Source organism: Streptococcus sp. HMSC078D09 (assembly GCF_001813675.1).
In the GTDB taxonomy this organism is placed as follows: Bacteria; Bacillota; Bacilli; order Lactobacillales; family Streptococcaceae; genus Streptococcus.
In genome coordinates this window covers 159,652-206,211 of the sequence record NZ_KV813662.1, presented here as the reverse complement: position 1 = coordinate 206,211, position 46,560 = coordinate 159,652, and the positions used below count along the sequence as shown (strand labels likewise).

The window sequence follows — 46,560 nt, the reverse complement described above, 5'->3', positions numbered from 1 at the left end:
GGCTTCGCCGACATGACCTTCTTCTTGTGTTCCTTTGGCTTCCACCACACCTGTATAGGCTGGGTTCTCTGGTTGAACAGGAGCTTCACCGACATGACCTTCTTCTTGTGTCCCCTTAGCCGTTACAACTGGAGAAGGACTGGGTTGAGGGGTTGGTTGGGCATCTTCTTTTGTCCCGACAGCAAGAATTTGTGAAACTGGTTCTTTAGTGACCTTGCTTTCAACGACTCTGCGAACTTCTTGTCCATCTACCACACTCACTTCTGTCAATAGGGTCCGCTCCCCATTTTGACCAGCAGTCAGCACCTTGGTTTGCCCTTTAGCTAATGTGGGATCAGCTTGTTTGACAGTTTCAAATGGCACAGGCTTAGTAGAGACTTCCAGGCTTGGTTTTTCAACTTGAGGAAAGGCTGGTGCGACTTCTGGGGTCACACGCGCTTGTGCTTCCACTTGTGGAATCCCTGTACTTGTTTTGATCGTTCCTTCTACAGAAGGTTTCGTTTCCTGCATAGCCTTTGGCTCTTGTAAGCTCGTCTTTTGGACTGACGGGTAGCGCAGATAACCAATATAGTCATAGCCGTCAATTTGAATCACGCCATTTGCAAGATCTTTGCTCGATGCGATCGCAAGATCCTGATTATAGGTGCGCAAGACTTGATTTTGTAGCGCTACGACTTCAACTGGAAGTAGAAGACTTTGTCCCATGGCTCCAATCAAAAGGACGCCCATGACCTTCTTCCGGTGCTTTTTAGAGAGTAAGAGGACCGCAAAGGAAGCAGTGGCTAGACTTAGGCCAAAGAGGGCAACTTCCTGACTTCCTGTTTGAGGAAGAACCGACTGACTTGCTTCCTTCTTCTTATAGACAAGATAGAAAGTATCTTCATTTTGATATGCTTCAGGGATTGCATGAATCACCTGTGCTTTTTCTTCAGCGGTTAGCTCTTCTTCTGTCACATATCCTAAGTGCACATGAGCAGGTAGGGTCACCTGATCTGCATGTACAGGACGAGCCCCTAACAGGCTTCCTCCTAATAAAAAGGCTCCAATGGCTACCGGACCAACACCGACAGATAATTTTCGAATCGAATATTTGGTCATTTTTTCAAACGTTTGTTTCGCTTTTTTCATCCTAAAATTCCTATATAGTAATATTTAACCCTCGAGCAGGGACCTGATTATTTTTAGAGAGGATGGGATCCTTTCCAGAAATAAGAACCTTCCCGGGATTTTTTACCTTTACCTATCTTATCTTTTTTCTTCTATTTTAGCAAGCTCTAAAACTCAAAAAAATAAACCGTTTTCTTTATAGGAAGAAAGCAACACAAAAAACGCCTCGAAAGGCGTTTGTATTATAGATCTATTTATAAGGATTGGTACAAATCATTGTATCGTTGACTAGCCGTATCCCATGAGAAGTCACGCGTCATAGCTTGCTCTTGCAGACCATACCAAGCCTGTTTGTCATTGTAGTAGACAGCCAAGGCTTCATCAACTGCCCAGTTAAACCAATAGCCAGACAAATTATTAAAGCTAAAGCCTGTTCCACTTCCATCAACAGCATTAAACGGTTGAACCGTATCACGAAGTCCGCCGACTTCATGTACTAAAGGAAGGGTTCCATAGCGCATGGCCATCATTTGAGAAAGGCCACATGGTTCAAAGCGGCTTGGCATCAAGAAGACATCTGACGCTGCATAGATTTCTTGGGCCAATTGAACATCAAAGGTGATGTTGGCTGAAAGTTTGTCTGGGTAGGCTTGACCAAACCAAGCAAAGGCATTTTCAAATCCAGGATCTCCTGTACCGAGCAAGACAATCTGAATATCCTTTTGCAAGAGTTGATGCAACTCTTCTACTACAACATCAAAACCTTTTTGACGTGTCAAACGAGAGACGATTCCAAACAAAGGTACATCATCGCGAACAGGCAGACCGACACGTTCTTGAAGAGCACGTTTGCTAGCTGCTTTACCTGAAAGATCTGAGAGACTGAAGTGATAGGTCAAGAGTGGATCCGTTTCAGGATTATACAGATCCGCATCAATCCCGTTTACAATTCCGGTCACCTTGCCAGACTCCATCCGAAGGATCTGATCCAAGCCACAACCATATTCAGCAGTCATAATCTCATGCGCATAGCTAGGAGAAACGGTTGTTACACGGTCAGCATATAGAATACCGGCTTTCATCCAGTTCAGACAATCATTCCAACGAAGCGTTCCATCTGCATAGCGTTCAAATCCAACTCCGAATAGATCCCACAACATTCCTGGGTCAAACTGACCTTGAAATTCCAAATTATGGATAGTCAATACTGTTTTAATTCCATGATAAGCTTGAATCCAACGGTATTTTTCCTTCAGCAAGAAAGGAATCATCGCCGTATGGTAATCATGGGCATGAAGAACATCTGGAATGAAGTCAACCCGTTCCATCGTTTCTAAGGCCGCGAGCTGGAAGAAGGCAAAGCGTTCCCCATCATCGAAGTCACCATAGACATGACCTCTAAAGAAATAGTGTTGGTTATCAATAAAGTAAAAGGTGACTCCATCGCGCACAATGCGTTTCACACCAACATATTGACTTCTCCAGCCAACCTTGGTCTCAAAATGCAAGACATCTTCGATTTGATCTCCAAACTTGGCCTCTACCATATCATAGTAAGGGAGGATCACGCGCACGTCATGACCACTTTTAGCTAAGGATTTAGGAAGAGCGCCAATAACGTCTCCCAATCCACCTGTTTTAGAAAATGGTGCACCTTCAGCTGCAACAAATAATAGTTTCATTAGACAATATCCTCTGTAACAATCGTTCCTTTTTTAACCACGACAGGTGCTTCTTCTGTCCCACGAATCGTCACACCAGCAGCCACTTCGACACCCTTATCCAGGATAGCATGTTCAACGATTGCATTTTCACGAACCACCACACCAGGGAAGAGAAGACTACTGCGGACCTCTGAACCTTGATGAAGGTGTACTCGACGTGAAACAACGGAGCGTTCAACGGTTCCTTCTACAATACTACCCGAAGCAAATTGAGACGATTTAATATGTGAAGTCTTGGAATAATACGTTGGTTCTTCATTCTTCACTTTCGTATACACTTTTTGATTTGGTGAAAAGAGCTTCATGAATTTTTGGTTTTCCAACATATCCAAGTTTGCCTGGTAGTAGGATTCCACTGAATGAATATTGGCAAGGTAGCCTGTATATTCAAAGGCAAAAGCATTGTATTCCACTGCCAAATCACGCAAGATATAGCGCAATTTTTGTGGGTATTCTTTCTTGGCTTCTTCTTCAATTTTTTCAATCAACCAAGGAGTGTCCACAATAAAGACATCTGTTGACATGTTGTAGACTTCGTCAGGATCCTTGCCATCAAAAAGTCTTTGCTCTGTAACATGGTCTGTTTCATCAATTTTCAAGACAGCATTGACTTCAGAGATATTTTGAAGATGCAACTTCTTATAAACCACTGTAATCGGACGATCAATGGTATTATGAAGGTGGAAAATTTGGTTGAGGTCAATATTCATTAATACATCACAGTTCAAAGCAACTGTTTGGTTGGAACCAGACCGTTTCAAATAGGTCAATAATTGTTGGTAGTATTCTGGCCCTACCGTTGTATTTTCAACTGGAGTATTATAGATTCCGAGGTAATAGTGGCTCAATAAAGTAGACAAGCCCCACTCACGACCTGAACGAATATGGTCAAAGACCGAACTAATATTTTCTTGTTGGAAAATCCCAAAAACACTACGAATACCAGCATTCGCAAGGCTAGACAATGGGAAGTCAATCAAGCGGTATTTCCCATCAAACGGTAGGGAGGCTACCGGACGATGGCTGGTCAAAGTGGACATATCATGATACCCAACTGTATTTCCTAAAATGGCTGAATATTTATCAATCTTCATCTGTTGCTACCCCCACTTTTTCATTGTAACCGACAACTTGTACTTCCTCTGTTCCATCAATCACGACACCTTCTGCAATGACTGCGCCTTCTCCAATAATCGCGCGTTTCACAACAGCTCCTTTACCGATAATGGCATTGCTCATCACGACAGCATCTTCGACAACTGCTCCTTCACGAACTTGAGCTTCTGTTGATAAGATGGAGTGTTTGACTGTACCGTCTACCGAACAACCATCGACGACAAGAGAATCTTCGATGTGGCCATTTTCCCCAAAGAAGTTCGGTGGAGAAATGAGGTTGCGTGAATAGATTTTCCAGTGACGATCGCGACTATCCAAGGCATTATTTGGATCGATATATTCCATATTGGCTTCCCAAAGAGACTCAATCGTACCAACGTCTTTCCAATAACCATTGAATTCATAAGCATAAACACTTTCGCCTGATTCTAGATACGTTGGAATGACATTTTTACCGAAGTCTGACATATCGATATCACTCTTTTCAGCAGCAACCAACATATTGCGCAGACGAGCCCAGTCAAAGATGTAAATTCCCATGGAAGCCTTGGTAGATTTTGGTTCAGCTGGTTTTTCTTCAAATTCGACAATCCGATTATTAGCATCTGTATTCATGATTCCAAAACGGCTTGCTTCCTTCAAAGGGACATCTAGGACGGCAACAGTCAAGCTTGCGTTATTATCCTTGTGCGCTTGAAGCATGTCATCGTAATCCATCTTGTAGATGTGGTCCCCAGATAGAATCAAGACATATTCCGGATTGATGCTATCGATATAGTCGATGTTTTGAAGAATCGCATGACTAGTTCCTTCGAACCACCGATTTCCTTCACTAGCTGAATAAGGTTGGAGAATAGACACACCTGTATTGATTCCATCCAAGCCCCAGCTGGAACCATTTCCAATATGGCTGTTAAGTGCAAGGGGTTGGTACTGTGTAATCACACCAACATTGTGAATTCCTGAGTTGGCACAGTTTGAGAGAGCAAAATCGATAATCCGATAGCGCCCACCAAATTGAACCGCAGGTTTCGCGATGTTTTTGGTTAATTTTCCAAGACGTGTTCCTTGCCCACCGGCAAGAATTAAAGCGAGCATTTCATTCTTCATTGACTACTTCCTCTTTTTAAAGCTTGGACTCCCTTAGAGTCAACCGATCATCATTTTTTATCTGATGTTTTAGATTTCGTTTTGCGAACCTTCCGTTTCACCTTCCAAATGCTAGCCCCTAAAGCCGGCAAAGTAAAGGTCAAAGTTTGTTCATAATCCTTCCACAGTCCATCTTGAGACTGAACTGTCGGATTGTGCTCTTTCCAGACACCTCCCCATTCTTCTAATTCTGTATTCCAAATTTCTTCATAGACCGCTGATACAGGCACACCAATCGTAAAGTCCTTGCGTTCCACTGGTGCCATATTGAAGACGCACACCAAAAGATCGCCTTTACGATTTTTCCGGATCATAGACAAGACGCTCTGATCCCGGTTATCTGCATCAATAATCTCTAAGCCATCAAAGCTATCATCAATCTCCCACAATTCCTTGTGTTCTTTGTAGAAATGATTGAGCTGAGAAGTGAAACGACGCATCTTCGCATTCATTTCATCCTCTAGATTGCCCCATTCCAGTTGCTCTTCTGACTTCCATTCTAAAAATTGACCAAATTCTGAACCCATAAAGAGTAATTTCTTACCTGGATGGCAAATCTGATAGGTCAAGAGGTTACGGAGTCCAGCAAATTGATTGTAACGATCTCCCCACATCTTATGCATCAAACTCTTCTTACCATGCACCACTTCATCGTGTGAGAATGGTAGTAAGAAGTTTTCAGAAAATGCATACATGAAACTAAAGGTTACCAGGTTAAAGTCAAATTTCCGGTAGATGGGATCTTCTTCGTAGAATCGAAGGATATCATTCATCCACCCCATATTCCATTTATAGTCAAAGCCAAGTCCACCTTCTTCTTCAGGACCCGTGATCTTTTGACCAGCAGAACTTTCTTCTGCAATCATCATGACATCTGGGTGTTCGTTCTTGATAATCGCATTCAACCGTCTAAGGAAATGAACGCCTTCGTAGTTGAGGTTTCCACCATCAATATTTGGTGTCCATGGACCGCTATCGTAGTCAAGATAGAGCATATTGCTCACAGCATCGACCCGAATCCCATCTAAATGATAGGTATCAATCCAAAACTTCAAACTAGAAATCAAGAATGACTGGACTTGATTCTTCCCTAAATCGAAGTTCAAGGCTCCCCATCCGTAGTTATGAGCACGATGTTCATCCTGGTATTCAAAGGTTGGTGTTCCATCATAATAAGCCAAGGCATCATCATTGATAATGAAATGTCCTGGTACCCAATCCACGATCACTCCGATATTGTTGAGGTGGCATTCTTCCACGAAGTCTTGAAACTCTTCTGGGCTACCATAAGTCTGCTCGAGTGCAAAATATCCCATGAGCTGATAGCCCCAACTCAAGCCCAATGGATGGGCCATCACTGGCATAAATTCCACGTGGGTGTAGTTCATCTCCACCAAATATGGAATCAATTCTTCTTTTAGTTGTTTGAAGGTATAGGAACTGTGATCCTCATTACGTTTCCACGATCCTGCGTGAACCTCATAAATATTAACAGGTCGTTCCTTAAAACCAAGTTTTTTGCGGCGTGCTCTCCAGAGACCATCTTTCCAGTTTTTCTCTGGAATGGTCTTAATAATAGATCCTGTATTGGGTCTCTTTTCCATCCATAATGCTAGAGGATCGATTTTTTGCACCTGATGACCATTTTGTCGAGTCACCAAATACTTGTATATATCTCCCTCTTTTGCATCGGAACAGAAGACTTCCCAGACGCCTCCTTCATTACGAACCATTGGAATTTTACGAGCTTCCCAATCAGTGAAATCACCAATCAGATCCACCGCCTGAGCATTGGGAGCCCAAACACGGAAGGTAAAGCCTTCTTGTTCTCCCCTTGTTTCCTTGTGAGCTCCTAAGTACTCTTGAAGATGGAAATTATCCCCTCTTCCAAATGTCCATAAGTCTGTGCTTCTATCCATATACTCACCTCTTTGCTTTTTGAAAGCGTTTTCTATTTGGTATTATTCTACTATAAAATCACTTAATTTTCAAGTTGATTCCTGTAAAATCATGTAAAATTATCAGGAAAAGTTTTTCCATTTTCTTTCCCGAACCTTTTCGATCCTTCCTTGGTCATCCTCCTTATCTTACTTACGATTATACTATATATACGAGGAAAATCAAACAAAAACCGAACATTTAAATCACTATTTTTATTACTAACTAGTTTATTACGAATAAAATGAACATTTTTATGAACAATGTAAAAAAAGACTAAGACAGATTTGTCTTAGTCTTGTTGAATTCTTAGTCTACGTTCACGTATTCTTTTGAAAGTTCAAGAACTTCTTCCATTGTTGAACATTCAGTAAGAGCACGGTTAGCGTATTCTTGCATTTTAGCTGTGTCGAGTTTCTTCATCAAGCTACGTGTACGAAGGACAGATGTAGCTGACATAGAGAACTCATCCAAGCCCATTCCGACAAGAAGTGGAACAGCAGTTTGGTCACCGGCCATTTCACCACACATACCAGCCCATTTGCCTTCAGCGTGAGCCGCCTTGATCACGTTGTTGATCAAACGAAGGATAGATGGGTTATATGGTTGGTAAAGGTATGAAACTTGTTCGTTCATACGGTCAGCAGCCATTGTGTATTGGATCAAGTCGTTTGTACCAATTGAGAAGAAATCAACTTCCTTAGCAAATTGGTCCGCAAGCATCGCAGCAGCTGGGATTTCAATCATGATCCCTACTTGGATATCATCTGCCACAGCAACACCTTCAGCAAGCAATTTCGCTTTTTCTTCTTCAAGAATACCTTTAGCTGTACGGAACTCAGTCAACAAAGCAACCATTGGGAACATGATCCGCAATTTACCGTGGACAGATGCCCGAAGCAAGGCACGCAATTGTGTACGGAACATTTGATTACCAGTTTCAGAGATAGAAATACGCAAAGCACGGTAACCCAAGAATGGGTTCATTTCTTTAGGAAGATCGAAGTAAGGAAGTTCTTTATCCCCACCAATATCCATTGTACGAACGACAACAGGTTTACCGTTCATACCTTCAAGAACAGCTTTGTAGGCTTCGTATTGGTCATCTTCTGTTGGGAAGTCTTGAGAATCCATGTACAAGAATTCTGTACGATAGAGACCAACTGCCTCTGCACCATTATCGTTTACACCTTCAACGTCTTTAGGGGTACCGATGTTGGCAGCCAACTCGAAGTGTTTTCCATCAGCAGTCACTGTTTGAGCATCTTTAAGGAGAGCCCATTCAGCTTTTTGTTTGGCATAAGCTTCACCAGCTGCTTTGAAGGCTGCGATTTGTTCTTCAGTAGGGTTGATCACCACTTCACCAGTGATCCCTGAAACAGCCAAAACATCACCATCTTTGACAAGTTCTGTAATGTTATTTGTACCCAAAACAGCTGCGATTTCAAGTGTACGCGCCATGATAGCTGAGTGACTGGTACGTCCACCGATGTTAGTAACAAAGGCTTTTACGTACTTTTTGTTCAACTGAGCTGTATCAGATGGTGTCAAGTCATGCGCTACCACGATTGCTTCTTCATTGATAGAAGCAGGGTTTGGCAATTTCTTACCAAGCAAGTTGGCAAGGACACGTTTGGTAACGTCGCGAATGTCTGCTGCACGTTCTTGCATGTAAGGATTGTCTTCCATTCCTTCAAAGATTGCAATGAACATGTCAGTGACTTCTTTCAAGCCAGCCTCTGCATTGATTTTTTTCGTACGAATCGTTTCTTTGATCTGACCAATCATTTCAGGGTCAGCGAGAACCATCATATGCGCATCAAAAACTTGCGCTGCTTCTTCACCAAGGCTTGCTACTGCATTCTCCCGAATAAGAGAAAGCTCGTTTTGTGAAGCTTCAAGAGCTGCATCCAAACGAGCTTCTTCTGCACTTGTATCTTCGACTGAAACAGTCTCAAATGATAAGTCTGGTTGAATGAGCAAATATGCCTTAGCAACGGCAACACCGTCAGATGCTGCAATTCCTTTTAGCATTTTTGTCATATTTTTAAGCCAATCCTTCTTTAGTCATTGTTTCTGAAATAGCTGCGATTGCATCATCAGCGTCAGCACCTTCAGCAGAAATTACAACGTCAGCACCTTGACCAACACCAAGGCTCATAACACCCATGATTGATTTCAAGTTAACTGATTTACCTTTGTATTCAAGAGTGATGTCTGATGCAAATTTGCTAGCAGTTTGAACCAACAAAGTTGCTGGACGTGCGTGGATACCTGTTTCTGCCACGATGTGGAAATCTTTAGAAGCCATAATTGGACTCTCCTTTTAAAAAATAGTTTTTGAGTTACCTTTTGATAACCCTTACAATTTGGTATTATATCATCTTTTGAAATTTTTTTCAAGATTTTTATCACTGACTTACAGAAAAAGACTGCGAAAAATCCCAATTTAGATACATTCTAAGAAGTACCTGAAGAATGGAGAAAATATCTTTTCAATTTTCTACTATATTATAAGTAACATTTTCCTCCGCTTTCAAATAAAAAGAAGCAAGTGTACCACAGGATATTGATTCACAAAAAAATTATAACTAATTAAAGATGCTTTAAAGCCTATTCCTATCCCATTTCTTGGAATTTCTCAATTTCCGTTCACCACAATATATTGTGTTTTAAAAACCCCATTTCATATCTTTGCACAATATTTAGTTTTATTTTGTTGACAAGTTGCTGGATTTTGTTTATACTGTTTACAGATTTATATTTCGATAGGAGAACGAAAAAGAAATGGTAACCATTTATTCAAAAAATAATTGTGTTCAATGCAAAATGACCAAGCGATTCCTCGATAGCAATCATGTGGAATACCGCGAAATTAACTTAGATGAACAGCCAGAATTTGTAGAGCATGTTAAGAACCTTGGCTTCAATGCTGCTCCAGTTATTCAAACACCGGATGAAGTATTTTCTGGTTTTCAACCAGCTAAGTTGAAGAAACTTTCTTAATAAACACAGTATTTTGCTTAAATAGGGTCTAGCGTTAGCAACCTAACACTAGACTTTTTACTTGGAAAGAGAGGACTTCTCCTCTTCATTTTTTTGAACTAGAAAAGGATTATTATGGGATTAAAATCTCTTGAAGATGTGACGTATTTTCGTCTTAACAATGAAATCAACCGTCCAGTAAACGGCCAAATCATGCTTCATAAAGATAAAGAAGCTTTGGATGCGTTCTTTAAAGAAAATGTTGTACCAAATACTAAAACCTTTGACTCGATTACAGACAAGATTCAGTACCTTCTCGAGCACAATTACATTGAGAGAGCTTTTATCGAGAAATACCGTCCTGAATTTTTAGAGGAATTGGCCCAATTTATCAAAGATCAAAACTTCCAATTCAAGTCCTTCATGGCGGCCTACAAATTCTATAACCAATACGCTTTGAAAACAAATGATGGAGAATACTATCTTGAAAGCATGGAAGACCGTGTCTTTTTCAATGCTCTCTATTTTGCTGATGGAAATGAAGCTATCGCGCGAGACATCGCAAACGAAATTATCCACCAACGCTACCAACCAGCTACTCCTTCTTTCTTAAACGCTGGACGTGCCCGCCGTGGGGAATTGGTATCATGTTTCTTGATCCAAGTAACCGATGATATGAATGCGATCGGACGTTCCATCAACTCTGCCCTTCAACTGTCTCGTATCGGTGGTGGGGTTGGGATTTCTCTCAGCAACCTTCGTGAAGCTGGAGCACCAATCAAAGGGTATGAAGGAGCCGCTTCTGGAGTGGTTCCAGTTATGAAACTCTTCGAAGATAGCTTCTCTTACTCTAACCAATTGGGACAACGCCAAGGGGCTGGGGTGGTTTACCTCAACGTCTTCCACCCAGACATCATCGCCTTCCTTTCAACTAAGAAAGAAAATGCTGATGAAAAAGTTCGGGTGAAGACTCTCTCACTTGGGGTCGTCGTGCCAGACAAGTTCTACGAGTTGGCGCGTAAGAATGAAGAAATGTACCTCTTCAGCCCATACTCTGTGGAACGTGAATACGGAGTACCATTTAACTACATCGACATCACTGAAAAATACGATGAGTTGGTTGCTAATCCAAATATCCGCAAGACTAAAATTAAGGCACGTGATTTGGAAACTGAAATTTCTAAATTGCAACAAGAATCTGGCTATCCATATGTAGTCAACATTGATACTGCTAACCGGGCAAACCCTGTTGATGGAAAAATCATCATGAGTAACTTGTGTTCAGAGATCCTTCAAGTTCAAGAACCAAGCTTGATCAACGATGCCCAAGAATTTGTTCAAATGGGAACAGACGTCTCCTGTAACCTTGGTTCAACCAACGTAGTTAACATGATGACTTCACCTGATTTTGGTCGTTCGATTCGTGCCATGGTTCGTGCTTTGACCTTCGTTACAGATAGCTCTCATATCGTAGCCGTTCCAACTATTGACCACGGAAATAAACTGGCGCATACCTTTGGTCTTGGAGCCATGGGACTTCATAGCTACCTTGCCCAACAATTGATCGAATACGGATCACCGGAGTCTATTGAGTTTACGAGCATCTACTTCATGCTCATGAACTACTGGACTCTCGTAGAATCAAACAACATTGCGCGCGAACGTGGTGTTACCTTCCACAACTTCGAAAAATCTGATTATGCCAATGGTACTTACTTTGATAAGTACACGACTGGAGAATTTGTACCAAAATCTGATCGCGTCAAAGAACTCTTTAAAGATATCTTTATCCCAAGTGCTGAGGATTGGGCAGAACTGCGTGCTAAAGTTCAAGCAGATGGTCTTTACCACCAAAACCGCCTAGCTGTCGCACCAAATGGATCTATCAGCTACATCAATGACGTATCTGCTTCTATCCACCCAATTACACAACGGATTGAAGAACGCCAAGAGAAGAAAATCGGTAAGATCTACTACCCTGCAGCAGGATTGTCAACGGAAACGATTCCTTACTACACTTCTGCCTACGACATGGATATGCGAAAAGTCATCGATGTCTATGCTGCTGCAACTGAGCATGTAGACCAAGGTCTTTCACTGACTCTCTTTATGCGCAGCGATATTCCAAAGGGTCTTTACGAATGGAAAACTGAAAACAAACAAACCACTCGTGACTTGTCTATCCTTCGGAACTACGCCTTTAACAAGGGTATCAAGTCTATCTACTACGTCCGTACCTTTACAGATGATGGTGGAGAAGTTGGCGCCAACCAATGTGAAAGCTGTGTCATCTAATCCGCTATCCTAGATAGCTATCAAAAGTCGGTTCGCCGACTTTTTGTGCGGTATTCTATCAATTTATGGTAGAATAGTAACGATTGAATGAATAGAAAAAGAAAGTGATGCAAATGGAAACATACTACAAAGCCATTAACTGGAATGCGATCGAAGATGTCATCGATAAATCGACCTGGGAAAAACTGACAGAGCAATTCTGGTTGGATACACGTATCCCTTTGTCAAACGACTTGGATGACTGGAGAAAGTTATCTAATAAAGAAAAAGACCTAGTTGGTAAAGTCTTTGGGGGATTAACTCTTCTAGATACCATGCAATCTGAAACAGGTGTTCAAGCCCTTCGTGCGGATATTCGTACTCCCCATGAAGAAGCTGTCTTTAACAACATCCAATTTATGGAATCTGTCCATGCTAAGTCATACTCTTCTATCTTTTCTACTTTGAATACCAAGTCAGAAATCGAAGAGATTTTCGAATGGACCAACACCAATCCTTTCCTTCAAAGGAAGGCAGAAATCATCAACGAAATCTATCTCAATGGGACTCCCCTTGAAAAGAAAGTCGCCAGCGTTTTTCTTGAGACCTTCCTCTTCTACTCTGGTTTCTTCACACCTCTCTACTATCTTGGAAACAACAAATTGGCCAACGTAGCTGAGATCATCAAGTTGATCATTCGGGACGAATCAGTTCACGGAACCTATATCGGCTACAAGTTCCAACTTGGATTTAACGAATTACCAGAAGAAGAACAAGAAAAACTCAAAGAATGGATGTATGACCTGCTCTATACCCTCTATGAAAATGAAGAAGGCTATACAGAGAGCCTCTATGACGGTGTGGGCTGGACAGAGGAAGTCAAGACCTTCCTTCGCTACAATGCTAATAAAGCCCTCATGAACTTGGGACAAGATCCACTCTTCCCAGACTCAGCGGATGACGTCAACCCAATCGTTATGAACGGAATCTCAACCGGTACATCTAACCACGACTTCTTCTCTCAAGTCGGAAATGGTTACCTTCTCGGTGAAGTAGAAGCCATGCAGGATGACGATTACAATTACGGACTATAAGAAGAAAAACCTTTCCAGACGGAAAGGTTTTTTTGCCACAATTTTTTTCTAATTGGATCTGCTTCTTTTTTAAAAAAAGAGGTTGGACAAAGATCCAACCTCTCCATTATTACAATTTACCTGATACGGCATCCAACAATTCTTGGATTTTCGCTTGGTTGCTTCCTCCTGCCATGGCCATGTCTGGTTTACCACCACCACGTCCATCGACGATTGGAGCCAATTCTTTGATCACATTACCTGCATGGATCTCTTTTGTCTTGCTGGCTACAAGGACATTGACCTTGTCACCGATGGCTGCGACAAGAACAAGCACATCAGAGTAGTCTTTTTGTTTCCAGTTATCGGCAAAGGTACGAAGAGCACCTGCATCTGATACAGAAACTTGGCTGGCAATGTAACGGTGGCCATTTGCTTCTTGAACATTCTTGAAGACATCGCCTGCTGCTGCTGCTGCTGCTTTTTCCTTCAATTCTGCATTTTCTTTTTGCAATTGACGGAGTTGTTCTTGAAGTCCTTCAACCTTGTGAGGTACTTCTTTGAGTTGAGGTGCTTTCAAGGTTGCTGCGACTGCTTTCAGTGCATCTTCTTGTTCACGATAAGCTTCGAAGGCTTCCTTACCAGTCACTGCCAAGATACGACGAGTTCCTGATCCGATCCCTTCTTCTTTGACAATCTTGAAGAGTCCAATTTCAGAAGTATTGCCTACGTGGGTACCACCACAGAGCTCAACAGAGTAGTCCCCGATAGTGACTACGCGAACTTCCTTACCGTATTTCTCACCAAAGAGGGCCATAGCTCCCATTTCTTTAGCAGTATCGATATCTGTTTCAATCGTTTCGACTGCGATCGCTTCCCAAATCTTTTCATTGACTTGTTGCTCAATAGCACGCAATTCTTCTGGAGTCACGGCTTGGAAGTGGGTAAAGTCAAAGCGAAGGAATTCTACTTCATTGAGAGATCCTGCTTGGGTTGCGTGGTTACCAAGGATATTGTGAAGAGCCGCATGGAGCAAGTGAGTTGCAGTGTGGTTCTTCATGACACGATGACGACGATTGGTATCGATCGCCAAAGTGTATTCTTGGTTCAAGGCAAGAGGAGCAAGAACTTCAACAGTATGAAGTGGTTGTCCATTTGGTGCTTTTTGAACGTCTGTCACAGTCGCTACGACGTTTCCTGCAGCATCCAAGATTTGACCATGGTCCGCAACTTGTCCACCCATTTCAGCATAGAATGGAGTTTCTGCAAAGATCAGTGATGCAGTTCCTTCTGAAACAGCTTCTACTTCTGCATTATCTGCTACGATAGCCACCAACTTAGAAGGCAATTGACTAGCATTGTAGTTGAAGCTACTTTCAACTGTAATGTTTTGAAGGGTTTCATTTTGCATCCCCATGGATCCACCTTTGACAGCAGATGCACGCGCCCGTTCTTGTTGTTCCTTCATAGCTGCTTCAAAACCTTCACGATCGACTGTCATTCCAGCTTCTTCAGCGATTTCTTCTGTCAATTCTACTGGGAATCCGTATGTATCATAAAGTTTAAAGACATCTTGACCAGCAATCACTGTTTGACCTTTGGCTTTCAAGTCTTCAACGATGGTTTGGGCAAAGTGTTGACCAGAATTCAAAGTACGAGCAAATGACTCTTCTTCACTCTTGATAATTTTTTCGATAAAGTCTTGTTTTTCAAGTACTTCTGGGTAGTAACTTTCCATGATCTTCCCAACGGTTGGAACCAATTTATACAAGAAGGTTCCTTCAATCCCCAATTTTTGACCATGCATGGAAGCACGACGGAGGAGACGACGAAGAACGTAACCGCGTCCTTCATTACCAGGAAGAGCCCCATCTCCAATCGCAAATGAAAGCGAACGGATGTGGTCAGCTATCACCTTGAAGCTCATGTTATCGCCATCTGGATCATAGGTTTTACCAGACATCTTTTCTACTTCACGGATGATTGGCATGAAGAGGTCTGTTTCAAAGTTAGTCTTCGCCCCTTGGATAACGGCTACCAAACGTTCCAAACCAGCACCCGTATCAATGTTCTTGTGTGGCAATTCCTTGTATTCGCTACGAGGAACAGCAGGGTCAGCGTTAAATTGTGACAAGACAATGTTCCAAATTTCGATGTAACGGTCGTTTTCGATATCTTCTGCAAGCAGACGAAGACCGATATTTTCAGGGTCAAAGGCTTCTCCACGGTCAAAGAAGATTTCTGTATCTGGCCCAGAAGGTCCCGCACCGATTTCCCAGAAGTTGTCTTCGATTGGGATTAAGTGACTTGGATCTACACCAACAGCGATCCAACGGTTGTATGAATCTTTGTCGTCAGGGTAATAGGTCATGTAAAGTTTGTCTTTAGGGAAATCAAACCATTCCGGACTTGTCAAAAGCTCATAAGCCCAAGTAATGGCTTCATCACGGAAGTAATCTCCGATAGAGAAGTTCCCCAACATTTCAAACATGGTATGGTGACGAGCAGTCTTCCCTACGTTTTCGATATCGTTGGTACGGATAGCTTTTTGAGCATTAGTAATCCGTGGGTTTTCAGGTTTGATGGTTCCATCGAAGTATTTTTTAAGAGTGGCAACCCCTGAGTTAATCCACAAAAGCGTTGGGTCGTTTACTGGAACCAAGCTAACAGATGGTTCTACAGAGTGGCCTTTGCTTGCCCAGAAATCAAGCCACATTTGACGGACTTGTGCACTAGATAATTGTTTCATATTTTTCTCCTAATTTTTTTAAGATTAATTTGCGCTAGCTTCTAACATTTCGACATAATCGATGGCGACACAAAGTGAGATGACTAAATCAGCGTATTCTTCCTCATACACCGATACTTGGTAGGTAGAGGTTAGATGAAAGAGTTCCTTGCTAATCTCAGCGACGATTTGATCCCGATCATCAAACAATTTGAATTCTAGGTCCCAGATATTTCCCTGTACCCGAAGTCCCAAATCTTCGATATCGTATTTATCCCTGAAGAGCGTCAGCTTTTTATGGATAAAAAAGCAATCCCCATCCTTCAACTCAACCACAAACTTGGGAAGAAAGCTGATTGTTTTTTTGGTGATATGGCTCACTTCTTGTCCATTCTTATCGTAGATGGTAAAAGTCTTGGGAATCTTAAGAAAAGATCCTTCAACCTGGTACTCAACATTTCCCAACTCATCTTTGATATCGAACCGCTCGCCACCCAATCGAAATTTTTGTTTCACTTGATAGGTTCGCATCTTTTGATCTCCTTTAAAAAGCTCCAGACAACTGCCCATAAACAAAAGACAAGCCACTAAACGAAGGGCGAAAAACCGCGGTACCACCTTCATTCAATGAACTTGTCATTCTTCATTTTATATGCAATTGTCTCAGCCGAGTAGCAAAATCATTTCTCTTCCATGGCTCGCACCCCCGCCACTTCTCTGATTCCGAGTAACAATGATTTATTCTCAACTATTTCATTATACAAGTTCCAAAAGGAACAGTCAACTATTTTTTAGATGATGAGCTGCTATCACTTGTTTCAACACCGATATTTTGCAAATATTGGTTGAATGTTGATTTGAAGGCATCATCTTTGACCTTGATATTGGCATTGGTCATCGCTTTTGCAATAATACTACGGATGTAGTTAGTATCTTGCTTACGACCGTCAACAATGATCTCTTTCAAACGTTTTTCGTATTTCTTCCAGTCAGAACCTTTTTCTGTCTTCTTATTCAATTTGACAATATAGTAGCTAGCAGAATAGTTTTGACCTGCTGAAACTGTGATCACATCTGAAATACCGTTTTCATCCAACTTAAAGGCTGCTTCTTTGACTTGAGATGGGATATCTGCTGTTCCTGAATCGAACTTAACTTCGCCACCTTTGTCTTTTGTAGCAGTATCTGTCGAATTGTCTTTGGCGATTTGGGCAAAATCTGCACCTTCCGCTTTAGCTGCTTCCAACACTTCTTTTGCTTTGTCTTCTGAATCCAACTTGATAATTTGTGCTGTTACTTCTGGTGTGTAAGATTCAAAAGCCGCCTTGTAGTCAGACTCTTTGATATCTTTCTTAGCCGCTTGGTTGACTGCATATTCCAACAACATATTGCTACGGATTTGTTTCTTCGCTGTTTCTTCCGTCAAGCCTTGTTGCGCCAAGTATGCATCGAATTGGTTACCTAATTGTTTCTTTTGTTTAGCCAATTCTTTATCGACTTCTTTATCAGAAACTTTTGATCCATATTCTTTTTCAAAGACTTTATTGATGGTCATTTGGAAAAGAACTTGTTGAGCACCTTGGTTGGTTTTGATTTCATTATAGAAATCAGAAACTGTGATCGTGTCCCCTTTCATGGTCACGATATCTTTGTTTGTGCCATTGGCACACGCTGCTAGTGTTACGACTGATAGCAAGGTCACAGCACCCGCTACAAGTTTTTTCTTCATGAAAATTATTCTCCGTTCCTTTTTAAACTTATTCTATTTTACCACAAATTAGAGAGAATACCTTAAATTTACCTAAAAAGAGCTAGGATCTGGCAAGGTTACCGTCTCTGCATTTTTCCGAATCATCAAAATACCATCTCCAAGTGGCACCAAACTAGCGGTCAAATCTGGATGATTGAGAGTCGCATGAAAGAGATTTTGAAGCCCCCGGTAAATGGTTCGTTGCCCACGACGCACTTCCATGATGTCCTTGGCAACATCTCCTCCTTGGAAAATATCATCCAGTACCACGATTCCCCCAACCTCTAAGAGTTCGAGAATTCGTGGCAAAAAGACGATGTATTTAGACTTAGCAGAGTCCATAAAGACAAAGTCATAAGTCTCTGTTAAATCCTGCAAGACATCTACTGCATCTCCTTCAAGCAAGGTGATTTGTTTTCTTTGATCGTATTTAGCCAGATTTTCCTTGGCAAAGCCAATCATCTCTTCATTCCGATCAATAGTGGTAATTTGTGCATCGGGAGCATTTTCAGCCATTAAGAGCGCTGAAAACCCAATTGCCGTCCCAATTTCAAGGATTTTCTTTGGTTGTAGGGCTTGCAGGAGTAGTCTAAAATAAGCTACCGTTTCATGCGGAATAATCGGAATATTTTCCTTGCGGGCAAATGCTTCTAACTCCTCCAAGGCACCTACTACCGGTTTTTGACGCGTGCGCATAAAGTCAACGATCTCGTCTTTAACCACTGGCCGGCGCATATTGTGGTTGGCATTTTTACTATAAGACTCTACCATCTTATGCGAGTCCTAATTTTTCTACTAGGGCTTCAAATTCATTCAACCGACGTTCGAAGACCGCAAAGGCTGCGTCCAAATAGTCTTCTTTTTCCATATCCACACCTGCTTTACGGATGACGTTGAGTGGATAATCAGAGTTTCCGGCCTTCAAGTAGTCGATATATTTATCACGATCTTCTTGTGTTCCATGAACAATTTTTTCAGCTAAGGCTGAAGCTGCTGCAAACCCTGTTGAATATTGGAAAACATAGTAGTTATAGTAGAAGTGAGGAATCCGAGCCCATTCATACTGGATTTCAGGGTTGTCATCTTTTGAAAGACCATAGTATTTTTCATTGAGCTCTGCATAAAGGTTGTTCAAGAACTCACTAGTCAATACCGTACCTTCTTGGTCTGCTTTGTGAATGGCATGCTCAAATTCGGCAAACTGAGTTTGACGGAAGACGGTTCCACGGAAGCCATCCAAGAAGTGATTCAAAATAGCAAAACGAGTTGCATCGTCTTCTACTTCTTCTAACAGACGTTCGGTCAGTATATTTTCATTGGTTGTAGAGGCGATTTCGGCAAGGAAGATGGAATAGTCCCCATAGACATAAGGCTGGGTTTCACGGGTATAGCTAGAATGCATACTGTGACCAGTTTCATGCACCAAGGTGAAGAGATTATCCAATGTATCTTGCCAGTTCAACAACATGAAGGCATTGGTATCATAAGAACCACCTGAATAAGCACCTGATCGTTTTCCTTGGTTGACATGCACATCAATCCACCGTTCGCTAAAGGCACGTTTCACACGAGAAAGGTAGTCCTCACCCAAAACGGCCAAGACTTCTTCTGCTTTGGCCAACGATTCTTCATAGGTAAACTTGTAGTCTGTATCGGATAATGGCGTATACATATCGTACATCTTCAAGTCTGAGATTCCAAGAATTTTTGAACGCAATTGCACATAACGTTGCAAGAGTGGCAAATGTTTGTTCACAGCTGCTACCAAGCTATCATAAACACTTTCTGGTACAAAGTTTTCAGAAAGGGCCGCTTCACGGGCAGATGAGAATTTGCGAACTTTGGCATTAAAGTTGTGAACTTTCACATTGGTTTGCAAGGTTTTAGCATAGGTATGTTGGTACTGTTCATAAACCTTGTAGAGGCCTTCGTAAGCTTCTTTACGAACGGCACGATCTTTTGATTCTACCAAAGAAATATAGTTTCCATGGGTTAATTGAACTTCTTCGCCCTTGTCATCATGCACAGTTGGGAAAACAATATCTGCATTGTCCAAGATTTCAAAGGTTTCCCCACCAGCCGCAAAGATCTCACCAGCTCCTGCAAGTAATTCCTCTTCTTTTTGAGACAAGACATGTTCTTTTTTCTCTAGCAAACGATCAAAATAATGACCATATTGTTCCAAGGCCGGAACCTCACTCACAAAAGCTTTGTACTGCTCATCCGTAATGGCCATGAATTCAGGCTCATAGAAGGCAAAGGTTTCACCCAACAAGCTATAAAGAGACATCCCTTTTGATTGGTACTCTTGGTATTTAGCCACACGTGTATCTTGGTCATTTTTCATATGAGCATAGACGTAGACCTTTTCCAAACGACGGCTCAATTCCAAATATGCATTGGTTGTATCCAAAAGTGTTTGCGCTGAATCCAATAAATGACCAGCATAGTGGCTTGCTGCTTTAATATCTGCAGCTAAGCTAGCTGCTTCTTCTTCCCAAGCTTGATCTGTCGCAAAAATTGTCGACAAATCCCATTGGTATTTTTCATCAATTTCATTACGTTGTTTTACCATTTCGATTAATCCTCCAATGGTACTATTTTAGCATAAAAATGAACATTTCGGGAGGATTTCTATCTTAGAAAGTTAGCTTTTCTGTTGAGCATAAAAACGTGGGGGATAGAGGATCTGAACAGGTTGGATCCCTTGCGACTGATAATAGGTCATAAACTGCTGGTAGTAATCTTCTACATCCTCTTCAATTTGAAGCAAGTTCTGTGAAAGGATCGGACGACAAAGAGGATAAAAGAAATCTAGCTCCAGTTCCATCAGATGGTGTCCCTGTAAATAGAGTTCTTCCTGAAGCTTCAGCCACTTTGGGTGACGATAAAAGAGTTGCTGCTGTATATAGGTTAAAAATGTACGATCGAGCTCGACTGCCATTTGTTGCATGGGTTGCGAAAGATAAGGAATCCGTAAAACTTCTAGTAAGGACCTTTGACCAAAAGGGAAAATTTCTGTTTGATAATGCAATCGCCCTCTCAAATCCTCATGGATGAGGTATTGCAGACGTAGCTCTTTCTTTGTCAAATCCAATTCCCAAAGATGGAACCCGCGATTCTGACTAAAATAAAGAAAGCCAGCCTGTAGCTTTGTTAGTCTTTCCTTGAGCCACAACTTTTTACCAAGTAACCAATAGACCTGGTAACCGTTGGCTCTATACGCATCGCTTCTCTCCTTCAAGCGTTCTAAAGATAGGGGGCTGCACTGCACTTCCAAAGCTAAATTCTTGTCTACTACCAAAAGATCAGCAATTTGTTGAAAATCTGCTAAATAACTTTCTACTTCTGTATGAGACTCCTTAGAGGCCCAATCATAAAGACTGGCTTTCAATTCCAGATGTTCAAAACTCTCAGCTTCGTGATGGTAGGGACAATGCTGTAATTTTACATGAGCAAAATGAGCCCGTAGAACCGAGCCATTTTTTAGACGCACTGGACTATGACAAGCTAAGCAATAGAAGGGACCTTCTGTCACAGCTGGGATCTCTTCCATACAGTTCCACCGCTTTTGATTGTTATCCATAGCAATAAACATAGCCCCACCTCCTCATCTATATCATTCGAAAAAAATAAGAAAAAGGCTGGAAATTTCCAACCTTTTTTTGCTATTATTCGTCAGAATCTGAGTCTGAATCGTCACTAGAATCATCAGCAACAGGAGATTTACTCAATTCTTTCTGCATATCTTTCATTTCTTTACGAGTACTTTCCAACTCTTCACGAGCATCTTTCAAGATTTCGATCAAAGCTTCACGGTCTTCTTTAGGAACGACTGTGCTATCTGAACCGATGCTTTCCAAGCCTTCATTAAAGATATCTTTTTGGTTTTCTAATCCTTGCTTTAAGGTACTAATCATTGCATCGTATTGTTCTTTTGCAGAACCTGTCACAGAAGTACCTGCTTCTTCAGTAATAGAAACAGATTGATCCATTAATTTTGCAAACAACTTTTTAAAGTCTCCAACTGTTTTAGCCTTGCTGATTTCAGCGTCTGTTAAGAGGCTAGAAGATGAAGTCTCTTCTGAATCTGTTGAAGTATCCTTGCTTTTTGAAGTGTTGGCAGATTTGCTCGTCACTTTAGTAGTTGATTGACTATTTGAAGTTTCCTTCTTTGTGTCTTGTTTATTTGAACAAGCAGCAAGGGAAACAATCGTCAAAAGAGCAGCTGTCGATAAGATCATTTTTTTCATAAAATGGTCTCCTTTATATTTATTTTACCTCATTCTACCATCGAATACTTTGACTGTCAAATTAATCACTAGTTCTTAATAATAGCAAAAAAGTTGGACAAAACACTGTGAAATCAGTGTTTCTGTCCAACTCCTCGATGATTAGTCATACAATTTTAACAATTTCATTAGTCTACTTTGCCACCAAAAAGTCCGTGAGCTTTCCCTTGGGGCATTTTTAAGGCAAAGCTCAGCAAAAAGACGATCCCTACAACCCCTGCTAAAAAGAAACTCATGACTTGGTAACCACCTCTTTCAATACAGAGGGCTGCGAGGGGTTGTAAAAGAATGGTTCCTAAATAACGAGCTCCTTGGACAATGGCCATGGCAAGAACCAAGTCTTTGCCATTCACCTGTTGGGCAATAAACCGTAAGGAGACCATAATCAAAACCATCCCTGTTGTATGCTTGGCTAAGAGAGTCATTATCACTTTTAAGAAGACAGGACTTGGAAAAGCATAGACAGCATATTGAGCGAAAATAATTCCAATTGGAAGAGCGATCAAAACCCGTAAAGGCCAGTGGTCCATGAATCGATCAGAGAAAAAGATCAAGGGGGCTTCCACTACGACGGAGATAGCCACAACTGTTGAGGCAATATGAACTGGTAGACCACTATCCATGAGCAGCTCAGGAATATAGGTATGACCAATATTTCCAACCCCTAAAGCCAAGCCAATCAACACAATAAAGAAGAGATAAGGTCCATTGTGAAGAAGAGGACGAATAGAGACAGGGTGTTTTTCCTTTTCTACGACTGTCTCTTTTTTCTTCATTCGAACCGCACTTAGGCAGAAGAGACTCAATACAATGGTGATCAAAACCGTATAATAGACAGCTTGGGGGCTAAACTGATGATAGACCCAGCCGGCTATTTGGACACCGACCGAGTAGCCAATGGTTCCCCAAACGCGAATCTTCCCAAAAGCGTATGGACTTTGCGTTGCAAATACTTCCATCATGGGAGCTGTCCCATTCAAACAGACCAGAACAATCCCATAAAAAACGGTCAGCCAAAAGAGATTGGGGGCCCAAAGAAAACCGAAGACACCACCAATGATCACACTCAGACTGAGGGTCGTCATTTTTACGATTCCAAATCGCTCATTGATATAACCAAAGAAGGGTTGGGCTACCATGGATAAGAAAAAAGCAACCGATACCAAGGTCGACACTTGGGTTGCACCATAGTGCTTTCCCATCAAATAGACAGAAATGAGGGTCGTAAAGAGAGATGTGGACATAAAATAAAAACTATAGAGCAACATATAAGCCGCATAAGAATTTCGGAATTTTTTCATATGAATCCTTTCTAAAAATATCGGAATGAGACAATGACAAAACCCAACTGACAATCAGTTAGGTTTTATTTTACTCTTTATTATAGCGCTTTTGAGCCTCTTTTTTGCGTCTCTCACGACTTTGTTTTTCAATCGAGAGAATGATGACAAGAATGAGAATTGGAATCAAGATCAGGAAGTGATCCAGCGAAAGCCATTTACTGTGCTTAGCCGTTGGCTTTTTCCCACTTGCTGTTTCTTTGACAAGCTCTGGCTTTGCCCCTTCTTCTACCTTCATATCATCTCGGATACCTTCAGACAAGGTGTAGAGATCATTATCTACTGTCAGATAGCCATCTTTTACCGCAAGGGTCGGTTCTTTAGCACCTCTTTTGACCGTTGCATAGAAGGGTTTTTCAAGTGTATAGGTCTTGCCGTCAATCTTCTGGACACCTGCATCTAGCAATTTTTTATAGCCAAAATCTTTATAGGCTTTTTCGATCAAGGCATTGCCAAACGGGTGACGGTAATATTCCCCATCTTGGTCTGCCCAATCTCCTACGCCCATAATGACAGCAATTAAGCGCTGATTGCCCCGTTTGATGGTCGCGATATAGTTGAAAGCTCCACGAGGGCTTGAACCAGTTTTCAAACCATCCACACCTTTCAAGGCATACTTGGCTCCTGGCAATGAATAATTGTAGGTATCAAAGGTTTCCTCATATGGAGTCCCTTTTTTGACCGTGACTTGTGCTTGATTGGTATAGTTTAAAATATCTGGGTATTGATTGATAAAATGATAAACCAGAATCCCTAAATCACGCGCAGTTGTCTGGTTGGCCGCATCATTTGGATAATTGTTGACCTGATAGTAGCCCTGCAAGGTGGAGATGGCCGCCCCACTCGGGTTATTCCAGACCGTATTGGTCATCCCTAATTCCTTAGCCTTGGCATTCATGCGCTCGATAAAGGCATCTGGATCATTGTTGGACATGAGATTGGCCAACATGAGGGTCGATACATTTGAGGATGGAACCACTGTCATGGTAATCAACTCAGGAATTGTGTAGTCTACCCCAGCAACAATATTATTGTTGGAGATCTCATAGATCTTTCCGATCGCTTGGTCTGAAGCGGTCGCCTTGATCACTGTATCCTTACTGATCTTGCCATTTGCCATATCTTCAAACAAGAGATAGAGCGTCATGAGCTTACTCATGCTGGCAGGATCTCTGACTTCATCGATATTGTCTTTCCAAAGAACATTGCCCGTATTTCCGTCAATAATAAGCGAAGAATGTGGACGGTTAATGGCTTGGACATTGTCATTTGGATACATCTTTTGCGCCATATCCACCAATTCATCCGCACTCGCTAGAATTGGCTGGCATAAGAGACTCATAAGGAGGCAAATATGGATCAAATATTTTTTTATCATAAACTTTTCCTTTATAACAGACTAATCAGCTGGAGGCTAAAATAAGCTTCTAGCCCTCATGCCCTTTCCTCTTGTCTCCCAGTAGATGAAAAGAGCTAATCCCAGCAGATAATTACTTGTATTGTACCATATTTTGAAGCAGAAAAAAACCTATCTGGCCCGAATAAATCGGCGATAGGTCCTGTTTTTTATCGACTTAACAAGCTCAAGGCTTCCTTATCCGCAATAATGGTCACATTTGGATGTCCTTGAAGGGCACTAGCTGGCACTTTTTCTGTCCTTTCACCCTCTACTGTACCTTTGATTGCTTGGGCTTTTGATTCCCCATAAGCAAACAAGACAATTGATTTCGCAGCTAAGATATTGGCAATCCCCATCGAAATGGCTTGGGTTGGTACATCTTCGATCTTATCAAAGAAACGAGAATTGGCCTCAATGGTAGAGTCATCCAACTGAACTAAGTGGGTCTGACTATCAAAGGATGTCCCTGGCTCATTAAAACCGATATGCCCATTGCGTCCGATTCCCAAGATTTGGAGGTCCACTGGATGCTCTTCGAGTATTTTGTTATAACGGATCACTTCTTGATCGGCAGATTCTTCTACACCTGATGGGAGATAGCTTTCTTTGAATGGTTTGGCATCAAAGAGATTTTTCTCCATGAAATACCGATAAGATTGAGGATCATCTCCCGTCAATCCTACGTATTCATCTAAGTTCACACTGATTAGATTAGACAGATCCAGATCACTTTCACGAATTTGTTTATAAAACTCAAGGGGACTGCTTCCAGTCGCAAGACCTAAGGTTTGAGCACCTTCCTTTAAAGTTTCTTTCAATATATCAAAGGCAACTTTTCCACCCTCAATTTGGTCCTTTACTTCAATAATGTTCATTGGATAGACCTCCTATTTCTCTATGCTTTTATTATATGGTATAGACCAATTTTTGTCAAGTGAAACCGCTATCTTTTTCTGGCATTTTTTTCATTTTCAAGTCGATTCGTGATATAATGAAAGGTATGATTGTATCACTATTATTCATCATTTTTTTGATCGGACTCCTTGTCTTTCTCTTATCTTTCTTGATTCATCAAAGAAAGATTCTCAAGGTCCTGATCTTTTTGATGGGAATCTGCCTGATGCTCTTAGCGGTCGGGACTACCATCTATCTACTCACAAATTTAGTATAAAAGGAGCGCAAATGAATACCAACGACTTTGACTTTGATTTGCCTGAAGAACTGATTGCCCAAACCCCTCTTGAAAAACGAGATGCCTCTAAACTCTTGATCCTTGATCGAAAAACAGGGCAATTCCAAGACCGTCATTTTGATGCAATTTTGGATGAATTGGAGCCAGGAGATGCTCTTGTCATGAACAATACGCGCGTGCTCCCTGCCCGTCTTCATGGAGTCAAACCAGAAACAGGTGGTCACGTCGAATTCCTTCTCCTTAAAAATACGCAAGATGACTGTTGGGAAGTCTTGGCAAAACCTGCAAAACGCTTAAAGGTAGGGGCTACAGTCATCTTCGGAGATGGTCGTTTGACCGCAACTGTCGAGGAAGAATTGGAACACGGAGGCCGCATCGTTCGCTTCCACTACCAAGGGATCTTTTTAGAAGTTTTGGAAAGCCTTGGTGAAATGCCACTTCCTCCCTATATTCACGAAAAGCTTGCTGACCGCGAGCGCTACCAAACCGTTTACGCCAAAGAAAATGGTTCTGCTGCAGCTCCAACGGCAGGTCTTCATTTCACCCAAGAATTGCTCCAAAAGATTGAAGCAAAAGGGGTTCACCTGGTCTATTTGACCCTTCATGTAGGCCTAGGAACCTTCCGTCCAGTATCCGTGGACAATCTTGAAGACCATGAGATGCACTCTGAATTCTACCAACTTTCTGAAGAAGCTGCTGCGACCCTTCGTCAGGTAAAAGCTGCAGGAAAACGCATTGTGGCCGTCGGAACGACTTCTATTCGAACCCTTGAAACGATTGGCAATAAATTTGATGGAGATATCCAAGCCGATTCAGGTTGGACCAATATCTTTATCAAACCAGGTTATGAATGGAAAGTCGTCGATGCCTTTTCAACCAACTTCCACCTTCCAAAATCAACTCTGGTCATGTTGGTTTCTGCCTTTGCTGGCCGTGAATTAACCCTCGAAGCATACCACCATGCTATTCAAGAACGCTACCGTTTCTTCAGCTTTGGGGATGCCATGTTCATCAAGTAAAGGAGTCTCTCATGAATAAAATTGAAAGTCGCCACCGCTTGATCCGCTCGATCATTTCTGAGCGTAGGATTCATACCCAACAAGAACTCCAAGAAGCCTTAGAAGCCAATGGCGTTCTCGTTACCCAGTCCACCCTTTCACGGGATGTCAAATCCTTGAATTTGGTAAAAATTAACGAGGGGGATAGTTCCTACTATGCCATGAACACCATCGCTCCTTCCCGTTGGGAAAAGCGCCTGCGGATGTATATGGAAGATGCCTTAGTCATGTTACGGCCCGTTCAAAACCAGGTCGTTGTAAAAACTCTTCCAGGTTTGGCCCAATCCTTTGGAGCTATCTTAGATGCATTGGAACTCCAAGAAATTGTAGCCACCATCTGTGGAGATGATGTCTGTTTGGTTATCTGCGAAGACAACCAAGGAGCTTTGGATTGCTTTGAAAAATTAAAAGAATTCACCCCACCCTTCTTCTTTAGTAAATAAAAAGTTTGGAAACCAAGTTTCCAAACTTTTTATGTTGTAGCTAAGCGTTGAATGGCTTCTCGATAGATTTCCATCGCAGCATAGAGATCGTCAATTTTTGCTCGTTCATTGGCTTGGTGCTCGGTCTGTTCTGCACCTGGGAAAAGAGCCCCAAAAGCGACACAATTTCCCATTGTCCGCGCAAATGTCGCACCACCAGAAGACATAGCTGGTGTCTTATCACCAGTTTCTTCCTGATAGACGGCCATCAAAGAGCTGACTAAAGGACTATCCAAAGGAACATATAAAGGAGCCAGATAATCAAACTCTTCATATTCCAACTGATAGCTAGCTGCAATTTCTTGCAAACGAGCTACCAAGGCATCCTTATCTGCTAAGACGGGGATCCGGATATCAATCCCGATTTCCGATTGTTCTTGATCGATCACAAGGGTCGCAAGATTAAAGGAAAGATCGCCACTTGGTTCATCTGAAATAGGGCCAAATAGAGCCTCACCAGTTGCATCCTCACCAACTGCATCTGCGATAAAGAGCAAAGCTGGATGGGGTTGGATGAGGGATAAACTTTCCGCTAAACCGACAATAGCATTCACTCCTTCAGCTGCATCTTTAGAGTGCTTGGAAACACCCAAAACAGTTACAGAATCTTCTGTTTGGCTATACTGAACCTCACTTTGATCCAAAACAGGAAGCAACTCTTCCAAACGATGACCAGCATAGGTCGCCTTGTCTGGAACAACATTGAGGGCCTGACCAGCCTGTAAGGGAAGATCATCCCAACCTGGACCATGCAATTTCACTTGTAATAAGCCTTTTTCAGCATAGGTTAATGGGAAAGAAGAATCCGGTGCAAATCCAAGATCTGCTTGCTCTTCGATTTGGTTGTAGCGGTTCATACAGCGCCACAAGGTTTCTTCATCCGTCCCAAAAATAAAGCGGATTCGTTTGGTAAACTGGATGCCATCATCCAGTAAACTCTTAACTGCATAGAGGGCAGCGAGTGACGGCCCCTTATCATCCTGCACACCACGACCTACTAGATAGTCACCGACAATGGTCGCTTCAAAAGGTGGCGTTTGCCAATCTTTTAGATCACCGGCTGGAACAACATCCAAGTGACAAAGAACGGCCAGGAGTTCTTCCCCCTGACCGATCTCTGCATATCCATAGTATCCTTCAGGATCTATATATGTTTGAAAACCTAATTCTCGAGCAAGCTCTAAGGTTTTTTCTAGGACATCTTGGATAGCTTGTCCAAACGGTGTTCCATTTTCCCCTTCGTTTAATACTGAGGGGTAAGAAATGATGGTTTGAAGCGAGTTTAAATACTGCTCTTTTACATCGTTCTTTATTCTATTTTTCATGAAACACCTACTTTATTCTATTGCAAGAATGGAACCACAGTTCCTAGTAGAAGAAGGGCAATGGTGATCACAACAATCGCTACGACCAATTTACCCATGAATTTCCACCATGCACTCAAGTCAACACGTCCAAGAGCAAGAGCTCCCATTACGATACCTGAAGTTGGTGCGATCAAGTTCAAGACACCAGATGCAGATTGGTAAGCTGTGACAATCAAGCTACCTGGTACATTGACGAATTTACCAAGAGGTGCCATGATACCCATTGTTGCACTGGCAAGACCAGATGATGATGGGATCAAGAATGACATTGGCAAGTAGAAAATGTAAGTCAAGACAATGAACAATTGAGATGAAAGACCTTTCAGTCCTTCTTCACCCCAGTGAAGAATTGTCGCAGTGATCATACCGTCGTTCATGATGACTTGGATACCACGTGCTACCGCTACGATAAGAGCAACACTCAAGAGGTCAGCTGCACCATTCATGAAAGATGAAATGATTTTATCTTCTTTCAAGCCATAAATGATACCAACAAGGATTCCCATGAAGGCAAAGAGCATAGCTGTTTGTGGGAAGTACCATGTACCAAGAGCATCTGTGTTACCGACCAATTGACCAAGTACTGGAATTTTATGGAGAGATTCGTTGAAGGTTTCAAAGAATTTAATACCCAAATCTTTGAATGGGATAAATCCAGCAACCATGATAACGAATGTTGAGATGAAGACGACCAAGACACGTTTTTGTTTCTTGTTCATTTGTGAAGGAATTTCTTCGCCACTATCAACATTGAAGTGTTTCAAATCTTCTTCACGAGTTGCATAGGTGAGAGATTTGGTTGGGTCTTTTTGAACCTTATCTGCATAACGGTATACATAGTATGTGCTAAGTCCTGTCAATACGATCCAGAAGATCACACGAAGTAAGAGACCTGAAGCACTTGAGATACCTGCAGTATCAGATGCGATAACTGTCGCAAATGGGTTCAATGTTGACGCCAAACATCCGATTTGTGATCCTAAAAGGATAATGGCTACCCCTGTCAAGCTGTCAAAACCAACGGACATCATAACAGGTACAAGAAGTGGATAGAAGGCCATGGTTTCTTCACCCATACCATAAGTTGTACCACCAAGGGCAAACAATGGCATCAAGATCAAAATCAACATTTTTTCGCGGCCTTTGTATTTACGAACGATAGAAGCAATCCCTACATCAAGGGTACCTGTTTCGTTCACAACTCCAAGGAAACCACCGACCATCAAGATGAAGAAGGCTACGTCAATCGCTGCACTAGTTGGTGCTTTACCAAGCATGGCATTGATTGGGGCCATCAAAACATCCCAAATTCCTTGAGGATGCGCTTTTACAGATTCATAACTACCTGCAATGATAGCACCTGCATCGTCAACCTTGTATTGACCGGCTGGAATAATCCAAGTTAACACTGCCATAATAGCAATGATAATTAACAATACGGAAAAAGATGAAGGCATCTTAAATCCTTTTTTCGTTTTTTCACTCATTTGTCTTCCTCCTAACGCAACAAAGTGTGAGTGATGTTTTACAAGAGCATCTTGTAAAACGCTTACCTATAGATTTATTCTATCACAATAAGCTTTAAAATACTAGTTTTTTCCTAATTTTTCATTAGTCTTTTTGGATGATTGTTCCACTTTCAGACTCAATCAAAGCGCCAAGGTTTTCAAGTGATGTAATAACTGCTTTTCCTTCTGGGCGACCATTGACGAAGGCAATGGCAGCTTCCACTTTAGGAAGCATGCTTCCTGGTGCAAATTGGTCTTGCTTGATATATTCTTCCAATTGAGCCACATTAACATGTTCCAATTTTGCTTGGTCTGGTTTGTTGTAGTTCACAAAGACATAATCGACACCAGTCAAGACGATGAAGAGGTCTGCTTCTACTAATTCAGCCAAACGTTGAGAGGCGAAGTCTTTATCGATGACCGCTTCAACACCAGATAAGCTACCATCTGCTTCTTTCACAACTGGGATACCGCCACCACCGGCTGCCACAACGACTTGACCGTCGTTCAACAAAGTACGAATGGTATTGATTTCTTTGATATCCACTGGTTTTGGTGAAGCAACAACTTTACGCCAGCCACGACCAGCATCTTCTTTGAAGGTTGCTCCAGATTTTTCAGCTTCTGCTTTTGCTTCTTCTTCTGAGTAGAAAGGACCGATTGGTTTGCTGAGGTTAACGAAAGCTGGGTCGTTCTTATCAACAACGACTTGTGTCACAACAGAAGCCACATCTTTTTCGATTCCTTCTTCATGAAGAGCATTTTGAAGAGCATTTTGAAGCCAGTAGCCAATGCTTCCTTCGGTCATAGCAACTAAAGAATCAAGTGGGAAAGCTGGGTTCTTTTCAGAGTTTGCTGCCAAGTGTTGAAGCAAGAGGTTCCCTACTTGAGGACCATTTCCGTGAGTGATGATCAAGTCATCCCCGTTTTTGATTAATTTGACTAAGTGTTTTGCTGTTTCTACAAGCGCTTCTTGTTGAGCTTGAGCAGAAGGATCAGATGAGAGAATAGCATTTCCTCCCAAAGCAACGACGATTTTTCTTGACATAAGTTTTCCCTTTCTATAAAAAATAGGGGCAGGACTAAAGCTAGCAGTCCAGCCCCTATAGCTGTTGGTATACGGTTATAAAGTCTTAAACTTTTGGAATGTACAAGTTACCAAGAGTAGCTGCCATAACCGCTTTAATTGTGTGCATACGATTTTCAGCTTGGTCAAATTGACGAGCATATTTGCTGCGGAACACTTCGTCAGTAACTTCCATTTCTTCTACGCCGAATTTTTCAGCAACATCTTTACCGTAAACAGTATTTGTATCGTGGAAGGCTGGCAAGCAGTGCAAGAAGATCAAGTCTTCGTTATCAGCTTTCTTAATCAAATCCATGTTTACTTGGTAAGGTTTCAAAAGGGCAACACGTTCTGCAAATTTGTCTTCTTCACCCATTGATACCCAAACGTCAGTGTAAAGTACGTCTGCACCTTTCACTGCTTCGTCGGCATCTTCAGTGATCAAGATATGAGCGCCACTTTCTTTTGCAAATCCTTCTGCTAATTCAACGATTTCTTTTTCTGGGAAGAGTTCTTTTGGTGAGAAGATGTGTACGTTCACACCAAGGATAGCACCTGTTACAAGAAGGCTGTTCGCAACGTTGTTACGTCCATCACCACAGTATACAAGTGTCAAACCTTCCAAACGTCCAAAGTTTTCTTGAACTGTCAAGTAGTCTGCAAGCATTTGAGTTGGATGCCATTCGTCAGTCAAACCATTCCATACTGGAACACCTGAGAATTCAGCCAATTCTTCAACCATACGTTGGCTGAAACCACGGAATTCAATACCATCAAACATACGTCCAAGAACTTTAGCAGTATCTTCTGTAGATTCTTTTTTACCAAGTTGGATGTCGTTTGCACCTAGGTATTCTGGGTGAGCACCAAGGTCAATAGCTGCTGTTGTGAAGGCAGCACGAGTACGAGTTGAAGTTTTTTCAAACAAAAGCGCGATGTTTTTACCAGCAAGATAGTGGTGTTCAATGTTGCGTTTTTTAAGGTCTTTCAAGTGAGCTGAAAGTCCGATAAGGTATTCTAACTCTGCACGTGTAAAGTCTTTTTCTGCCAAGAAGCTACGTCCTTGGAACACTGAATTTGTCATTCTAATTGTCTCCTATTTTCTTTCTAGTATTGATCAGTAAGAAGAAAGAGCTGATCCTCAACGACCAGCTCTCGGTCTTCTCTATTAGATTTCTTCACGTTCAAATGGCATTGACATACAACGAGGTCCACCACGACCGCGAACCAATTCACTTCCGCGGATCTTAATCAAACGAAGTCCGTATTCTTCTAATTTCTTGTTTGTGACTGTGTTACGATCGTATACGACTACCACACCAGGTGCGATTGTAAGAGTATTTGATCCGTCGTTCCATTGTTCACGTGCAGCAGCAACGACGTTGCCACCTCCACATGGAATCAATGTAACTTTTTCAACACCAAGGTTTTCAGCAAGCAATTCAGCCAAATCACCTTTTTCTTCAACGATCTTCAATTGTTCGTTTTCATAAGTTACAGAGAAGACGCGAAGGTTACCTTGGATTTCTGGGTGGATGGTGAATTTATCGTAGTCCACCATTGTGAATACTGTATCCAAGTGCATGAATTTACGGTTGTTAGCAAATTCGAAGGCCAATACTTTCTTGAAGCCAACGTTCTTCTTGAAGATGTTTACCAACAATTTTTCGATTGATGCAGCATCAGTACGTTGTGAGATACCAACTGCCAATACATCTTTAGAAAGTACCAACTCATCTCCACCTTCGATACGAGTATCTTCTTCACGGTTGTAGACAAGTTCAACTTTTCCACCGTAAACTGGGTGGTATTTGAAGATGTATTTACCATACAAAGTTTCACGGTTACGTGTATCTGCGTACATGTGGTTCAATGATACTGCATTACCAATTGTTGCAAATGGGTCACGTGTGAAGTACAAGTTTGTCATTGGGTCGATAGCAAATGGATAGTCAGATTCAACAAGGTCTGTCAATCCTTTTGCTTCTTCAGGAATTTCTGGAAGTTCAGCTTTTTGAACCCCTTCCATTGTTTTTTCAACCAATTCTTGGTTGTCTTCAATGCTGTGAAGCAATTCACGGATCGCAATTTTTGTTTGGCGTCCACGAATGTTCGCTTCTTCAAGGTATTCTTCGATGAACTGATCACGAATTTCTGGAGAAGTCAATGATTCAGCAGCCAACTGCTCAAGATAAAGTACTTCGATTCCTTCGTTACGAAGTGCTTGAGCAAAATTGTCGTGTTCTTTTTGAGCATCTTCCAAGAATGGAATATCATCAAAAAGAAGACGCTCTAGATAGTCAGGCATCAAGTTTTCCAACTCTTTACCTGGACGGTGCAACATTACTTTTTTCAGTTTTCCAATTTCTGAGAAAACATGAATTGGGTGTGTAGACATCTATAGTCCTCCTTTTTTCTTTGAGCTTGTTCACAAGCTTATTACAATTGTTATTATATTCTTTATTGGTACCGCTTTCACAAAGGATTCTACTTTTTGAATGCAAAGAATTTGGCGTTTTTTTGAATCCTTCCTATTTTTTAGTTAATATGAAGCGTTTTCTTTGCATATTTTGCCTTTTATATTATTTTTATGAATATATATTTTTTTGTAAAAAAAAAAAAAGATCAACGAATTAGTTGATCTCTTCAAAACTTTTTAAAAAGTAGGCTGTATCTAGAAAAGTTAGTTGTTTTCTCTCATACTGGATCTTATGAGAATCGATGAGTTTCTTTAAAACTTGATTGACGGTTTCTCTAGTTGTGGCTGCTAATTTGGCCATTTCCTTCATACTAATTGGAAATGGAAGCTGATTTCCTAGACCTTCATAGTCCTTGCACAGAATGGCTAAGGATTGAATCACGCGCTCACTGGCACTAGCTGTCACGACATTGCGCAAGCGCAACTCTTGAAATTCTAGGATGGAGGAGAGCTTTCTCATAATAAAGAGCAACTGCTCCTTACTCTCTTGGGCATATAATTCATAGAGGTTGACGGGAATCACGAAACAACGCAAATCCGTCACCGCACTAGCTGTATAGTGGTAACGCTCATCCTGGAACATCCCACCATAAGGGAACAGGGCCCCTTTCTTGATATAATCCATATAGGAAAATTGATCAGACGAATCGAATTGCTCAATGCGAGCAAAGCCTTTTGTCAGAAGAAAAATGCGCTCCCGCCTATCTCCTGCATAAAATAAAATTTGTCCTTTAGGGATATCCCTGGCATGAATTTCAACAGCTAATTTATCAAATAGCTCCACTGGTAGCGCAGAAAAGGCTGGATGCGAGCGGAGCAACTGGTAATCTTCCTTTGTAATCATGTCTATACTTCCTCTTATTACTATTAGTAGTATAACATACTTTTTATAGAAAAGGGAAAGAAGTCTCTTTAGAACAGAAAAGTAATTCGAAACACCAAGTGAATTTCATCCTACTTTGATAGAATAAAAGGCCTGAGCAACCCTCAGACCTTTTGTCGATTATTCATTCATATTGACACGATGCCATTCATTGATAACATAAGCCAGTTGCCCTAATTGATAAAGACCAACGCCACTGATTTCAGAACTTTCTGGAGTCGTCCCTCCAAGTCCTGCAGTGTAGATGGCAACCAAATAAGGAGTCGATTCATGGACAATCGCATCCACATTAAGTGCTTCAGCAACATACCCTGGTTTTTGTTGAATCACCAAATCTGGCAAGAATTTTTTATAGTACTCACCTGGGAAAGACTCCCCGATCAGTTCTAGTAAATCTGCATATTTTTCTTGATGATTCCAAAGATATTCTAAGACATGGATGTAATAATCCGTTGTCGTTTTATTATCTTCGCTAAAGGTTTTGACTTCTGGTGAACGGGATTGACCATAGCGACTGAATAACTTGCGTGCTTGCTCCATCCCCCCTAAACGATCTGCCAAGGCATAGGCTGGGGTATTTTCAGAGTAAACCAATGAATAGCGCTGCATATCAGGAATAGACATGGCTCCATCAAAGGCAGCAACGTAATTGTCATGCTCTCCTACATATTCATAGTAAGTATTGGTAATGTCAAACCGGTCTGTTAAATTGAGTTTGCCCTTTGCGACTTCATCCACCACCAACATGTTCAACGGTAGCTTATAGGTACTACCTGCCGTCATTGGTTGAAGATCATTCATGGCAAATTGCTCTCCTGTAATGGCATTGCGATACGTGAAGGCAACTTGTGACGGATCAATTCCACTTTCTGCTAGGAAATCCTGGACAACCTCTACTAAACCTTTATTAGCATAATCATAGACAAGGCCATAAGCACTCATCGTTTCCATGTCTGCATCTACTACTGCTTGCTTAGCTTCAGGAGATTTGACACGCGGTTTTTTCGTCTCAGGGGTAGACTTTTCGATATCTTGTTCTTTTGCTTCTTTTGTTTTCTTTGCTTTTTTTTCAATTGCTGATGCTGTTGGTTGCGTAACATGCAAGTAGCCCAGTGCGCTTGTTCCCACTAAGCACAATAAAATACTGACCGCAATCATGATCGAGCGTAGATTAAAATATTTTTTCATACGAGATTAATTATAAAAGATTCTACTGAAAATAACAAGAATTATCAGAAAGAGAAAACGGTTTCTTTTTAAAAAGTTTTTTTCTTTTCATAAAAGGCTTATTTCCGTTTAAAGGAGCCCATAATTAGCTTAGCGATCTCACGCGCAATCGTCCGGAATAAGGAACTTAAGAAGGAATTTTTCGCCTTTTCAAGACTGGATTTTCTTGGACGACCCGAACTACGTTTTTGAGCCGCCTTATCTGCTGCAGCCTCTTCCTTTTCTGCTTCTTTTTGCTCTTTTTCTTTTGCTTCCTTGCTTGCTTTAGCTGCTAATTTTTCATAGGCAGATTCTCGATCAATCGTCGTCGCATACTTTTGATGGAAAGGCGATGTCGTGATCAAGGCCAATTGTTCACTTTCATTTAAGAGGTCAAAACTCGATTGAGGAGAGAGAATATAAGCACGCTCAACCACACTAGGCTGTCCCTTTTCATTGAGGAAAGAAACCAAGGCTTCCCCTGTCCCTAACTCTGTGATCACTGTTTCTGTATCAAAATCTGGATTCGGACGAAAACTTTGGGCAGCCACCTTAATCGCCTTCATTTCTTTGGGTGTATAAGCTCGAAGCGCATGCTGAACACGATTTCCAAGCTGTGCCAAAACAGATTCTGGAAGATCTTGAGGATTCTGGGTAATAAAGTAAATCCCTACACCCTTCGAACGAATCAGGCGTACCACTTGCTCGACCTTCTCAAGAAAGAGCTTGCTTGCATCCTTAAAGAGGAGATGCGCTTCATCAAAGAAGAAGACCAGTTTTGGCTTTTCAGGATCCCCAACCTCTGGAAGTGTTTCAAAAAGACGAGACAGCATCCAAATCAAAAAGGTTGAGTACAATTTTGGTGAATGAAAGAGCTTTGTAGCCGAAAGAATATTGATATACCCACGACCAGATGCATCGAGTTGCATGAAATCATTTAAATCAAGTGCTGGCTCTCCGAAAAACTGATCTGCTCCTTCTTCTTCAAGAACCAAGAGACTTCTTTGGATGGCTCCGACAGATTGTTTGGTGATATTGCCATATTGGGCTGAATAGTCTGAACTGTGCTCATAGACTTCCTTTAAAAGGCTTTGTAGGTCCTTCAAATCAATCAAGGGCCAATCTTTCTCTTGGGCCACTTTAAAGACAATTGCGAGAATTCCTGATTGGGTTTCATTCAAATCAAGCAGACGAGAAAGAAGCAACGACCCCATCCCTTCGACAGTCGCCCGAACAGGATGACCAGCTTGGCCAAAGACGTCCCACAATCGAACAGGGAAAGCTTGTGGCTCAAACGGATCTGTGATCCCAAGAAGCTTGTAGCGTTCTTCCAGTTTTGGCGTCCATTGCCCGGCTTTGGCTAAGCCAGATAAATCTCCCTTGATATCGGCTAGAAAGACCGGAATACCTTCTTTGCTTAATTTTTCTGTTAGGACCTTGAGAGTAACCGTTTTTCCTGTTCCTGTTGCACCTGCAATCAAACCATGACGATTCAACATCCGCAAATAGATAGGCGTCTCAACGGCTCCTTTAGTAATGGTAATACTAGTCATTTCATTTCTCCCTGAATGTTTCAGTTTTCATTTTAAGGTTTATCTTTTCCTTGCCTAGGCCCTTCAAATCAGGCTTCAGACAAGTAAGACACACTCCTACTAGTGTATCATTTTCCTGACCAAACGCAAGAAATTATACTCCGATTTTCCAGATGCAAATAAAAAAATCTATAAGAGCCGATACTTGCTCTTATAGATTCCTTCATTTTATTATTTTGCTGCTGCAAACAATTCATTAACTTTATTCCAGTTGATCACTGAGAAGAAAGCTTTGATGTAGTCAGGACGTACGTTACGGTATTTCACGTAGTAGGCATGTTCCCAAACATCCAAACCAAGGATTGGTGTTTTACCTTCAGAGATTGGTGTATCTTGGTTTGCTGTTGAAGTTACTTCGAGTTTGCCTTCTTTGTTGACAACCAACCATGCCCAACCAGAACCAAAACGTGTCGTTGCTGCTGCTGTGAAGGCTGCTTTGAAGTCTTCAAATGAACCAAATGTAGCATCAATCGCTGCAGAAAGTTCTGCTGAAGGAGCTGTTTGTTCTGGAGTCATCAATTCCCAGAAAAGAGCGTGGTTCAAATGACCACCACCATTGTTGATCACAGCTTGGCGAATGTCAGCTGGAATGGATTCAACATCAGCTAACAAGCTTTTAAGGTCTTCTCCAATTTCAGGATGTTTTTCAAGAGCTGCATTCACATTGTTTACATATGTTTGATGGTGTTTATCATGGTGCAAATGCATGGTTTCTTCATCGATATAAGGTTCCAATGCATCATAAGCATATGGTAATTCTGGTAAAATGATAGCCATTTTATGGTCCTCTTTTCTTTATTACTGACTTGATGATAACGCAAACAGCTAAATTATTCAACTAATCTGCTTGCGATTTCATTCATCGTTAGATGCTATTCGCTACTTTCAACAGGGCCAAATCAAATAAGTAGTCTTTTTCATATGTTCCACTTTTAATCGCATAATCCGTCTCGATGAAGGTCGTCATAGCCTGCTTCAAAAAAGACAGGGAAAGCCTGCGGCTATCCCGTAAGGCAAACTTCACCTGATAAGGATTGACCTTGCGTCCTGACAAGTCCGACAAACTCGCTACAATTTGGCTTTCGGATTGGCCTTCTTCTGAGAAAATTTTAACTTGAGAAAACATTCGGAATTGTCCCAACAAAATAGCGATCAATTTTATTTCATCTTCTCCTTGTAAGCGGAGATCCTTAACCAAATTCCGGGCTTGGTCGATTTGGCGTTTGAGAATCATCTGTGTCAGATCAAAAATATTATCTTGCAAGGACTTTGGAACAACCTCCTTGATATCTTCGAGGGTAATCTGACCATCTTCTTTATAAGCCTGCAACAGAGCGAGATTCTTCTGTAACTCTCCAAAATCATAGCCAGATTTTAAGAGTAGCTGATCCAAAGAATCGCCCACAAACTGTAAGCCCAATTCTTGGGCCTGACTTGCAAAATAACGCTTTAAATCTTGCTCTTTAGGTGTTGTTGCTTCAATGATCTGGGCATCCCGTTTTAGGAGTTTGACCAAGCGACGCTTACTATCTAATTTTCCTTCTGCAAATATCACCAAACGGGTCGATTCAGAAGGATTTTCCAGATAGTTTTCAAATTGCTTCAGATCTTCATCGGTTAAATTGCGTTTCTTGGCAGTGGTTAGATCCAATAAGTGATCCAAAATCACGATTTTTTCATCTGCAAAAAAGGGAAGACTAACCAAATCCAGCTCGACTTCAGCATAGGAGGCTTCCTTCATATCAAAATAAGAATAATTCAAATCTGAGGGATCATAGCCTATTTTTTTTAAAATGTCTTTTTTTAACCATTCAAATTGACCTATATCCTCCCCTGTCAAAACAAGAATAGGAGGCAGAGTTTGAACCGTCAGATGTTTAATGTCGGTAATTGCTTGCATGAAACTCTCTTATCTCTATCAGTCTAGTGTATTTCGTGTTCAGCAGCCATTTTTTGTTCCAATGGTGGTTTTTCATCAGACAAATCAGGTGCTGCTACAAAATTTGGAATTTGCTCAAACGAGTTGCCGCCAAAGCTCCCCCCTGTCGCTGTGACCTGTGGTTCAGAAGCCACTCCCATAGGAGTTTCTACTGGTTGTGGGAAGGTGTTTTTCCCTGGAAGCATCATGAGAATCAAGAGAGAAATAACTGTAATCCCCCAAAGAAATAGGAAAATATCTAGCCCCGTCAACAAATAGAGCAGAACCGGACCAAGGTTCAAAAAGATCCAAGACCAATGGATTCCCGCATCCCGCAAGCGACGTACACAAATGGCTTGACTGGGTACCAAAATGAGGAAGTAAAAGAATGCTAAGAAAGCGAGCGCCCATAAACCTGTCTTAGAATGAACAGTTGAAAAATTGAGCGTTTCTTGAGCATTTTGATGGGATAAAGAGGTCACGATGTAAAAAACCCAAAGAGGCAAAGAAATCAGGGAATTCCAGAAAAAAGCTAGCCAAAAATGGGCCCGACTGGTCTTACTTGAAAAATCTGCATACTGTATCCAAAATTGCTTAAATGCGTTCATACGATTCTACCTTTACATTGATTTCACTTTCTATAATAGCAATTTTCAGCATAGAAAGCAAACCTCTCCTCGTCTCTAGCGGACCGTTTCTACCCTCCAATGGTCCCACCCAATCAAGCGAATTGCTCCCCTTTCATCGGTACGAAGATAAGAAATAGAGCGTTCCTCTAGACGATCGAGCAATTCTTTATGGGGATGTTGGTAGCGATTTTTCTTTCCAACAGAGATCAAGGCCAACTGAGGATGTAACTGATCTAAAAACATATCACTAGAGGAACCTTTAGAACCGTGGTGGCCTACTTTCAAGACATCTACTTGTAATTGTGGATCGTTTTTCAATAGTTTTTTCTCTCCAGCTTCTTCCAAATCACCCGTGAACAAAAATCGTTTCTGAAAGAACTGCCCATAGAGGACAATCGAATCATCATTTTTACCATCCCCCACTTCATCAGGGGATAAGACTTCTAGATGATCATCAAAAATAGGAAGTTGATCCCCTCTCTGGACTACTTTAATCGGACTATGAAGCAGTTTCAATTTCTCTCGAAATTGAGAATTGGTGAGACTGCCTGGACTGACATACACTTTTTTAACTGGGATTTGTTTGGCAACCTCCACCATATCGCCCATATGGTCCTGGTCTGTATGAGTCAAGACCAAAGCATCGAGTTTTCCAACACCTCGACTCTTGAGATAAGGAATCAGGGTTTGATCCGCATTGGCAGATTGACTGCGCTCTTGCCACTTGTCTCCACTTTTAAAAGTGACGCGTCCTCCGACATCAATCAATATGGTTCTTCCTTTCCAATCGCGTAAAAAGATACTGTCTCCTTGACCGATATCCACCATGGTAATCTCATTTTCTAAAGGATGCTTGGTCCAACAAAAGATGAGTAGAATCATGCCGATTAACAGAAAACGAAAGTTCTTTTTCTTTCGTAGATCATACAAGATCCCTAAGAGAAGGAAGAGAGCAATCAGAGCTGGTCCCGTCGGCTGACCAAATACCAAAGGTAGCGACGTGAGCTTTGAAATCCAACGAATACACTCCTCTATGAGAAGAAAGAAACTGTTAAAAATTGTAAGGGGCTTTAGAATCGATAAGATAAATAACACCGTTAAACCTGGAAGAAGGACAAGGTCAAATAAGAAAGAAAAGAGGAAGGTTAAAGGGAGTGACCAGGGTTGAAAGACACTAAAGTAATAGGTCAAAAGGGGCAAAATCCCCAGGCTAATCCAGAAACTTTCCACTAGTAGCTTTTTAAGTCCGGAATAAGAACTGCTATCTACCAAGGTCAAAATAAAGGCGTAGGCACAACTCAAGACCCCTCCAGCTGTCAGGAGAAACTTGGGCATGAGCAACATTAAGATCATCAAGGTCATCGCCATATTCTCCATCCCTCGGACCCCCTTTTGAGAGAGGATCTTCTGCAAGAGGCTACGAACCACTGAAACAGAAAAACCTGTCAAGCCAGCATAGACCAAAGAAATTGGAACCATCCAGATATCGACTGTCTCTTGCAAGATTCCTAGACGTAAGAGAGCTTTCCGGATCCCATTGATGAAAAAGCCAACCTGCATCCCAGATAAGGCGAATAAATGGATGATTCCTAAACTCGTGTAAAGCTGGTCCATCTCTTCAAAATCCGTATCTAAATAGCCAAAAAGAAGGCCGGTCATATACTGGTTCATCGGCTGCGGAAAGTGCTCCTTGCTCCAAACAATAGCTTGGCGCCTCCATTGAGATAGCCAGTCAAAAACATTCCAAGTTTGGATGGGAAGCGCGGATTGGATCGCCTCAATTTTTATTTGATAGTGAATCCCCTGTGTTTGCAAATAAGACCGGTAGTCAAATCCTCTAAAATTTCGCTGCCCTTCTGGCTCTTCTATATCACCTTTATACGTCAACTCCAACAAATGAGTTTGACTTTGCCACTGTTGTTTTTCTTTTTCTGATTTTAAAGTATAAAAGACTTGGTAGGTCCTACCCTGATTTTTAGCACGAAAAGACAGGGCGTCCCCATTGATCTTGATGCTATCTGGAATCAGGCGTAAGTGGGGTGGCAGCTGACTTTCTGCTTGTACTGGATGATCCTGTAGTCGCTGAAAGACAAAGAAGGCCGCAAAACAAAGGGTTGCTAAAGCAAGCCCTAGCAAACTTGAGCGCTCCCCTTTATAGTGATGAACCGCTAAAACTCCCACTACTACTAGACCGCTGATCGAAAGCCAAGATGGTTGATAGATACTAAAATACAGCCATAGGAGCACAAAGGCGAGATGGACAAGCGAAAAAGGGAGGTCTTTAATCCACCGTGAAAGCATCTCTTAGTTTCTCCAGTGTTTTCTCTCCGATTCCTGAAACATTCTTCAGATCATCCACTGATCGAAAAGGACCATTTGCCTCGCGATAGGCGATAATGTCCTGGGCACGTTTCTGTCCAATGCCTGATACTGTCTGGAGCTCTGATTCGGTCGCTCGATTTAAATGGACCTTGCCTGTTTTTTCTGCTGGTGCTGACGAAGTTGCAGGACTTTCTGAACTCCCAAGTGCTGGAACATCCTCCCCTTCTTTAGCAACATAGATCACTGCTTCATCGGTGAGTTTTTGCGCCAAGTTGACCGATTGGCTATTGGCATCTGCTGTCATCCCGCCTGCCTTATAAATAGCATCGTGGACTCTGCTATTGGAGCGCAACTCATAGACACCTGGTTGTTTGACGGCTCCTTTGACATCGACCGTAATGATCTCGGGTGCATCAGACACAGAAGTCGTCGTCTTTTCTTCTTTGGAACTAGTGGTCTGCACCTTTTCTTTGCTCGAAGTTGAACTCGAAGCCTGATAAAGATCCGGTATGGTGGATGCACTTGACTGAGGTCGATGAAAAAGAAAATACCCTCCAAGTAAGAGTCCGATAGCTGTAAGAGCCAAAAAGAGCTTATATTCTTTGATTTTTTCGATGATATCCTCCATAAGAAACCTCCTCTCACTTTTATTATTCGTAAAAATAAAAAAAACTGAGAAAGACTCTCAGTTTTTTTACTTGTTTTTCCGATGTTTGTCCGGATCCCATACAAAGCTTGCCAGGTAACTAAAGAGCAAGGTCAAGATGCCCACGACTAAGACAAGAGGAATCAAAAGGATTTTTAACAAACGAATCAAGATAAACGGTTTTGTTGGGGTGTTGATCGCTTGCGCTTCCGCATCCAAACGGTCAAACTCCTCTTGAATACGACGGGCAACTTCTGCCACTCCTTCGTCATTCATCTTTTTAATATCCGAAATATCAATCGGATGTCCAAAGTTCATATCAATGCGTTCACCCGTTGCCAACCCTTTCAAGTCTCTTGGACCAGTATATGTCACTGGCATGATATGGACCTTAGCCATTTTGGCAATGATGGCAACACCGCCTTTGACGTCTTGAGAATGACGGCTTCCACTTGGAAACATAATCAAGGAACGGTTGCTCTTTTTCAGCATATTGACAGGATACTTAATGGCTTCTGCTCCCGGATTTTCACGGTCGATCGGAAAAGCTCCACACATACGAATCCACCATCCAAAAATACGATTGGCGAAGAGTTCTTTTTTCGCCATAAAGATAAACTGCTTTGGCTTGGTCGCAAAGGCCATATAGACTGGATCCCACCAGGTCCGGTGAGGCGATACCAATATGTAGTTCTCTTCCCGATCTGGAATATTGTCCTTATGATGGTAATGGGCATTGCCATTTAAAACCCAAAGAATAAAGGCAACAAGGCCACGTAAATAGGTATAAAACATAGTTGTTCCTCAAATCCATTTCATTAATCTCTACAAGATATTCCATCCTGTAAAACGTTCTTTCTTATTATACCGTATCCTGATTTTGACCGCAAACCTTTTTTAGATAAAAATTGTATCAGCGGACCGATTCTAGATAGTCTTTTTCTCAAAAAAATGATATCATATTGTCTATGGAAACGAATGATTTAAAGGGCTTGTCCCTCAGTGAAGTCCGTAAGAAAATGGATCGCGGACAAACCAATGATTTTACAACGAATACAAGTACCAGTACCTGGCAAATCATTAAGCGCAACGTCTTCACCTTGTTTAATACCTTAAACTTTGTGATTGCCGTGGCCTTGGCTGCTGTACAGGCCTGGAGCAATATGATCTTTTTCGCAGTCATTTGCTTCAATGCCATCACAGGGATCATGACCGAGATGCGCGCCAAGCGGATGATTGATAAACTCAACCTCATGAGTCGTGAGCTAGTGACTGTCATTCGTGACGGGGAAAAAGATGCGATTCCACCAGAAAAGCTTGTTCTAGGTGATTTAATGCTCTTATCTTCGGGTGAGCAGATCCCTAGTGATGCCGAAGTCATGTCTGGTATCGCTGAAGCCAATGAAGCTATGCTAACTGGTGAGAGTGACCTGGTCTTAAAAGAAGTTGGCGATGAACTGCTTTCTGGTAGTTATATTGCCAGTGGTCAAGTCTATGCCCGTGTCAAGCGAGTTGGAGCAAACAATTATGCCAACAAACTGATGATGGAAGCTAAAACCTTGAAGCCTATCAATTCGCGTATTCTTTATAACTTAGCGAAAATTTCAAGCTTCACTGGTAAAATTATCATCCCATTTGGCCTTGCCCTCTTCTTTGAAGCACTGTTGATCAAGATGCTGCCAATCAAAGATTCTGTCGTGAATTCTTCCACAGCTCTCTTGGGAATGTTGCCAAAAGGAATTGCCCTACTGACGGTTACGTCTCTTTTGACAGCGGTTATTAAGCTCGGTATGCGCAAGGTTCTTGTCCAAGAAATGTACTCAGTAGAAACCCTGGCGCGTGTGGATACCTTGTGTCTAGATAAGACCGGTACCATCACTCAAGGGAAGATGACAGTCGAATCTCTCCATAGCTTATCGGATCATTTTTCGGAACAGACGATCCAGGTCATTCTCTCTGCTTACATGCAATATAGCGAGGACACCAATCCTACTGCTCAAGCTATTCGCAAGGCTTATGGGGAGTTGGAGCATGCTTATACTGCGGAAAACATTATTCCTTTCTCAAGTGATCGGAAATGGGGAGCCATGTACCTATCCAACCTTGGAACCGTCTTTCTCGGTGCTCCTGAAATGCTCCTTAAAAAAAATCCAGCTGCTGTCGTCGAAGCACAAGCTCGTGGATCGCGCGTGCTCGTCTTAGCTCACAGTTCAGAACTGATCAGCATGCAGGAATTGAAACTTCCTGAAAATCTTGAAGGAATTGCGGTTATTGAGATTACAGACCCCATTCGTGAAGGGGCTTCAGATACTCTTGAGTATTTGCGCTCTCAAGGAGTGGATCTCAAAATCATCTCCGGTGATAACCCTGTGACAGTCTCTTATATCGCTCAACAAGCTGGCTTCAAAAATTATGAGAACTACATCGATTGTTCAAAAATTTCTGATGACCAATTAGTGGATCAAGCAGAAGAAACAGCTATCTTTGGGCGCGTGTCTCCTCACCAGAAAAAACTGCTCATCCAAACCTTGAAAGCAGCTGGTCGGACAACTGCTATGACAGGAGATGGGGTCAATGATATCCTTGCTCTTCGCGAAGCAGACTGCTCCATCGTAATGGCCGAGGGAGATCCAGCAACCCGTCAAATTGCCAATATTGTTCTTTTGAACTCTGACTTTAATGACGTTCCAGAAATTCTTTTTGAAGGCCGTCGTGTGGTCAATAACATTGGACGAATCGCTCCAATCTTCTTTATCAAAACGATCTATTCCTTCCTCTTGGCTATCATCTGTATTGCCAGTGCTCTCTTCTTTAACGTCAACTATTTGCTGATTTTCCCTTTCATTCCTATTCAAATCACCCTGATCGACCAATTCGTCGAAGGATTCCCACCATTTGTATTGACCTTTGAACGCAATATCAAACCGGTTGAAAAACACTTCTTGAGACGTTCCCTTCTGTTAGCCTTACCAAGCGCCTTGATGGTCGTCTTTAGTGTCTTGTTTATTCGCCTTTGGGGAGCAAGCCATGGTTGGTCTGCAGCCGATATGTCTACTGTATCCTACTACTTACTTGGATCCATCGGTTTCCTATCCGTTATCCGTGCTTGCCTGCCACTAAATATCTGGAGGGCCCTCCTCATCCTCTTCTCTGTAGTAGGATTCTACGCATCTGCGGTCGTGTTGAAAAACTTGATCGAGATTTCCCTCCTTACAGCCACTACTTTCCCAGTTTATCTGGCATTGATGGCTATCTTTACAGGAGTCTTTATCCTCACTACGATTCTCCAAAAATATGAATTTGATTAAAAAAAGAGAGTGGGACAGAAATCGGTAAT

At 41.8% G+C, this 46,560-nt stretch carries 37 protein-coding genes; 6 read left to right on the top strand and 31 right to left on the bottom strand.

Annotation, left to right across the window (positions count from 1 at the left end):
* The 7 genes from HMPREF2926_RS03840 to HMPREF2926_RS03810 all read right to left on the bottom strand — a co-directional run.
* A partial coding sequence (locus tag HMPREF2926_RS03840; protein WP_141751772.1) for a G5 domain-containing protein occupies positions 1–1,128 on the bottom strand: 1,128 nt, incomplete at its 3' end.
* A gap of 233 nt (positions 1,129–1,361) precedes the next feature.
* Positions 1,362–2,789, bottom strand: coding sequence for a glycogen synthase GlgA (gene glgA, locus HMPREF2926_RS03835; protein ID WP_003012102.1), 1,428 nt, complete (start codon positions 2,787–2,789; stop codon positions 1,362–1,364).
* Positions 2,789–3,925 (bottom strand): glucose-1-phosphate adenylyltransferase subunit GlgD, encoded by a 1,137-nt coding sequence (gene glgD, locus HMPREF2926_RS03830; protein ID WP_070586548.1) that lies wholly within the window; start codon positions 3,923–3,925, stop codon positions 2,789–2,791. The genes glgA and glgD overlap by 1 nt, the downstream gene beginning before the upstream one ends.
* Positions 3,915–5,057 carry a glucose-1-phosphate adenylyltransferase gene (locus tag HMPREF2926_RS03825; protein ID WP_070586547.1) on the bottom strand — a complete coding sequence of 381 codons (1,143 nt, stop codon included), beginning with the start codon at positions 5,055–5,057 and terminating at the stop codon, positions 3,915–3,917. The genes glgD and HMPREF2926_RS03825 overlap by 11 nt, the downstream gene beginning before the upstream one ends.
* Positions 5,058–5,107: 50 nt before the next feature.
* Positions 5,108–7,015, bottom strand: coding sequence for a 1,4-alpha-glucan branching protein GlgB (gene glgB, locus HMPREF2926_RS03820; RefSeq protein ID WP_049486338.1), 1,908 nt, complete (start codon positions 7,013–7,015; stop codon positions 5,108–5,110).
* A 328-nt stretch (positions 7,016–7,343) separates the two neighbouring features.
* Positions 7,344–9,077, bottom strand: coding sequence for a phosphoenolpyruvate--protein phosphotransferase (gene ptsP / locus HMPREF2926_RS03815; RefSeq protein ID WP_049474827.1), 1,734 nt, complete (start codon positions 9,075–9,077; stop codon positions 7,344–7,346).
* Between the two features lie 4 nt (positions 9,078–9,081).
* Positions 9,082–9,345, bottom strand: coding sequence for a phosphocarrier protein HPr (locus HMPREF2926_RS03810; RefSeq protein WP_003006411.1), 264 nt, complete (start codon positions 9,343–9,345; stop codon positions 9,082–9,084).
* A gap of 476 nt (positions 9,346–9,821) precedes the next feature.
* Here HMPREF2926_RS03810 and nrdH point away from each other — a divergent pair, with 476 nt between their 5' ends.
* From nrdH to nrdF, 3 genes are all read left to right on the top strand, one after another.
* Positions 9,822–10,040: a glutaredoxin-like protein NrdH gene (gene nrdH / locus HMPREF2926_RS03805; RefSeq protein WP_003006408.1), complete on the top strand. Its 219-nt coding sequence runs from the start codon at positions 9,822–9,824 to the stop codon at positions 10,038–10,040.
* Between the two features lie 114 nt (positions 10,041–10,154).
* The gene (gene nrdE, locus HMPREF2926_RS03800) at positions 10,155–12,314 is read left to right on the top strand and encodes a class 1b ribonucleoside-diphosphate reductase subunit alpha (RefSeq protein ID WP_031573442.1); all 2,160 of its coding nucleotides are present in this window, start codon (positions 10,155–10,157) and stop codon (positions 12,312–12,314) included.
* A gap of 113 nt (positions 12,315–12,427) precedes the next feature.
* Positions 12,428–13,387: a class 1b ribonucleoside-diphosphate reductase subunit beta gene (gene nrdF / locus HMPREF2926_RS03795; protein ID WP_031573445.1), complete on the top strand. Its 960-nt coding sequence runs from the start codon at positions 12,428–12,430 to the stop codon at positions 13,385–13,387.
* Between the two features lie 109 nt (positions 13,388–13,496).
* On the opposite strand, the gene alaS is transcribed toward nrdF, so the two are convergent.
* From alaS to HMPREF2926_RS03745, 10 genes are all read right to left on the bottom strand, one after another.
* Positions 13,497–16,115 carry an alanine--tRNA ligase gene (gene alaS / locus HMPREF2926_RS03790; protein WP_070586546.1) on the bottom strand — a complete coding sequence of 873 codons (2,619 nt, stop codon included), beginning with the start codon at positions 16,113–16,115 and terminating at the stop codon, positions 13,497–13,499.
* 24 nt (positions 16,116–16,139) lie between these two features.
* Positions 16,140–16,625 carry an LURP-one-related/scramblase family protein gene (locus HMPREF2926_RS03785; protein WP_070586544.1) on the bottom strand — a complete coding sequence of 162 codons (486 nt, stop codon included), beginning with the start codon at positions 16,623–16,625 and terminating at the stop codon, positions 16,140–16,142.
* Between the two features lie 253 nt (positions 16,626–16,878).
* Positions 16,879–17,823 carry a peptidylprolyl isomerase PrsA gene (prsA, locus tag HMPREF2926_RS03780; protein WP_070586542.1) on the bottom strand — a complete coding sequence of 315 codons (945 nt, stop codon included), beginning with the start codon at positions 17,821–17,823 and terminating at the stop codon, positions 16,879–16,881.
* A gap of 72 nt (positions 17,824–17,895) precedes the next feature.
* A complete protein-coding gene (locus tag HMPREF2926_RS03775; RefSeq protein ID WP_070586540.1) occupies positions 17,896–18,615 on the bottom strand; it encodes an O-methyltransferase in 720 nt (239 codons plus the stop codon).
* A gap of 1 nt (position 18,616) precedes the next feature.
* Positions 18,617–20,419 carry an oligoendopeptidase F gene (gene pepF / locus HMPREF2926_RS03770; protein ID WP_070505789.1) on the bottom strand — a complete coding sequence of 601 codons (1,803 nt, stop codon included), beginning with the start codon at positions 20,417–20,419 and terminating at the stop codon, positions 18,617–18,619.
* 72 nt (positions 20,420–20,491) lie between these two features.
* Positions 20,492–21,442, bottom strand: a complete 951-nt coding sequence (locus HMPREF2926_RS03765; RefSeq protein ID WP_070586537.1) for a competence protein CoiA family protein — start codon at positions 21,440–21,442, stop codon at positions 20,492–20,494.
* A 73-nt stretch (positions 21,443–21,515) separates the two neighbouring features.
* Entirely contained in the window at positions 21,516–22,097 is a 582-nt protein-coding gene (locus tag HMPREF2926_RS03760; protein ID WP_070586536.1) for an LptM family lipoprotein, read from the bottom strand.
* Between the two features lie 167 nt (positions 22,098–22,264).
* Positions 22,265–23,437 (bottom strand): MFS transporter, encoded by a 1,173-nt coding sequence (locus HMPREF2926_RS03755; protein ID WP_070586534.1) that lies wholly within the window; start codon positions 23,435–23,437, stop codon positions 22,265–22,267.
* 70 nt (positions 23,438–23,507) lie between these two features.
* A complete protein-coding gene (locus HMPREF2926_RS03750; protein ID WP_070465580.1) occupies positions 23,508–24,854 on the bottom strand; it encodes a DUF1958 domain-containing protein in 1,347 nt (448 codons plus the stop codon).
* A 188-nt stretch (positions 24,855–25,042) separates the two neighbouring features.
* Complete coding sequence (locus HMPREF2926_RS03745) at positions 25,043–25,750, bottom strand: glucosamine-6-phosphate deaminase (protein ID WP_070586532.1); 708 nt, start codon at positions 25,748–25,750, stop codon at positions 25,043–25,045.
* A gap of 307 nt (positions 25,751–26,057) precedes the next feature.
* Here HMPREF2926_RS03745 and queA point away from each other — a divergent pair, with 307 nt between their 5' ends.
* Complete coding sequence (queA, locus tag HMPREF2926_RS03735) at positions 26,058–27,086, top strand: tRNA preQ1(34) S-adenosylmethionine ribosyltransferase-isomerase QueA (RefSeq protein ID WP_021152881.1); 1,029 nt, start codon at positions 26,058–26,060, stop codon at positions 27,084–27,086.
* An 11-nt stretch (positions 27,087–27,097) separates the two neighbouring features.
* The gene (locus HMPREF2926_RS03730; protein ID WP_003006364.1) at positions 27,098–27,568 is read left to right on the top strand and encodes an arginine repressor; all 471 of its coding nucleotides are present in this window, start codon (positions 27,098–27,100) and stop codon (positions 27,566–27,568) included.
* 29 nt (positions 27,569–27,597) lie between these two features.
* Here the strand turns inward: HMPREF2926_RS03730 and HMPREF2926_RS03725 are convergent, their stop codons facing one another.
* From HMPREF2926_RS03725 to HMPREF2926_RS03660, 14 genes are all read right to left on the bottom strand, one after another.
* On the bottom strand, positions 27,598–28,932 hold the full coding sequence (locus HMPREF2926_RS03725) for a dipeptidase (protein WP_070586530.1): 1,335 nt from the start codon (positions 28,930–28,932) through the stop codon (positions 27,598–27,600).
* 17 nt (positions 28,933–28,949) lie between these two features.
* Positions 28,950–30,461 (bottom strand): YfcC family protein, encoded by a 1,512-nt coding sequence (locus tag HMPREF2926_RS03720; RefSeq protein ID WP_024055215.1) that lies wholly within the window; start codon positions 30,459–30,461, stop codon positions 28,950–28,952.
* A 124-nt stretch (positions 30,462–30,585) separates the two neighbouring features.
* Entirely contained in the window at positions 30,586–31,530 is a 945-nt protein-coding gene (arcC, locus tag HMPREF2926_RS03715) for a carbamate kinase (RefSeq protein ID WP_061591112.1), read from the bottom strand.
* 85 nt (positions 31,531–31,615) lie between these two features.
* Positions 31,616–32,632 carry an ornithine carbamoyltransferase gene (argF, locus tag HMPREF2926_RS03710; protein WP_049486412.1) on the bottom strand — a complete coding sequence of 339 codons (1,017 nt, stop codon included), beginning with the start codon at positions 32,630–32,632 and terminating at the stop codon, positions 31,616–31,618.
* Positions 32,633–32,716: 84 nt separating this feature from the next.
* A complete protein-coding gene (gene arcA / locus HMPREF2926_RS03705) occupies positions 32,717–33,946 on the bottom strand; it encodes an arginine deiminase (protein ID WP_049499258.1) in 1,230 nt (409 codons plus the stop codon).
* 235 nt (positions 33,947–34,181) lie between these two features.
* Positions 34,182–34,871: a Crp/Fnr family transcriptional regulator gene (locus tag HMPREF2926_RS03700; RefSeq protein WP_024056304.1), complete on the bottom strand. Its 690-nt coding sequence runs from the start codon at positions 34,869–34,871 to the stop codon at positions 34,182–34,184.
* Positions 34,872–35,030: 159 nt separating this feature from the next.
* Positions 35,031–36,098: a serine hydrolase gene (locus tag HMPREF2926_RS03695; RefSeq protein ID WP_042760211.1), complete on the bottom strand. Its 1,068-nt coding sequence runs from the start codon at positions 36,096–36,098 to the stop codon at positions 35,031–35,033.
* A 98-nt stretch (positions 36,099–36,196) separates the two neighbouring features.
* The gene (locus tag HMPREF2926_RS03690; protein ID WP_070586528.1) at positions 36,197–37,669 is read right to left on the bottom strand and encodes a helicase HerA-like domain-containing protein; all 1,473 of its coding nucleotides are present in this window, start codon (positions 37,667–37,669) and stop codon (positions 36,197–36,199) included.
* 210 nt (positions 37,670–37,879) lie between these two features.
* Positions 37,880–38,485 (bottom strand): superoxide dismutase SodA, encoded by a 606-nt coding sequence (gene sodA, locus HMPREF2926_RS03685; protein WP_070586526.1) that lies wholly within the window; start codon positions 38,483–38,485, stop codon positions 37,880–37,882.
* A gap of 88 nt (positions 38,486–38,573) precedes the next feature.
* Positions 38,574–39,608 carry a DNA polymerase III subunit delta gene (gene holA / locus HMPREF2926_RS03680; protein ID WP_070586524.1) on the bottom strand — a complete coding sequence of 345 codons (1,035 nt, stop codon included), beginning with the start codon at positions 39,606–39,608 and terminating at the stop codon, positions 38,574–38,576.
* Between the two features lie 23 nt (positions 39,609–39,631).
* Complete coding sequence (locus HMPREF2926_RS03675) at positions 39,632–40,234, bottom strand: DUF805 domain-containing protein (protein WP_049474294.1); 603 nt, start codon at positions 40,232–40,234, stop codon at positions 39,632–39,634.
* A gap of 75 nt (positions 40,235–40,309) precedes the next feature.
* Positions 40,310–42,556 carry a DNA internalization-related competence protein ComEC/Rec2 gene (locus tag HMPREF2926_RS03670; RefSeq protein ID WP_070586522.1) on the bottom strand — a complete coding sequence of 749 codons (2,247 nt, stop codon included), beginning with the start codon at positions 42,554–42,556 and terminating at the stop codon, positions 40,310–40,312.
* Positions 42,537–43,205 (bottom strand): helix-hairpin-helix domain-containing protein, encoded by a 669-nt coding sequence (locus HMPREF2926_RS03665; RefSeq protein WP_070505808.1) that lies wholly within the window; start codon positions 43,203–43,205, stop codon positions 42,537–42,539. Before HMPREF2926_RS03665 ends, HMPREF2926_RS03670 begins: the two co-directional genes overlap by 20 nt.
* A gap of 66 nt (positions 43,206–43,271) precedes the next feature.
* A complete protein-coding gene (locus HMPREF2926_RS03660; protein ID WP_070586519.1) occupies positions 43,272–44,018 on the bottom strand; it encodes a lysophospholipid acyltransferase family protein in 747 nt (248 codons plus the stop codon).
* A 173-nt stretch (positions 44,019–44,191) separates the two neighbouring features.
* Here HMPREF2926_RS03660 and HMPREF2926_RS03655 point away from each other — a divergent pair, with 173 nt between their 5' ends.
* A complete protein-coding gene (locus HMPREF2926_RS03655) occupies positions 44,192–46,531 on the top strand; it encodes a cation-translocating P-type ATPase (RefSeq protein WP_070586517.1) in 2,340 nt (779 codons plus the stop codon).
* Positions 46,532–46,560 lie beyond the last annotated feature (29 nt).

Excerpts from the sequence above, each read along its gene's own strand:
- glgA (WP_003012102.1), bottom strand. The coding sequence starts at position 2,789 with ATGAAACTATTATTTGTTGCAGCTGAAGGTGCACCATTTTCTAAAACA.
- glgD (WP_070586548.1), bottom strand. The coding sequence starts at position 3,925 with ATGAAGATTGATAAATATTCAGCCATTTTAGGAAATACAGTTGGGTAT.
- HMPREF2926_RS03825 (WP_070586547.1), bottom strand. The coding sequence starts at position 5,057 with ATGAAGAATGAAATGCTCGCTTTAATTCTTGCCGGTGGGCAAGGAACA.
- glgB (WP_049486338.1), bottom strand. The coding sequence starts at position 7,015 with ATGGATAGAAGCACAGACTTATGGACATTTGGAAGAGGGGATAATTTC.
- ptsP (WP_049474827.1), bottom strand. The coding sequence starts at position 9,077 with ATGACAAAAATGCTAAAAGGAATTGCAGCATCTGACGGTGTTGCCGTT.
- HMPREF2926_RS03810 (WP_003006411.1), bottom strand. The coding sequence starts at position 9,345 with ATGGCTTCTAAAGATTTCCACATCGTGGCAGAAACAGGTATCCACGCA.
- nrdH (WP_003006408.1), top strand. The coding sequence starts at position 9,822 with ATGGTAACCATTTATTCAAAAAATAATTGTGTTCAATGCAAAATGACC.
- nrdE (WP_031573442.1), top strand. The coding sequence starts at position 10,155 with ATGGGATTAAAATCTCTTGAAGATGTGACGTATTTTCGTCTTAACAAT.
- nrdF (WP_031573445.1), top strand. The coding sequence starts at position 12,428 with ATGGAAACATACTACAAAGCCATTAACTGGAATGCGATCGAAGATGTC.
- alaS (WP_070586546.1), bottom strand. The coding sequence starts at position 16,115 with ATGAAACAATTATCTAGTGCACAAGTCCGTCAAATGTGGCTTGATTTC.
- HMPREF2926_RS03785 (WP_070586544.1), bottom strand. The coding sequence starts at position 16,625 with ATGCGAACCTATCAAGTGAAACAAAAATTTCGATTGGGTGGCGAGCGG.
- prsA (WP_070586542.1), bottom strand. The coding sequence starts at position 17,823 with ATGAAGAAAAAACTTGTAGCGGGTGCTGTGACCTTGCTATCAGTCGTA.
- HMPREF2926_RS03775 (WP_070586540.1), bottom strand. The coding sequence starts at position 18,615 with ATGGTAGAGTCTTATAGTAAAAATGCCAACCACAATATGCGCCGGCCA.
- pepF (WP_070505789.1), bottom strand. The coding sequence starts at position 20,419 with ATGGTAAAACAACGTAATGAAATTGATGAAAAATACCAATGGGATTTG.
- HMPREF2926_RS03765 (WP_070586537.1), bottom strand. The coding sequence starts at position 21,442 with ATGTTTATTGCTATGGATAACAATCAAAAGCGGTGGAACTGTATGGAA.
- HMPREF2926_RS03760 (WP_070586536.1), bottom strand. The coding sequence starts at position 22,097 with ATGAAAAAAATGATCTTATCGACAGCTGCTCTTTTGACGATTGTTTCC.
- HMPREF2926_RS03755 (WP_070586534.1), bottom strand. The coding sequence starts at position 23,437 with ATGAAAAAATTCCGAAATTCTTATGCGGCTTATATGTTGCTCTATAGT.
- HMPREF2926_RS03750 (WP_070465580.1), bottom strand. The coding sequence starts at position 24,854 with ATGATAAAAAAATATTTGATCCATATTTGCCTCCTTATGAGTCTCTTA.
- HMPREF2926_RS03745 (WP_070586532.1), bottom strand. The coding sequence starts at position 25,750 with ATGAACATTATTGAAGTAAAGGACCAAATTGAGGGTGGAAAAGTTGCC.
- queA (WP_021152881.1), top strand. The coding sequence starts at position 26,058 with ATGAATACCAACGACTTTGACTTTGATTTGCCTGAAGAACTGATTGCC.
- HMPREF2926_RS03730 (WP_003006364.1), top strand. The coding sequence starts at position 27,098 with ATGAATAAAATTGAAAGTCGCCACCGCTTGATCCGCTCGATCATTTCT.
- HMPREF2926_RS03725 (WP_070586530.1), bottom strand. The coding sequence starts at position 28,932 with ATGAAAAATAGAATAAAGAACGATGTAAAAGAGCAGTATTTAAACTCG.
- HMPREF2926_RS03720 (WP_024055215.1), bottom strand. The coding sequence starts at position 30,461 with ATGAGTGAAAAAACGAAAAAAGGATTTAAGATGCCTTCATCTTTTTCC.
- arcC (WP_061591112.1), bottom strand. The coding sequence starts at position 31,530 with ATGTCAAGAAAAATCGTCGTTGCTTTGGGAGGAAATGCTATTCTCTCA.
- argF (WP_049486412.1), bottom strand. The coding sequence starts at position 32,632 with ATGACAAATTCAGTGTTCCAAGGACGTAGCTTCTTGGCAGAAAAAGAC.
- arcA (WP_049499258.1), bottom strand. The coding sequence starts at position 33,946 with ATGTCTACACACCCAATTCATGTTTTCTCAGAAATTGGAAAACTGAAA.
- HMPREF2926_RS03700 (WP_024056304.1), bottom strand. The coding sequence starts at position 34,871 with ATGATTACAAAGGAAGATTACCAGTTGCTCCGCTCGCATCCAGCCTTT.
- HMPREF2926_RS03695 (WP_042760211.1), bottom strand. The coding sequence starts at position 36,098 with ATGAAAAAATATTTTAATCTACGCTCGATCATGATTGCGGTCAGTATT.
- HMPREF2926_RS03690 (WP_070586528.1), bottom strand. The coding sequence starts at position 37,669 with ATGACTAGTATTACCATTACTAAAGGAGCCGTTGAGACGCCTATCTAT.
- sodA (WP_070586526.1), bottom strand. The coding sequence starts at position 38,485 with ATGGCTATCATTTTACCAGAATTACCATATGCTTATGATGCATTGGAA.
- holA (WP_070586524.1), bottom strand. The coding sequence starts at position 39,608 with ATGCAAGCAATTACCGACATTAAACATCTGACGGTTCAAACTCTGCCT.
- HMPREF2926_RS03675 (WP_049474294.1), bottom strand. The coding sequence starts at position 40,234 with ATGAACGCATTTAAGCAATTTTGGATACAGTATGCAGATTTTTCAAGT.
- HMPREF2926_RS03670 (WP_070586522.1), bottom strand. The coding sequence starts at position 42,556 with ATGCTTTCACGGTGGATTAAAGACCTCCCTTTTTCGCTTGTCCATCTC.
- HMPREF2926_RS03665 (WP_070505808.1), bottom strand. The coding sequence starts at position 43,205 with ATGGAGGATATCATCGAAAAAATCAAAGAATATAAGCTCTTTTTGGCT.
- HMPREF2926_RS03660 (WP_070586519.1), bottom strand. The coding sequence starts at position 44,018 with ATGTTTTATACCTATTTACGTGGCCTTGTTGCCTTTATTCTTTGGGTT.
- HMPREF2926_RS03655 (WP_070586517.1), top strand. The coding sequence starts at position 44,192 with ATGGAAACGAATGATTTAAAGGGCTTGTCCCTCAGTGAAGTCCGTAAG.